The 54,981-nt window shown below is 66.6% G+C and carries 58 protein-coding genes, 1 other RNA gene and 1 pseudogene (1 of these 60 only partly in view); 28 read left to right on the top strand and 32 right to left on the bottom strand.

The features are described from left to right. From tolQ to ruvC, 7 genes are all read right to left on the bottom strand, one after another. A protein-coding gene (gene tolQ, locus V3328_RS21515; protein WP_340331783.1) for a protein TolQ crosses the window boundary here: on the bottom strand, positions 1–267 show its 5' portion. 432 nt of this gene lie to the left of the window's left edge; the window shows 267 of its 699 coding nt (coding positions 1–267); its start codon is at positions 265–267; the stop codon falls past the left edge of the window. Between the two features lie 230 nt (positions 268–497). Then, positions 498–962, bottom strand: coding sequence for a tol-pal system-associated acyl-CoA thioesterase (ybgC, locus tag V3328_RS21510; protein ID WP_340331782.1), 465 nt, complete (start codon positions 960–962; stop codon positions 498–500). A gap of 64 nt (positions 963–1,026) precedes the next feature. Next, a complete protein-coding gene (gene ruvB / locus V3328_RS21505; RefSeq protein ID WP_340331781.1) occupies positions 1,027–2,070 on the bottom strand; it encodes a Holliday junction branch migration DNA helicase RuvB in 1,044 nt (347 codons plus the stop codon). Further along, a complete protein-coding gene (gene ruvA / locus V3328_RS21500; RefSeq protein ID WP_340331780.1) occupies positions 2,067–2,681 on the bottom strand; it encodes a Holliday junction branch migration protein RuvA in 615 nt (204 codons plus the stop codon). The genes ruvB and ruvA overlap by 4 nt, the downstream gene beginning before the upstream one ends. After that, complete coding sequence (locus V3328_RS21495) at positions 2,678–3,094, bottom strand: type II toxin-antitoxin system VapC family toxin (protein WP_340331779.1); 417 nt, start codon at positions 3,092–3,094, stop codon at positions 2,678–2,680. The genes ruvA and V3328_RS21495 overlap by 4 nt, the downstream gene beginning before the upstream one ends. After that, positions 3,091–3,333 (bottom strand): AbrB/MazE/SpoVT family DNA-binding domain-containing protein, encoded by a 243-nt coding sequence (locus V3328_RS21490; RefSeq protein ID WP_340331778.1) that lies wholly within the window; start codon positions 3,331–3,333, stop codon positions 3,091–3,093. The genes V3328_RS21495 and V3328_RS21490 overlap by 4 nt, the downstream gene beginning before the upstream one ends. Positions 3,334–3,388: 55 nt before the next feature. Next, complete coding sequence (gene ruvC / locus V3328_RS21485; RefSeq protein ID WP_340331777.1) at positions 3,389–3,898, bottom strand: crossover junction endodeoxyribonuclease RuvC; 510 nt, start codon at positions 3,896–3,898, stop codon at positions 3,389–3,391. An 80-nt stretch (positions 3,899–3,978) separates the two neighbouring features. Here ruvC and V3328_RS21480 point away from each other — a divergent pair, with 80 nt between their 5' ends. Continuing rightward, positions 3,979–4,722: a TSUP family transporter gene (locus tag V3328_RS21480; protein WP_340331776.1), complete on the top strand. Its 744-nt coding sequence runs from the start codon at positions 3,979–3,981 to the stop codon at positions 4,720–4,722. Here the strand turns inward: V3328_RS21480 and V3328_RS21475 are convergent. The 7 genes from V3328_RS21475 to V3328_RS21445 form a co-directional block, all read right to left on the bottom strand. Then, complete coding sequence (locus V3328_RS21475) at positions 4,719–6,035, bottom strand: Hint domain-containing protein (protein ID WP_340331775.1); 1,317 nt, start codon at positions 6,033–6,035, stop codon at positions 4,719–4,721. The two genes, V3328_RS21480 and V3328_RS21475, sit on opposite strands and share 4 nt — an antisense overlap. 552 nt (positions 6,036–6,587) lie before the next feature. Then, positions 6,588–7,337 carry a YebC/PmpR family DNA-binding transcriptional regulator gene (locus tag V3328_RS21470; RefSeq protein WP_340331774.1) on the bottom strand — a complete coding sequence of 250 codons (750 nt, stop codon included), beginning with the start codon at positions 7,335–7,337 and terminating at the stop codon, positions 6,588–6,590. 155 nt (positions 7,338–7,492) lie between these two features. After that, positions 7,493–8,308, bottom strand: a complete 816-nt coding sequence (locus V3328_RS21465) for a TIGR00282 family metallophosphoesterase (RefSeq protein WP_340331773.1) — start codon at positions 8,306–8,308, stop codon at positions 7,493–7,495. Beyond that, positions 8,286–8,894, bottom strand: a complete 609-nt coding sequence (locus tag V3328_RS21460) for a 5-formyltetrahydrofolate cyclo-ligase (protein WP_340331772.1) — start codon at positions 8,892–8,894, stop codon at positions 8,286–8,288. The genes V3328_RS21465 and V3328_RS21460 overlap by 23 nt, the downstream gene beginning before the upstream one ends. 37 nt (positions 8,895–8,931) lie before the next feature. Further along, a non-coding RNA gene (gene ssrS / locus V3328_RS21455) (6S RNA) lies at positions 8,932–9,091 on the bottom strand. 78 nt (positions 9,092–9,169) lie between these two features. Next, positions 9,170–9,595 carry a cell division protein ZapA gene (locus V3328_RS21450; protein ID WP_340331771.1) on the bottom strand — a complete coding sequence of 142 codons (426 nt, stop codon included), beginning with the start codon at positions 9,593–9,595 and terminating at the stop codon, positions 9,170–9,172. Positions 9,596–9,680: 85 nt separating this feature from the next. Next, positions 9,681–9,998, bottom strand: coding sequence for a DUF4164 domain-containing protein (locus V3328_RS21445; protein WP_340331770.1), 318 nt, complete (start codon positions 9,996–9,998; stop codon positions 9,681–9,683). A 398-nt stretch (positions 9,999–10,396) separates the two neighbouring features. Here V3328_RS21445 and tkt point away from each other — a divergent pair, with 398 nt between their 5' ends. The 10 genes from tkt to V3328_RS21395 all read left to right on the top strand — a co-directional run bounded on the left by tkt (position 10,397) and on the right by V3328_RS21395 (position 21,387). After that, positions 10,397–12,415, top strand: coding sequence for a transketolase (gene tkt, locus V3328_RS21440; RefSeq protein WP_340331769.1), 2,019 nt, complete (start codon positions 10,397–10,399; stop codon positions 12,413–12,415). Positions 12,416–12,498: 83 nt separating this feature from the next. Next, positions 12,499–13,509: a type I glyceraldehyde-3-phosphate dehydrogenase gene (gene gap / locus V3328_RS21435; protein ID WP_340331768.1), complete on the top strand. Its 1,011-nt coding sequence runs from the start codon at positions 12,499–12,501 to the stop codon at positions 13,507–13,509. Between the two features lie 46 nt (positions 13,510–13,555). Further along, positions 13,556–14,752 (top strand): phosphoglycerate kinase, encoded by a 1,197-nt coding sequence (locus V3328_RS21430; protein ID WP_340331767.1) that lies wholly within the window; start codon positions 13,556–13,558, stop codon positions 14,750–14,752. Between the two features lie 30 nt (positions 14,753–14,782). After that, entirely contained in the window at positions 14,783–15,811 is a 1,029-nt protein-coding gene (locus V3328_RS21425) for a class I fructose-bisphosphate aldolase (RefSeq protein WP_340331766.1), read from the top strand. 231 nt (positions 15,812–16,042) lie between these two features. Continuing rightward, the gene (locus V3328_RS21420) at positions 16,043–16,678 is read left to right on the top strand and encodes a thiamine phosphate synthase (protein ID WP_340331765.1); all 636 of its coding nucleotides are present in this window, start codon (positions 16,043–16,045) and stop codon (positions 16,676–16,678) included. Next, on the top strand, positions 16,675–17,613 hold the full coding sequence (locus V3328_RS21415; RefSeq protein WP_340331764.1) for a tetratricopeptide repeat protein: 939 nt from the start codon (positions 16,675–16,677) through the stop codon (positions 17,611–17,613). The genes V3328_RS21420 and V3328_RS21415 overlap by 4 nt, the downstream gene beginning before the upstream one ends. 161 nt (positions 17,614–17,774) lie before the next feature. Next, the gene (efp, locus tag V3328_RS21410) at positions 17,775–18,338 is read left to right on the top strand and encodes an elongation factor P (RefSeq protein WP_340331763.1); all 564 of its coding nucleotides are present in this window, start codon (positions 17,775–17,777) and stop codon (positions 18,336–18,338) included. 69 nt (positions 18,339–18,407) lie between these two features. Then, a complete protein-coding gene (locus tag V3328_RS21405) occupies positions 18,408–19,196 on the top strand; it encodes an inositol monophosphatase family protein (RefSeq protein ID WP_340331762.1) in 789 nt (262 codons plus the stop codon). Between the two features lie 124 nt (positions 19,197–19,320). Next, positions 19,321–20,349: a flagellar motor protein MotA gene (locus V3328_RS21400; RefSeq protein ID WP_340331761.1), complete on the top strand. Its 1,029-nt coding sequence runs from the start codon at positions 19,321–19,323 to the stop codon at positions 20,347–20,349. A gap of 9 nt (positions 20,350–20,358) precedes the next feature. Further along, complete coding sequence (locus V3328_RS21395) at positions 20,359–21,387, top strand: peptidoglycan -binding protein (protein WP_340331760.1); 1,029 nt, start codon at positions 20,359–20,361, stop codon at positions 21,385–21,387. A gap of 33 nt (positions 21,388–21,420) precedes the next feature. On the opposite strand, the gene V3328_RS21390 is transcribed toward V3328_RS21395, so the two are convergent. Further along, entirely contained in the window at positions 21,421–23,265 is a 1,845-nt protein-coding gene (locus V3328_RS21390; protein WP_340331759.1) for an ABC transporter transmembrane domain-containing protein, read from the bottom strand. A gap of 356 nt (positions 23,266–23,621) precedes the next feature. Between V3328_RS21390 and V3328_RS21385 the strand changes: the two genes are divergently transcribed. From V3328_RS21385 to V3328_RS21375, 3 genes are all read left to right on the top strand, one after another. After that, entirely contained in the window at positions 23,622–24,056 is a 435-nt protein-coding gene (locus V3328_RS21385; protein ID WP_340331758.1) for a curlin, read from the top strand. Positions 24,057–24,195: 139 nt separating this feature from the next. Continuing rightward, positions 24,196–24,600: a curli-like amyloid fiber formation chaperone CsgH gene (gene csgH, locus V3328_RS21380; RefSeq protein WP_340331757.1), complete on the top strand. Its 405-nt coding sequence runs from the start codon at positions 24,196–24,198 to the stop codon at positions 24,598–24,600. Between the two features lie 207 nt (positions 24,601–24,807). Continuing rightward, positions 24,808–25,227, top strand: coding sequence for a curlin (locus V3328_RS21375; protein ID WP_340331756.1), 420 nt, complete (start codon positions 24,808–24,810; stop codon positions 25,225–25,227). A gap of 96 nt (positions 25,228–25,323) precedes the next feature. Here the strand turns inward: V3328_RS21375 and V3328_RS21370 are convergent, their stop codons facing one another. After that, complete coding sequence (locus tag V3328_RS21370; RefSeq protein WP_340331755.1) at positions 25,324–27,147, bottom strand: B12-binding domain-containing radical SAM protein; 1,824 nt, start codon at positions 27,145–27,147, stop codon at positions 25,324–25,326. 218 nt (positions 27,148–27,365) lie between these two features. Between V3328_RS21370 and rpmE the strand changes: the two genes are divergently transcribed. Continuing rightward, positions 27,366–27,584: a 50S ribosomal protein L31 gene (rpmE, locus tag V3328_RS21365; RefSeq protein WP_340331754.1), complete on the top strand. Its 219-nt coding sequence runs from the start codon at positions 27,366–27,368 to the stop codon at positions 27,582–27,584. Between the two features lie 102 nt (positions 27,585–27,686). On the opposite strand, the gene rcdA is transcribed toward rpmE, so the two are convergent. Together rcdA and V3328_RS21355 are read right to left on the bottom strand one after the other, a co-directional pair. Then, positions 27,687–28,226 (bottom strand): protease adaptor protein RcdA, encoded by a 540-nt coding sequence (rcdA, locus tag V3328_RS21360; protein ID WP_340331753.1) that lies wholly within the window; start codon positions 28,224–28,226, stop codon positions 27,687–27,689. 320 nt (positions 28,227–28,546) lie between these two features. Further along, positions 28,547–28,738: a DUF1192 domain-containing protein gene (locus V3328_RS21355; protein ID WP_340331752.1), complete on the bottom strand. Its 192-nt coding sequence runs from the start codon at positions 28,736–28,738 to the stop codon at positions 28,547–28,549. Between the two features lie 142 nt (positions 28,739–28,880). Between V3328_RS21355 and V3328_RS21350 the strand changes: the two genes are divergently transcribed. Beyond that, positions 28,881–29,882, top strand: a complete 1,002-nt coding sequence (locus V3328_RS21350) for an NAD(P)H-quinone oxidoreductase (RefSeq protein ID WP_340331751.1) — start codon at positions 28,881–28,883, stop codon at positions 29,880–29,882. Positions 29,883–30,045: 163 nt separating this feature from the next. Further along, complete coding sequence (locus V3328_RS21345; RefSeq protein ID WP_340331750.1) at positions 30,046–30,747, top strand: DUF1013 domain-containing protein; 702 nt, start codon at positions 30,046–30,048, stop codon at positions 30,745–30,747. Positions 30,748–30,996: 249 nt separating this feature from the next. Here V3328_RS21345 and V3328_RS21340 read toward each other — a convergent pair whose 3' ends face one another. Together V3328_RS21340 and V3328_RS21335 are read right to left on the bottom strand one after the other, a co-directional pair. Beyond that, complete coding sequence (locus V3328_RS21340) at positions 30,997–32,295, bottom strand: sulfatase-like hydrolase/transferase (protein ID WP_340331749.1); 1,299 nt, start codon at positions 32,293–32,295, stop codon at positions 30,997–30,999. A 236-nt stretch (positions 32,296–32,531) separates the two neighbouring features. Beyond that, positions 32,532–34,445, bottom strand: a complete 1,914-nt coding sequence (locus tag V3328_RS21335; protein WP_340331748.1) for a propionyl-CoA synthetase — start codon at positions 34,443–34,445, stop codon at positions 32,532–32,534. 210 nt (positions 34,446–34,655) lie between these two features. Here V3328_RS21335 and V3328_RS21330 point away from each other — a divergent pair, with 210 nt between their 5' ends. The 4 genes from V3328_RS21330 (at position 34,656) to V3328_RS21315 (ending at position 40,581) form a co-directional block, all read left to right on the top strand. After that, positions 34,656–36,359: a mechanosensitive ion channel family protein gene (locus tag V3328_RS21330; RefSeq protein WP_340331747.1), complete on the top strand. Its 1,704-nt coding sequence runs from the start codon at positions 34,656–34,658 to the stop codon at positions 36,357–36,359. A 94-nt stretch (positions 36,360–36,453) separates the two neighbouring features. Then, complete coding sequence (locus tag V3328_RS21325) at positions 36,454–37,209, top strand: sulfite exporter TauE/SafE family protein (RefSeq protein ID WP_340331746.1); 756 nt, start codon at positions 36,454–36,456, stop codon at positions 37,207–37,209. A 117-nt stretch (positions 37,210–37,326) separates the two neighbouring features. After that, complete coding sequence (locus V3328_RS21320) at positions 37,327–38,952, top strand: acyl-CoA synthetase (protein WP_340331745.1); 1,626 nt, start codon at positions 37,327–37,329, stop codon at positions 38,950–38,952. A 15-nt stretch (positions 38,953–38,967) separates the two neighbouring features. Beyond that, on the top strand, positions 38,968–40,581 hold the full coding sequence (locus V3328_RS21315; RefSeq protein WP_340331744.1) for an FAD-dependent monooxygenase: 1,614 nt from the start codon (positions 38,968–38,970) through the stop codon (positions 40,579–40,581). Positions 40,582–40,618: 37 nt separating this feature from the next. Here the strand turns inward: V3328_RS21315 and V3328_RS21310 are convergent, their stop codons facing one another. Further along, positions 40,619–41,272, bottom strand: coding sequence for a MarC family protein (locus V3328_RS21310; protein WP_340331743.1), 654 nt, complete (start codon positions 41,270–41,272; stop codon positions 40,619–40,621). Between the two features lie 188 nt (positions 41,273–41,460). After that, complete coding sequence (locus tag V3328_RS21305; RefSeq protein WP_340331742.1) at positions 41,461–41,643, bottom strand: YdcH family protein; 183 nt, start codon at positions 41,641–41,643, stop codon at positions 41,461–41,463. Between the two features lie 217 nt (positions 41,644–41,860). Here V3328_RS21305 and V3328_RS21300 point away from each other — a divergent pair, with 217 nt between their 5' ends. Next, on the top strand, positions 41,861–42,067 hold the full coding sequence (locus V3328_RS21300) for a YdcH family protein (RefSeq protein WP_340331741.1): 207 nt from the start codon (positions 41,861–41,863) through the stop codon (positions 42,065–42,067). A gap of 9 nt (positions 42,068–42,076) precedes the next feature. On the opposite strand, the gene V3328_RS21295 is transcribed toward V3328_RS21300, so the two are convergent. Next, on the bottom strand, positions 42,077–42,766 hold the full coding sequence (locus V3328_RS21295) for a GGDEF domain-containing protein (RefSeq protein WP_340331740.1): 690 nt from the start codon (positions 42,764–42,766) through the stop codon (positions 42,077–42,079). A 249-nt stretch (positions 42,767–43,015) separates the two neighbouring features. Between V3328_RS21295 and purE the strand changes: the two genes are divergently transcribed. The 4 genes from purE (at position 43,016) to V3328_RS21275 (ending at position 46,305) form a co-directional block, all read left to right on the top strand. Continuing rightward, the gene (gene purE / locus V3328_RS21290; protein WP_340331739.1) at positions 43,016–43,510 is read left to right on the top strand and encodes a 5-(carboxyamino)imidazole ribonucleotide mutase; all 495 of its coding nucleotides are present in this window, start codon (positions 43,016–43,018) and stop codon (positions 43,508–43,510) included. A 122-nt stretch (positions 43,511–43,632) separates the two neighbouring features. Then, positions 43,633–44,724 (top strand): 5-(carboxyamino)imidazole ribonucleotide synthase, encoded by a 1,092-nt coding sequence (locus V3328_RS21285; RefSeq protein ID WP_340331738.1) that lies wholly within the window; start codon positions 43,633–43,635, stop codon positions 44,722–44,724. A gap of 197 nt (positions 44,725–44,921) precedes the next feature. Continuing rightward, a complete protein-coding gene (gene rpsU / locus V3328_RS21280; protein ID WP_340331934.1) occupies positions 44,922–45,146 on the top strand; it encodes a 30S ribosomal protein S21 in 225 nt (74 codons plus the stop codon). Positions 45,147–45,462: 316 nt separating this feature from the next. After that, complete coding sequence (locus tag V3328_RS21275) at positions 45,463–46,305, top strand: tetratricopeptide repeat protein (RefSeq protein WP_340331737.1); 843 nt, start codon at positions 45,463–45,465, stop codon at positions 46,303–46,305. Positions 46,306–46,423: 118 nt separating this feature from the next. Here V3328_RS21275 and V3328_RS21270 read toward each other — a convergent pair whose 3' ends face one another. The 9 genes from V3328_RS21270 to V3328_RS21230 form a co-directional block, all read right to left on the bottom strand. After that, positions 46,424–47,257, bottom strand: coding sequence for a hypothetical protein (locus V3328_RS21270; protein WP_340331736.1), 834 nt, complete (start codon positions 47,255–47,257; stop codon positions 46,424–46,426). A 102-nt stretch (positions 47,258–47,359) separates the two neighbouring features. After that, positions 47,360–48,622 (bottom strand): beta-1,3-glucanase family protein, encoded by a 1,263-nt coding sequence (locus V3328_RS21265; protein ID WP_340331735.1) that lies wholly within the window; start codon positions 48,620–48,622, stop codon positions 47,360–47,362. A 100-nt stretch (positions 48,623–48,722) separates the two neighbouring features. After that, on the bottom strand, positions 48,723–49,922 hold the full coding sequence (locus V3328_RS21260) for a multidrug effflux MFS transporter (protein ID WP_340331734.1): 1,200 nt from the start codon (positions 49,920–49,922) through the stop codon (positions 48,723–48,725). Between the two features lie 329 nt (positions 49,923–50,251). Then, positions 50,252–50,788 carry a hypothetical protein gene (locus tag V3328_RS21255; protein WP_340331733.1) on the bottom strand — a complete coding sequence of 179 codons (537 nt, stop codon included), beginning with the start codon at positions 50,786–50,788 and terminating at the stop codon, positions 50,252–50,254. A 226-nt stretch (positions 50,789–51,014) separates the two neighbouring features. Beyond that, positions 51,015–51,203: a hypothetical protein gene (locus V3328_RS21250; RefSeq protein ID WP_340331732.1), complete on the bottom strand. Its 189-nt coding sequence runs from the start codon at positions 51,201–51,203 to the stop codon at positions 51,015–51,017. A 115-nt stretch (positions 51,204–51,318) separates the two neighbouring features. Further along, positions 51,319–51,972 carry a glutathione S-transferase family protein gene (locus tag V3328_RS21245; RefSeq protein ID WP_340331731.1) on the bottom strand — a complete coding sequence of 218 codons (654 nt, stop codon included), beginning with the start codon at positions 51,970–51,972 and terminating at the stop codon, positions 51,319–51,321. Between the two features lie 146 nt (positions 51,973–52,118). After that, positions 52,119–52,562 (bottom strand): SRPBCC family protein, encoded by a 444-nt coding sequence (locus tag V3328_RS21240; protein WP_340331730.1) that lies wholly within the window; start codon positions 52,560–52,562, stop codon positions 52,119–52,121. 21 nt (positions 52,563–52,583) lie between these two features. Continuing rightward, entirely contained in the window at positions 52,584–53,210 is a 627-nt protein-coding gene (locus tag V3328_RS21235; protein ID WP_340331729.1) for a TetR/AcrR family transcriptional regulator, read from the bottom strand. A 221-nt stretch (positions 53,211–53,431) separates the two neighbouring features. Beyond that, complete coding sequence (locus tag V3328_RS21230; protein WP_340331728.1) at positions 53,432–53,971, bottom strand: hypothetical protein; 540 nt, start codon at positions 53,969–53,971, stop codon at positions 53,432–53,434. Between the two features lie 370 nt (positions 53,972–54,341). On the opposite strand from V3328_RS21230, the gene V3328_RS21225 reads away from it, so the two are divergent. Together V3328_RS21225 and V3328_RS21220 are read left to right on the top strand one after the other, a co-directional pair. Next, a complete protein-coding gene (locus V3328_RS21225) occupies positions 54,342–54,797 on the top strand; it encodes a DUF2975 domain-containing protein (protein ID WP_340331727.1) in 456 nt (151 codons plus the stop codon). A gap of 67 nt (positions 54,798–54,864) precedes the next feature. Further along, positions 54,865–54,981, top strand: a pseudogene (locus V3328_RS21220) (IS5/IS1182 family transposase); the annotation flags it as partial.

The following is a 54,981-nucleotide window of genomic DNA, read 5'->3' as shown; positions in this document are numbered from 1 at the left end:
CAGACCGGCCATCGCGGTGTTGGACCGCGACTGCAGGCTTCGGTACAGCTCCTCCAGCGAGTGACCGGACCAGAACACCTTCTCGAAGCGGTCCATCTGCGCCCGGGTCCGCCGGTAGGTGAAGACCTTCTCGAAGATGATCGCCCAGGTCCAGACCGAAGCCAGGATCAGCCCCAGCATCACCAGCTTGACGATGATGTGGGCCTGCAGGAACAACGACAGGATCGACACCTCTCCGGGCGACGACAACGTCGTGACATCGAGCATTAGCGAGACCTCGCTGGAGAAAACATGACCATCCGGCCGGCGTCCGGACCGCTCGCCGGCGCCGGACCCCGCGGCCCTCTCGTTGAGGCGCGGACGTGCGCCGACCTACGGCGCATTTTGCGTTGCAGCATCTGGTTGCGGCCGAATATGTCAAATCGAGGGCGTGCCAAGCCGTACGCCACCCCTCTAGAAGTCAATTACTATGGTTAATGCTCGGTTACCGGCTGTCGTCAGCCCGGTTCGACAGCCTCGCCGAGGATCCGCCGCAACTCGGCGGGGATGCGCCGGGCGTGCCCGCTTCGCGAGACGAGAGCGACCTGGACGTCGGCCGCTACCAGCACCGTCTCCCCCCGCATGACGCGCTGGCCGAGGATCATCGACGCGCCGCGCATCTCCTTCGTCCGCGTCTCTACCGTGAGGATATCGTCGATCCCGGCCGGCCGCTCGTAGGAGATGGTCATCCGTCGCACGGCGAAGGCGAGCGGATCGTCGCCGTCGAACAGCTCGGCGTGGTCCGCCCCTGACAGGCGCATGAAGTCCGAGCGGCCCCGCTCCATGAAGCGCAGGTAACTGGCGTGGTAGACGACGCCGGAGAAGTCGGTGTCCTCGAAATAGACGCGGATCGGCAGGACGTGACGGCCGTCGACGATGCGGCCGGCGAGGTCTGGCCAGGCGGTATCGGTGTCGTTGGTCATATCCGCCTTATGCGACGCGACAGCCTGTTCGTAAATCCCCGCAGGCAGCGCGCGGCCGCTCGGCTCACTTGCCCTCTCCGTCCGCAAACAGCCCCATCTGTGGGGCGAATTCGCTCGGTGCGGCAAGACCCAGGTGCCTGAACGCATGCGGCGTCAGCAGGCGCCCCCGAGGCGTGCGCTGGATGAAGCCCTGCTGGATCAGGAAGGGCTCGATGATCTCCTCGATCGCGTCGCGCGGCTCCGACAGCGCCGCAGCGATCGTCTCGATGCCGACCGGCCCGCCGCCGAAATTCAGGGCGATGGTGGAGAGGTAGCGCCTGTCCATTGCGTCGAGGCCGCGCGCGTCGACTTCGAGTTCGGCGAGCGCCCGGTCGGCGATCTTGCGGTCGATGCCGCCGTTGCCGTCGACGGAGGCGAAATCGCGCACCCGCTTCAGTAGCCGCCCTGCCACGCGGGGCGTACCACGGGCGCGGCGGGCGATCTCGCGGGCGCCGTCGTCGGCGATGGCGATGCCGAGGACACGGGCGCCGCGGCGCACGATCAGCTCCAGTTCCTCCTCGGTGTAGAAGTCGAGCCGGATCGGGATGCCGAAGCGGTCGCGCAGCGGTGTCGTCAGCAGCCCGGAGCGGGTGGTCGCGCCGACCAGCGTGAACTTCGCCAGATCGATGCGCACCGACCGCGCCGCGGGACCCTCGCCGATGATCAGGTCGAGCTGGAAGTCCTCCATCGCCGGATAGAGGATCTCCTCGACCGCCGGGTTCAGCCGGTGGATCTCGTCGATGAACAGAACGTCGCGCTCTTCCAGGTTGGTCAGCAGGGCGGCAAGATCGCCGGCCTTGGCGATCACCGGACCGGAGGTCGCGCGGAAGTTGACGCCGAGCTCGCGGGAGACGATCTGGGCGAGCGTCGTCTTGCCGAGGCCGGGCGGACCCGCGAACAGCACGTGGTCGAGCGCCTCGCCACGCGACTTCGCCGCCTCGATGAAGATGCGCAGGTTCTGGCGCGCCTGCGCCTGCCCGACGAACGCGTCGAGCGTCTGCGGCCGCAGCGAGGCGTCGGTGTCCTCGTCCTCGAATGTCTCGTCTGCGGCTACGAGGCGGTCGCTCACCGTGCCAGCTCCTTCAGTCCCAGCCGGATCAGGGTCTCGGCGGTCGCCTCTTCGCCGGCCCCCTTCAGGGCGGCGGCCACCGCCGCGCCGGCCTGCGCCTGAGCGTAGCCCAGATTGACCAGCGCCGACACCGCGTCGCGGGCCGGCGAGGCGGCGCGGCCCTCGCTCACCTCGCCCGACACCTTCGCGAAGGCGACGTCGCCGCCGACGATCGGCGACTTGTCGCGCAGTTCCGAGACGATGCGCTGTGCAACCTTCGGCCCGACTCCCGGCGCCCGCGCCACCATCGCCTTGTCCTGCATCGCGACCGCGTTTCCGAGGTCGGCCGCCGACAGGGTCCCGAGCACCGCGAGCGCCACCCGCGCGCCGACACCCTGCACCGACTGCAGCAGCCGGAACCACTGCTTCTCGGCCTCGCTGGCGAAGCCGTAGAGCCGGATCGCGTCCTCGCGCATCACCGTCTCGACGAAGACGACGGCGGGCTCGCCGGTCCCCGGCAGCGCCGACAGGGTGCGGGTCGAACAGGTCACCATGTAGCCGACGCCGCCGACGTCGACGATCACCCAGTCCTCGCCGTAGGAATCGACGATACCCTTCAGCTTGCCGATCATGGATGGGTGTCCGGAGTCACCAGCTTCAACATCGGGAAGAACTGCCGATAGCGGGCCGGATCCCGCGTCAGCAGGTCGTAGCCGTGAATCTCCGCATGGGCGCCGATGTAGAAATCCGGCAGCGGCGACCGCTTGGCCCCGCCAGCCCGCCGATACGCAAGAAACGCGCGCCCAGCGTTGAAGGCGGCGTCCCACGGCAGGTCCTCGCGCCGGTACCTGTCACGCGGCAAAGCATGGTCCAACTGGCGCTGCGTCGGAAACATGGCGGAAAGTTCGGCGTAGACCATCGGATTAACGACGAGCTCACCGTTACCTGCGGCAGCCCGGAGTCTGCTCCGGGACCATTCCACCCAGTTCGGGTCAGCCCCAAAAACATCGATCAGCACGTTTGTGTCGACGAGCGTATCGGTCATTCGCCGCGCATTAGTTCCATGAACGCATCGGTCGACATTCCCAGATCGACGATGCCGGTTACGTCGTCGAGATACTCCTCGAAATCGTCTGCCGGCCCAGTGCCGCGCGAGGTCGTTGACTTGCGAACGAGAAGACCATCATCGCATGCCTCGAAATCCACCTGCGATCCCGGCTTGATGCTTGTCCGGTCGCGAAGATGCTTGGGGATGGTGACCTGCCCTTTGGATGTTACACGCACGGTGAATGCCCTTTCTTACCTCAGACGGTAAGAATAGAACAGAATGGAAACATCTTCAACCGGCCGCAACCGCAAGTACGCGCGACATCCGGTGATGGGCATGGGTGATGGCGATCGCCAGCGCGTCGGCGGCATCATCGGAATCGACGCTCGCCCTCGGCAGCAGCACCGACACCATCATGCGGATCTGCTTCTTGTCGCCGTGCCCGGAACCGACGACGGTCTTCTTGACGAGGTTCGGCGCATATTCGGCGACGCTCAGCCCCCGCGCGGCAGGTACAAGCAGCGCGATTCCGCGCGCCTGACCGAGCTTCAGGGTGGCGGTCGCGTCCCGGTTGACGAAGGTCTGCTCGACGGCCGCCTCGTGCGGCGACTGGCCGTCTAGCACCGCGCACAGGCCGGTGTGCAGCTCGACCAGCCGCTCGGCGAGGCTGCGGCTCGCGTCCGATGTGACGGAGCCCGCGGCGACGAAGGACAGCACGCTGCCGCGCGTCTCGATCACGCCCCAGCCTGTGCGTCTGAGGCCCGGGTCGATGCCGAGGATGCGAATCGCCTGTTGCGCCATGTCCCGATGTAGCCGCATTAAGGGGCGGCTGCATAGCGCGCCACCCGCCATCGCTTCGCCCACAGCCTGCCGGACTGCCGATGACCTTCGATGCCTCCCTCATCGCCGTGCTGGTGGCGGCGCTGGTCGCCGGACTGGTTCGCGGCTTCTCCGGCTTCGGCGCAGCACTGGTGTTCATGCCGGTGGCCGCGGCCGCGATCGACCCGAAGCTCGCTGCGGCCGCCTTCCTGATCATGGACAATTTCCTCGCCCTGCCGCTGGTCGTGAAGGCGGCGCCGAGATGCGGCTGGCGCACCGTCCTGCCGGCGGCGATCGGGGCAATTGCGACGGTGCCGGTCGGTGCGGCGATCCTGGCAAGCGCCGACCCGGTCATTCTGCGCTGGTGCCTGTCGGCACTGGTCTTGGCGCTGCTCGGCCTGCTCGCCTCGGGCCTGCGCTATTCGGGGGAACCACCTCGCGCCGCCTCGGTCGCGGTCGGCGGAACGGCAGGCATCCTCAGCGGCATCGGCCAGGTCTCGGGCCCGCCGATGATCGCCTTCTGGGTCGCCGGCCCGCACCCCCCGACGATCATTCGCGCCAACATGATCATGTTCTTCGCGATCGTCAGCGTGTCGGCGGTCGCCGCCTATGCCTGGAACGGCTTCTTCACTGGCGAGGTCATCGGCACGATCGCGATCTTCGCGCCGGTCTACGCGGTTTCCCTGTTCGCCGGGGCGCGCCTGTTCGGCAGGGCGCCGGAGCGATACTACCGACGCATCGCCTACGCGATCATCGCACTCGCGGCGATCACCAGCATTCCGGCGCTGGACGGGATATTGCGCTAGGCGGCGCGAGCCGCGTCACAAGCTGGCGGCGCCACCCATCTGCGGGTCTCGCCCGCCTCGGCGGCGAGCGTCAGCGTCACCTGGCCGGTCATCCCGGCCCACAACGATCCCGGCAGCAGCGCCCGGCCGGTGGTCCAGCGGATCGCATCGCGGCCCTCGCCCTCGACGCCGTGGAAGCCAAAGCCGAGGCGGGGGTCGTCGGCGCGGATGCGCCGCGCCTCGCCGGTCACGTCCGTCAGCGTGAGATGCCGGAAGGCAACGCCCAGATCGCGCCGGTCGGAACTCGCCCGATGATGGTGCGGCACCCAGGAGGAGGACGCCAGCCAGGCGTGCGTCGCGTCCGCCGGCAGCGTCACCCGCAATCTGCCGCCCGCCTCGCCGGGGGTTAACACCGCGCCGCCGGCCTCGACGGCGATGTCGGCGTCCGCGTCCTCGGTGATCCAGCCGAGCAGAAGGGCCTGTGCGTCCAGTCGCGCGCGCACCTCGTCGACACTCTCGCCGTGGGCCACGAAGGGCAGGCAGAAGGGCAGCGTGGCCGGATCGACCTCCGCCCGCCCGGAGTCCGGCGCCACGTCCCCTTCCGCGTCTGCGCCGAGGAAGAAGCCCCGGTTGCCGCAGTCGAGATAGCTCTCGGCGGGCAGGCCGTTGGCGATGACGACGTCGTGACTATCGAGCTCGATGTGGTGGTAATCGATCGTCTCGACGGCGACCTGCTGGATCGTGGCGCCATTGACGAGAGAGCCGATCGGGACGAGCAGGTCCTCTGCGACCGTCACCTGCACTGCATGGGCAGGCGACAGCCAGAGGTCGCGCTCGGGCAGGCCGCGGCCGAAGGCGTCCGCCGACACCCGCACCGGCCAGGCCTGGCGAGGATCGGCGCTTCTCCGGCAGTCGACGCTGCGCGAACCCACCCAGCGGATGGGTCTTTGCTCGCCCGAGGCCGTGACCACCACGTCGCCCTCGGCGAGCGCCTCCACCGGAACGTCGCCTCGCGGGGTGCGGATCAGCGTGCCGGCGGCGAAGCAGACATAGTAAGAATCGGTGGTGTAGGTGATATGGGTATCTTCGGTATAGTCCGTATTCGTGAATAATATCTTATCGCCTGAAAAATCGGCTATTATTTCGCCATCTTCTGTCTTGCCGACGTAAACATAAACTCCGGAATTTCCTAGATGATCGTTCTCTATATCTCCGAAAGTGTTAAGCAGATCCTGCGGACTGTCCTGAAAATCATTCAAGACTTCAGGACCATCAACAGGACCGGTCGTATTGTCATTTTCATCAAGCAGGAATCGATAATCGAAACGCGGCATTTCTGTCCCCCCCAAAGGCAGAAACGGATTGTCTCGCTCACGCGTGACGCGAAGCCGGAGCAACAACCCTCATGAGGCGATTGTTAGCGGGACGGGCGGACCGAGCAAGCGGAATCTGACGTAAGGGCACTTACTCACCAAAGAACTGGCGCAGGGCCTGTACGGTACTTCGACCTGGCTCCGGGACAGGCCTCATGCCTCCCCCAATCGGGCCGACATCCGGCCCGTTCCGCCGCCGCATCGCCTGCGCCATCATAGCGCTGGCGGCGATCACCGGCATTCCGGCGCTGGACGGTCTGTTGCGGTAGGGTGGCTGGCGGAAGGGCTGTCCCTGTAGCTGGCACCGGAACCCCTCACCCGGGCCTGCGTCCCGACCTCTCCCCGTGGGAGAGGTGCGCCTTCGGCGCCAATCGCCAATGTATTTGCCGCGGAGCTCGGCCTCGCCGCCACCTCTCCCCGGCGGGGAGAGGTCGACGCGAAGCGTCGGGAGAGGGGGCGCCGCCTTCGCTTAGTCTTCGGAGGTCGGTTGCGGCAGTTCGCGAGCCGCAACCGTTACGCCGCCGTCAGGCGCTCCAGGACGTCTTCGGACACTTCGAAATTGGCGTAGACGTTCTGCACGTCGTCGTCGTCCTCGAGGGCGCCGATCAGCTTCATAAGCGTTCCGGCCTTGTCCTCGTCGACCTCGGTCATGGTCTTCGGCTTCCAGACGGCGTTGACCGATTCTGCCTCGCCCAGACTCTCCTCGAGCGCCTTGGAGACCTCGCCCAGATCCTCGAAGGCGCACAAGATGACATGGCCGCTGTCGTCGCTCTGCACGTCCTCGGCACCGGCTTCGATGGCGGCTTCCAGCACCTTCTCCGCGTCGCCGGCCTCGGCGGTGTAGACGATCTCGCCGACGCGGTCGAACATGAAGGCGACGGAATTGGTCTCTCCCAGCGCCCCGCCCTGCTTGGTGAAGCAGGCGCGCACGGCGCCGGCGGTGCGGTTGCGGTTGTCGGTCAGCGCCTCGACGATGACGGCAACCCCGCCCGGCCCATAGCCCTCGTAGCGGATCTCCTCGTAGTTCTCTCCTTCGCCGCCGGAGGCCTTCTTGATGGCGCGCTCAATGTTGTCCTTTGGCATCGACTGCGCCTTGGCGTTCTGCACGGCAAGCCTCAGGCGCGGGTTCATGTCCGGATCGGGCATGCCCATCTTGGCTGCGACCGTGATCTCCTTGGCGAGCTTCGAAAACAGCTTCGACCGGGCCGCGTCCTGACGACCCTTGCGATGCATGATGTTCTTGAACTGTGAATGTCCTGCCATGTCGTGCCTCTGGTCTATGCGGTGCGGTCGAACGGAGAGATTCGGGCGGGCGCCACGCGGCGACGAACCGGACACCCGGCAGCCGCCGCGACCGCGGATTTCGCCCGCTTATAGGTCGGAGAAAACGGAAAATCCACCGCGCCGCAGCTCTCCTGCTAGCTTCGCGGAAACGTCTCCGACAGCCGTCCGCCCAGTCTGATCGGTTCGATGGAGGTCGCCAGCCCGGTCGCGTCGTCGGTCACCACGAGGATGCCGGACAGGCTCGCCTCGCCCAGGGCCGGCTCGAAGCGGCCCGACGGGATCTTGGTCAGGAACCGGTTGAGCGGCTCGTCCTTGTTCATGCCGATGATCGAATCGTAGTCGCCGCACATTCCGACATCGCTCATGTAGGCGGTGCCGTCCGGCAGCACCATGTGATCGGCGGTCGGCACGTGGGTGTGGGTGCCGACGACGAGGCTGGCCCGGCCGTCCAGGAAGTGTCCCATCGCCTGCTTCTCGCTGGTCGCCTCCGCATGGATGTCGACGACGATGGCGTCGGCGCCGGAGCCGAGCGGGCAGGCCTCGATCTGCCGCTCCAGCGCCCCGAAGGGATCGTCGAGAGCGGGCATGAACACCAGTCCCATGACGTTCACCACCATGACCCGGGCGCCGTTGCGGGCCTCGAACAGGCCCGCGCCACGGCCCGGGGTCCCGGCAGGGAAGTTGACCGGCCGCAGCAGGTTCGGCGTCCGCTCGATGAAGACAAGCGCCTCGCGCTGGTCCCAGACATGGTTGCCGGTGGTGACGACGTCGGCGCCGGCGTCGGTCAGGTCGTCGTAGATCGCCTCGGTGATTCCGAAGCCGCCGGCGGCATTCTCGCCGTTGACGATGACGAAGTCCGCCTCCAGGGTGTCGATCAGGCCCGGCAGGCGCGACAGGACGACCTCGCGGCCGGAGCGGCCGACTACGTCACCAAGGAAGATGAGCCGCACGCGCGCCTCCCGCACATTCCATCAGTCCCCGCTCGGTCAGGACCCAGTCGACCGGCTGATCGTAGCGGTCGGTGGGGACCCGGCCAATCTCCTGGGCCGAGAATGCCAGTCCGATCGCCGCGATCTTCCGGTCTGCCCGGGCCGCGGCTAGCGTCCGGTCGTAGTAGCCGCCGCCATAGCCGATGCGGTAGCCGCGCCGGTCGTACAGCAACAGCGGCACCAGCACCACGCGCGGTTCTGCCACCGGCGCGGTTTCCAGAGGCTCGCGGATGCCGAAGGCGCCGCGCCCCATCGGATCGCCCGGCTGCCAGCGGCGAAAGGTCAATGGCTGGCCGCGTCCCGTGACGACCGGCAGCGCGAGCGGAGAGCCGCGCCGGACCAGTTCGCCGATCAGCGGCGCGGTATCGAGTTCGTCGCCGAAGCTGAAGAAGCAGGATACCGTGCCGCGCCCGGCAAGGCGGGCGATGTCCGGTGCCCAGGCGGCAACCTTTCGGGCGGCCGCGCGGCGCGCCTGTGCCGAAAGCCGCCGCCGCGTCGCACGTCCGCGTCTGCGCAGCCATGCCTTCTCGGCCTTGTTGTCGGTCATTGGACGTCCGGGGATCGTACGCAAGAGAGGCGGGATGGGCGAGGCCGCCACGGCCGGTGGAGAACGTCGATCCCGGGAACCTACCTGTGTAGGTGGGCGCCGTATGAAAGAGCCCACGGGCTCAACCAGGGACAGCTCCCTTGGAGATCGATAAGGCCCCGGGGAATTTTGTCTCCTGTCGAGCAGGGCAGCCTCGCGCTGGGAAATGTAGTGGCCAATGCGGGGCGTTGCCAGAGCATCGTCGCATCAATGTTGCAGCCGGCAGATCGGCAGGGCTAATCCTCCGCAGGGTCCGGCCGCGACTCCGTCGCTGCGCCCTCCCCGCGGTGCGCCGAGCCCTCCTCCGCGCCGTTCATCATCGCTGCGATCTTCTCGATTCTCGCCGCGGCCTGGTCGAGCATCCCGGCAACCGAATCCTGCGCCGCGCTGACCTTGTCGAGAATGGCCGAGCGGGCATCGCGCAGGCTTTCGACCTCCGCCTCCAGTTCCTGCAGACGCCGTTTAGTGTCGCCGAGTTCGTCACCCAGTTCCATCGCCGCCATCAGCATGAGGCGCATGTCGCCGACCTCGCCGAAGCTCGACTTGTAGGCCTCGATCCGGCGGTCGATGTCGCGCGCGAGTTCCGCCAGCACGTGCTCCTGGCCCTCGTCGCAGCCCATCCGGTAGACACGGCCGTTGATGGAAACCGTCACTTGAGGCATGGCTTCCGCTCCGCCGTTCGCCCCCAACCCGGCGCACTCGATCCCGATACCGCCGCCATGACGACCCGCAGTTCCGATCGGTATGTCAGCCTGCCGGCTCCGTGTTGCCGCTCCGCGACCGGCCGGCGCCTTGTTCCAGCAGTCCGCGAATGGTGCCGATCGCCGTGTCCAGCCGGCCGGAGACGTCGCCGACGACGGCCTCCAGCTTGACGGCGCGCGCCTGCGACCGATCCAGCTCCTGGGCGAGGCGCGACCGGTCCTCGCCCAGAGTCCGCAGTTCTGCCTCAAGCGCCTCCTTGCTGCGCTCGTTTTCCTTGTGGCGCCGCACGGCAGCCTCGAGCGCATCGAGTGCGCCGAAAAAGCGCCGCTGTGCCCGTTCGACGGGACTGGTATCGACGTTCATGTCTCGCCTCCCCGCAAGCCGGTTCGCGGTATCGATGGTTTTCCCGCGAGACGGCACACTCGTGGCCGCCGCACCTTGTGGGCGAATCTCCCCAAGGGTCAAAGGATTAGCAAGGAGACATTAGGCATCGGTATAAGCGCGGGTCAACCGCCCGGGATAGCGGCACGCGCCGGTTATTAACCACAATCCATCAGGGCGCGCCTGAAGACCCGCCCGAGGCGGGAGGGCTCCCTGCGCCGGCGTCGATTGACTCGCCGATGCGAGGTGGTATTGATCGGCCCCATTTCGCGGGGTCGGCACCGTCCAACACAGACAGGCGTTACCTCGTTCGCCGCGAATCGCTCAATTCAGATGCCATTAAGCCGCTGCTCGCGACCAAGTTGGCCAACCGGATCTAAATGACAGAACAAGCCGTACAGGTCGATCACCGCGCGATGGCCAACGCCATCCGCGCGCTCGCCATGGATGCCGTCGAGGCGGCAAAATCGGGCCATCCCGGCCTTCCGATGGGTGCCGCGGACATCGCTACGGTGTTGTTCACCCGTTTCCTGAAATTCGACCCCAAGGATCCGGAATGGCCGGATCGCGACCGCTTCGTGCTGTCCGCGGGTCATGGCTCGATGCTGATGTATGCCGTGCTGCACCTGCTCGGATACGAGGCGGTGACGATCGAGGAGATCCGCAACTTCCGACAGCTCGGCTCGAAGACTGCCGGCCACCCGGAATACGGCCATACGCCGGGCGTGGAAACCACCACCGGTCCGCTCGGCCAGGGGCTTGCCAACGCGGTCGGCATGGCGATCGCCGAACGGCATCTGAACGCCGAGTTCGGCGACGACCTGGTGGACCACTACACCTACGCACTGGTCGGCGACGGCTGCCTCATGGAAGGCATAAGCCACGAGGCGATCTCGCTTGCCGGCCATCTCAGGCTCAATCGCCTCATCGTGCTGTTCGACGACAACGGGATATCGATCGACGGACCGACCAGCCTGACGGAGTCGACCGACCAGATCGCCCGGTTCCAGGCGGCGGGCTGGAACACGACCAGCATCGACGGCCACGATCCCGAGGCGATCGCGGACGCCGTCGAACAGGCAAGACGTTCGGACGCGCCGACCATGATCGCCTGCCGCACGAAGATCGGCTACGGCGCCCCGAACAAGCAGGGCACGGCGGCGACGCACGGCTCGCCGCTCGGCTCCGACGAGATCACGGCCGCCCGCCGCGAACTCGGGTGGGACAGCCCGCCCTTCGAGTTCCCCTCGCAGATCCGCGACGCCTGGCGGATCGCCGGCCTGCGCTCCGGACAGTCGCGCCGCGCCTGGCAGAAGCGCCTCGACGGCCTCGACCGCGACGTGCGCAACGAGTTCGAGCGGCGCATGCGCGGCGAGCTTCCCACCGAACTCAGCGCCGCGATCAAGTCGCTGAAGGAGAAGCTCGCGTCCGACAAGCCGGAAATGGCGACGCGAAAGGCTTCCGAAACCGCTCTTGCCGCCATCAATCCGGTGGTGCCGGAAACCATCGGCGGATCGGCCGACCTGACCGGCTCCAACAACACGCTGACGCCGACCCTCGGCATCATGTCGGCGGACAACTACGCCGGCCGGTTCATCCACTACGGAGTGCGCGAGCACGGCATGGCCGCAGCGATGAACGGCATGGCGCTGCATGGCGGCGTCATCCCCTATTCCGGCACGTTCCTGGTATTTTCCGACTATTGCCGCCCCTCGATCCGGCTGGCGGCGATGATGGGCGTCCGGACCATCCACGTCATGACCCACGACTCGATCGGACTCGGCGAGGACGGGCCGACGCACCAGCCGGTCGAGCACCTGGCGAGCCTCAGGGCGATCCCGAACCTCAACGTCTACCGCCCCGCCGACGCGACCGAGACGGCGGAATGCTGGCAGCTGGCGCTCGAATCGCGCGATCGGCCGAGCGTATTGGCGCTGACACGGCAGAACCTGCCGGCGCTGCGGACCTCGTTCATCGACGACAACTGCTGCGCGCGCGGCGCCTACGAGATCGTTTCGGCGAGCGCCCAGGCGCTGGTCACCCTGTACGCCAGCGGCTCGGAGGTCGCCCTGGCGATCCAGGCGCGCACGATGCTGGAGCGCGACGGCATTCCCACCCGGGTCGTGTCGGTGCCGTGCTTCGAACTGTTCGAGGAACAGTCCGTCGCCTATCGCCGTTCGATTCTCGACGATACTCCCGTGCGGGTCGCCGTGGAGGCGGCGATCAGGCAGGGCTGGGACAAGTTCATCGGACGCGGCGGCGGCTTCGTCGGCATGAAGGGCTTCGGGGCCAGTGGCCCCTACAAGGCCCTCTACGAGCATTTCGGCATCAATGCCGCAGCGGTCGTGGCCGAGGCGAAACGGCGCGTTGAAGAGCTGCAGCAGATAGACGACGCCTGAGCAACCGGGCCGGCAGCGGCCCCTGTTTGATCAAACCGAACGCCGGACGGCTTCGGACGTTACGTGGAATGGGAGACGAGGGTATGGCTGTCAGAGTTGCGATCAACGGGTTCGGACGCATCGGCCGGCTGGTGCTGCGCGGGATCATCGAATCCGGCCGCACCGACATCGAGGTGGTGGGCATCAATGATCTCGGCCCGATCGAGACCAATGCGCATCTGCTGCGCTACGACAGCGTGCACGGCCGCTTTCCCGAAGAGGTCACCATCGACGGCGATACGATGAACGCCGGCCGCGGCCCCATCAGGGTGACCGCGATCCGCGACCCGAAGGAGCTGCCGTGGAAGGAGCTCGACGTCGACATCGCTCTCGAATGCACGGGCATCTTCGCCGACCGCGACAAGGCCGCAATGCACCTGGAGGCCGGCGCCCGGCGCGTGCTCGTGTCCGCTCCCGCCACCAATGCCGACCTCACCGTGGTCTACGGCGTCAACCATGATCAGTTGAAGCCGGAGCACACCGTCGTCTCGAACGCGTCGTGCACCACCAACTGTCTCGCCCCGGTGGCCAAGGTCATCAACGATGCGATCGGCATCGAGAAGGGCTTCATGACGACGATCCACTCCTATACCGGCGACCAGCCGGTTCTCGACACAATGCACAAGGATCTCTACCGCGCCCGGGCGGCGGCCATGTCGATGATCCCGACCACCACGGGTGCTGCCCGCGCCGTCGGCCTCGTCCTGCCGGAACTGAACGGCAAGCTCGACGGCGTCTCGGTGCGCGTGCCCACTCCCAACGTGTCGGTCATCGACTTCAAGGTTGTCGCCAGGCGCGACACCTCGGTCGAGGAAGTCAACGAGGCGGTGAAGGCCGCGGCCGGTTCGAACGAGCTGAAGGGGATCCTCGCGGTCACCGACCAGCCGCTGGTGTCCGTCGACCTGAACCACGATCCGGCGTCGTCGACCTTCGCCCTCGACCAGACCAAGGTGATGGACGGCAACTTCGTCCGCGTCATGTCCTGGTACGACAACGAGTGGGGCTTCTCCAACCGCATGGCCGACACGGCGGTGGCGATGAGCAAGCTCGGCTGAAAGGGCGGACCCGCGACGGTTGGATGAAGCCCGGAGGCCGCCTGACATGACATCCTTCCGCACGATCGACGACCTTGACGTCAACGGCAAGCGCGTGGTCCTGCGCGCCGACCTGAACGTGCCGGTCGCCGACGGCAAGGTCAGCGACGCGACGCGTATCGACCGGGCGGCCGACACGATCCGGGTCCTGCTCGACAAGGGCGCGGCGGTGCTGGTGCTGTCCCATTTCGGCCGCCCCAAGGGCAAGGTCGTGCCCGAGATGTCGCTGAAACCCGTCGTGTCCGCCCTGTCGGAGGCCCTCGGTCGCCCGGTACGCCTCGTCGAGACGGACTGGACGGACGGTGCGGCGCAGACGGCCGCGGACGGTGCCGCCCCGGGCGACGTCCTGCTGTTTGAGAACACCCGTTTCCACCCGGGCGACGAGGCCAACGACGACGGTCTGGCCGAAACCCTCGCCGGGCTCGGCGACGTCTTCGTCAACGACGCCTTCTCCGCCGCCCACCGCGCCCATGCCTCCACCGTCGGCATTGCCCATCACCTGCCGGCGGCTGCGGGACTGACGATGGCCGCCGAGATCGAGGCGCTGGAGAAGGCCCTCTCCAGCCCCGAGCGCCCGGTGATCGCCATCGTCGGCGGCGCCAAGGTGTCGACCAAGATCGACCTGCTCGCAAACCTCGTCGAGAAGGTCGACGAGCTGGTGATCGGCGGCGGCATGGCCAATACGTTTCTGGCCGCCCAGGGCCATCCCGTCGGCAACTCGCTGTGCGAACGCGACAAGCTCGACACCGCCCTGGAGATCGAGGCAGCGGCGCGGGCCGCGAATTGCGAACTCGTGCTGCCGACCGACGTGATCGCCGCCAAGGCGTTCGAGGCGAACGCGCCGCACCGGGTCTGCGGCCTCGACGAGGTCGCCGACGACGAGATGATCCTGGACATCGGTCCTGCGACCGAGGCCGACCTGGAGGCCCGCCTGTCGAAGGCCCGCACCGTGCTTTGGAACGGCCCGTTCGGCGCCTTCGAGCTGGCGCCGTTCGATGCCGGCACGAACGCGGTCGCCCGCGCGGCGGCACGCCTGACGAAGGCCGGCCGGCTGCTGTCGGTCGCCGGCGGCGGTGACACCGTCGCCGCCCTGAACAAGGCCGGCGTGACCGACGACTTCACCTTCGTTTCCACCGCCGGCGGCGCCTTTCTCGAATGGCTCGAAGGCAAGGCGTTGCCGGGCGTCGAAGTTCTGCGAAAATAGACATTTCAACTGGGACATGAGGAGCAAACGATGAGCGAACGGCTCGAGGACATAGCCCAGGCCATGGTGGCCGACGGGAAGGGCATTCTCGCCGCCGACGAGAGCTCGGGCACGATCAAGAAGCGTTTCGACTCGATCGGCGTCACGTCGACCGAGGAGAACCGCCGCGATTATCGCGAGATGCTGTTCCGTGCCGACGAGGCGATGAAGTCCTGCATTTCCGGGGTCATCCTGTACGACGAAACGATCCGCCAGAAGGCCGTCGACGGCACGCCGCTGGCCGACCTGATCAAGGCGGCCGGGTCTATTCCCGGTATCAAGGTCGACGCCGGCGCCAAGCCGATGGCCGGCTTTCCCGGCGAGAAGGTCACTGAGGGCCTCGACGGCTTGCGCGAGCGGCTGCAGGAGTACCACAAGCTCGGCGCCCGCTTCGCCAAGTGGCGCGCGGTCATCGACATCGCCGAGGGCACCCCGACCTGGGGCTGCATCAAGGCGAACGCCCACGCGCTGGCCCGCTACGCGGCACTGTGCCAGGAAAACGGCATCGTACCGATCGTCGAGCCGGAGGTGCTGATGGACGGACCGGTTGCCACCCATGACGCGGACCGCTGCTATCAGGTCACCGAGTGGACACTGAACACGGTCTTCGACGAACTGTTCGAGCAGCGGGTCCTGCTCGAGGGCATGATCCTGAAGCCGAACATGATCGTCGCCGGCAAGAACGCCTCCAGCCAGGCGGGAGCGGAGGAAGTGGCCGAGAAGACCGTCCGCTGCCTCAAGTCCTGCGTGCCGGCCGCCGTGCCCGGCATCGCCTTCCTGTCGGGCGGCCAGTCCGACGAGGAGGCGACGCAGCACCTCTCGCTGATGAACGAGCTCGGACCGCTGCCCTGGAAGCTGACCTTTTCCTACGGCCGCGCCCTGCAGGCGGCCGCCCTGCAGGCCTGGGGCGGCAAGCCGGAGAACGTCGCCGCCGCGCAGCGCGCCTTCACCCACCGCGCCAGGATGAACGGCCTGGCCGCAACCGGTCGCTGGACCGCCGAGTTGGAGAAGGCCGCCTGACCGCGGCGTTTGCCAGGTTCGTGGCGACGCGATCCCGGGCGGGCGTTCCGTCCGGGCGCGAGCCCGTGCCGGAGTGCATGAACCGCGCGGTGCAACGTCGTTAACGGGAGGTTAACAAAACGGCGCGCATCATGGCGTCCGCTTGGCAGCCGGTCCCATGTTTTGCCTTATTCGCGGGGTAACGGACTGGTTTCGACCGAATTAATCAGCCGTTAACGATTGCCCAAGGCCATGGAACACGCCCCCGCTCGTCTCGTCCTCGTCACGCCTTCCAATATCGACGCCGCGGAGTTTGCGCCGAAACTGATCGAGGCGCTCGACGCCGGCAGCATCGCCGCGGTCATCCTGGACCTTGCTTCGGAAGACGTCGCCGACTGGCGCCGCGCCACGGAAATTCTGTGCCCGATCGCTCAGGAGCGGGGCACCGCCTTCCAGTTGCACAATCGCCCGGAACTTGTCCGGGAGCTGGGTGCCGACGGCTCCCACATGACCCTCGGTACCGAGGCGCTCTCCTCCGCAATACGCATGCTGAGGCCCGACATGATCGTCGGCGCCGGCGACTGTACGACCCGGCATGCCGCGATGCTGCTGGGGGAGATCACGCCCGACTACGTCCTGCTGGGCCGGCTGGATCCCGAGGGAGACATACCCGCGACCCATAACCTGGTCGAATGGTGGAGCGACCTGTTCCAGTTGCCTTGCGTGGCGCTGTGCGCCGAGGACTGGGATACGGTGGAAGCAACCGTCGACGGCGGCGCCGACTTCATCGCCTTGCGCGACCTGGTCTGGACCAATCGCGGCGGCATTGCCCAAGCTGTAGAGAAGGCTCTCGACATCGCCGCCAGGCTTCGTGTGGAGGCGGCATGAAGCTGGTTGCGTTCGTCGCGATCGGGATCGGACTGTTTCTCGTCGGCGGTCCGGCGCTGGCGCAGGACGACTCCACGGCGCGGGACGTTCCTTACGGCGCCTACCAGCGTGGCTACTATCTGACGGCGTTCCGGTCCGCGCTCGAACGCGCCCAGGATGGCGATTCCGCCGCGCAGACGCTGCTCGGCGAACTCTACGCCAAGGGTCTCGGCATCCCGAAGGACATGGAGCAGGCCGTCTGGTGGTACAGCCAGGCAGCCGTCGCTGGCAACCGCGAGGCCCAGTTCGCGCTGGCCCTGGCTCTGGCCCGCGGCGAGGGTACCGACAAGGACGAGGAGAAGGCGGCAGGCTGGTTCGAGGCCGCCGCCAACAAGGGACACGTCGAGGCCCATTACAATCTCGCGCTGATCTACGTGGAGGGCGAGCACCGCAGGCGCGACATGGCGAAGGCGGCCGAACTCCTCGCCTTCGCGGCCGAACGTGGCCATACGCCGTCGCAGTACAATCTGGCCCTGCTCTACGGCCAGGGCGAGGGCCTGCCGCGCGACATGGGCAAGGCGCTGCAGTGGATGCAGCGCGCCGCCGAAGCCGGCATGCCGCTTGCCGAGGTGGAGCTCGGAGTGATGCTGTTTCGCGGCGAGGGAACGGAGCCCGACGAAAAGGAAGCTGCGCGGTGGTTCACGCGAGCGGCCGAAAAAGGCAATCCGGTCGCTCAGAACCGCCTGGCGCGCCTCTATGCCGACGGTCGCGGCGTAGAAATGGACCCGGTCGAGGCGGCGAAGTGGCACATTCTCGCCCGCGCCTCCGGGGTCAGCGATGCCTGGCTCGACGGCTATCTCGGATCGCTTGAGGAAGAGCAGGTCGAGGAAGCGGAACAGCGCGTCGAGGAATGGGCGTCCGGGCTGTCGATGGGCCTCGGCAACGTGATTTTCTAGTGCTTCCGCCGCCAAGGTTTGCTAGTAACGGCGCCGTTCAATCCCTCCGGTCACCCTGTCGGTCATAGGTCAGGACCGGCGCCGGGACCCCGTCCCGGTCCGCCGACGAGCGTTACCATGACCGCACGGCCGGCGGCCGGAGCCATTCGCGAGCAACCGAGATGAAGATCAACGGAAACCAGATCACCCCGGGCAACGTCCTGCAGCACAAGGGCGGGCTGTGGGTCGCGGTCAAGACGAACGCCGTCAAGCCGGGCAAGGGTGGCGCCTTCAATCAGGTCGAACTGAAGAACCTGATCGACGGCACCAAGCTGAACGAGCGCTTCCGCGCCGACGAAACCGTCGACAAGGTGCGGCTCGACCAGAAGGACTTCCAGTTCCTCTACGCCGAGGGCGAGAATCTCATCTTCATGGACCTGGAGACCTACGAGCAGCTCGAACTGCACGAGGATTTCGTCGGCGAGCGCGCCGCCTTCCTGCAGGACGGCATCACGGTCACCGTGGAGCTTTACGAGGGCAAGCCGATCGGCATCACCCTGCCGCAGCACGTGACCCTCGAGATCGTCGAGGCGGATCCGGTGGTGAAGGGTCAGACGGCAGCCTCCTCCTACAAGCCGGCAAAGATGGAAAACGGCGTTCGCATCATGGTGCCGCCGTTCGTCACGACCGGCGAGCGGATCGTCGTCGATACCAACGAATTGACCTATGTGAAGCGCGCCGACTAGGTGTCGCCATCGGCATGACACGTCCCCGCGCTTCCGGACAAACCAGGCAGCAGCTTCGAATCTGATCCTATGGCACGCTCCGCCCTTCTCAACGTGATGGTCACGGCGGCCACCAAGGCCGGCCGCGCGCTCGTGCGCGATTTCGGCGAGGTGGAGCAATTGCAGGTCTCGATGAAGGGGCCCGGCGACTTCGTCTCCGCCGCCGACCACAAGGCCGAGAAGATCGTCCGCGAGGAACTGCAGCGGGTGCGGCCGACCTACGGGCTGCTGCTGGAGGAATCCGGCGAGATAAAGGGCAGCGACCCGCAGCACCGCTGGATCGTCGACCCGCTTGACGGCACGACGAACTTCCTGCACGCCATTCCCATGTTCGCTGTATCGATCGGGCTCGAGCGCGACGGCGAAATCGTCGCCGGGGTGATCTTCAATCCGATCATGAACGAGCTGTTCGTGGCCGAGAAGGGCATCGGCGCCTTCCTCAACGACCGGCGGATGCGGATAGCCCAGCGCCGGGAGCTGTCCCAGGCGGTCATCTGCTGCGGCGTGCCGCACCAGGGTCGCGGCAACCATCGCACCTTCCTGAAGGACCTCGCGCCGGTGATGGCCGCCAGCGCCGGGATCCGGCGCACGGGATCGGCGTCGCTGGACCTCGCATGGGTCGCGGCCGGACGCTTCGACGGTTTCTTCGAACGTGGGCTGAACCCCTGGGACGTCGCGGCCGGCCTCGTGATCGTCAGCGAAGCCGGCGGCTTCGCGACCGATTATTCGGGGCGCGGCTCGGCGCTCTACGCGGACTCGATCATCGCCGCGAATCCGGAGATTCACCGCCAGTTGGTCGACAAAATCGCCGGCGCCTGAAGGCCGGGCGCGCTTACTGCTTGGACATGCGGGTCCGTCGGCGGTAACTTGCGTTGCGTGAAAGTGCCCGATACTAGCGGTTAGACCGTTATCCACCCGTCGCCGGGAGCAACTCCGGGAACACATGGCCCGACTTCAAGACCCCCAGAAACTCGCAACCCCGCGCATCTATCTGGTGCGTATGGTCGTTTTCCTGGTGATTGCCGGGTTCATCGGGGCGATCCTGTTCCCGCAGGTCTACTCTGCCTTCATGTCGAACCCCGGCCTCAACGGCCTGATCATCGGCGTGCTGTTCATCGGCATCGCCCTGGCGATCCGCCAGGTGTTCCGGCTGTTCCGCGAGGTGGCCTGGGTCAACGACTTCCGCCTCGCCGACCCGGGCCTCGAGGTCGCCCGCCCGCCGGTACTGCTGGCGCCGATGGCCGCGCTGCTGCGCGACCGGGTCGGCCGGATGGCGATTTCGGCCCCGACCATGCGCTCGATCCTCGATTCGATCGCGATGCGTCTCGACGAGTCCCGCGACCTTGCCCGCTACATGACCGGTCTGCTGGTCTTCCTCGGACTTCTCGGCACCTTCTGGGGCCTGCTGCTGACGGTCGGCTCGGTCGCCGGCACCATCCAGTCGCTCGACATCGGCTCGGGCGACACCGGCGTGATCTTCGAGGACCTCAAGGCAGGCCTGCAGGCGCCCCTCGCCGGCATGGGAACGGCCTTCTCCTCGTCGCTGTTCGGCCTTGCCGGCTCGCTGATCCTCGGCTTCCTCGATCTGCAGGCCGGGCAGGCCCAGAACCGGTTCTACAACGACCTGGAAGACTGGCTGTCGTCGGTCACCGAGATCACCGGCGGCGAGGAACGGGCCGCGGAGGAGCCGCGCACGGTCGCTGTCGCCGCGCCGGCGCCGGTGCAGGCGCCGCCGATCGACACGAGCGGCATGCAGAAGTCGCTCGACCGGCTTGCCGAGCTGATGAGCGAAGGCGGTTCGAACCGCGCCGCCACTGCGGCCATGGCCGATCTCGCCGAAGGCATCCAGGGCCTCGTCCAGCACATGCGCTCGGAACAGAAGATGATCCGCGAATGGGTCGAGGCCCAGGCCGACCGCCAGAACGAGATCCGCGATCTGCTTGCCCGCCTCGCCGACCGCGAGAAGGTGTAGGCCGGGCCCATGTCCATGTCCCCTGGTCGGCGTCGCAGTCGCCAGATCGACTACTGGCCGAGCTTCGTCGACGTTCTCACGAACGTGCTGCTGGTCTTCATCTTCCTGCTCTCGGTGTTCGTGCTGGCGCAGTTCTTCCTGAGCCAGGAGATCTCCGGCCGCGACACCGTGCTGAACCGGCTCAACCTGCAGATCGCCGAGCTGACCGAACTGCTCGCCATGGAGCGGGCCGGCAGGCGCTCTATCGAGGACCAGCTGGCGATCCTGCAGTCGAACCTGCAAAGCACCGAAGCAGACCGGGAGCGCCTGCAGGGCCTGCTGTCGGCGCAGACCGGCGACGCCGAGGCCGCGGGCGGCCAGATCGCCGAACTCAACGTCGAACTGGACGAGGAGAAGCGGATCAGCCAGCGGGCGCTTGCCCAGGTCGAACTGCTGAACCAGCAGATCTCGGCGCTGCGCCGGCAGATCGCCGCCCTCGAGGACGCGCTCGAGGCCTCCGAGGACCGCGACCGTGAGAGCCAGTCGAGGATCGCCGATCTCGGCCGACGCCTGAACGTGGCGCTCGCCCAGAAGGTGCAGGAACTGTCGCGCTACCGTTCGGACTTCTTCGGACGCCTGCGGGAGATCCTCAGCCAGCGCTCCGACATCCGCGTCGTCGGCGACCGCTTCGTGTTCCAGTCCGAGGTGCTGTTCCCGTCGGGCTCCGACGTCATCAACGCCGCCGGCACCCAGGAGCTCGACAAGCTCGCCAGCGCCATTCTCGAGCTCGAGCAGGAAATTCCGCCTGAAATCGAATGGGTGCTCCGGGTCGACGGGCACACCGACGCCCGGCCGATCAACTCGGCCCGCTTCCAGTCCAACTGGGAGCTCGCGTCGGCGCGGGCCATCTCGGTGGTGCGCTACCTGATCGACAAGGGGGTCGATCCGCAGCACCTCGTCGCTGCCGGCTTTGCCGACAACTATCCCCTCGTCGAGGGCGATACGGACGACGCCTATTCCGCCAATCGCCGTATCGAACTGAAGCTCACCGAGCGCTGAACGGCGGCCGGAGGCGACACCTTCGGTCGGGCCCTACTCCGCCGCCCGTCCTGATACCCGGGCGTCCTCGTCGGTCTCGAACTGCAGCCGCGCCAGGCGGGCATAGAGGCCGTCCTGGGCGTACAGCGACTTGTGCGTCCCCTCCTCGACGATCCTTCCCTCGTCCATGACCAGGATCCGGTCGGCGCTGAGCACCGTTGCCAGGCGATGGGCGATGACCAGCGTCGTGCGGCCCTGCATCAGGCCGTCGAGGGCGCGCTGCACCGCGGTCTCGCTTTCGGCATCCAGCGCCGAGGTCGCCTCGTCGAGCAGCAGGATCGGCGCGTCGCGCAGGATCGCCCTGGCGATCGCGATGCGCTGGCGCTGGCCGCCCGACAGCGTGACGCCGCGTTCGCCGACGAGTGTCCGGTAGCCCTCCGGCAGCGCGGCGATGAAGTCCTCCGCATGGGCGGCGACGGCGGCGGCGCGGATCTCGTCGTCCGTCGCATCGGGGCGGCCATAGGCGATGTTCTCCGCCACCGTGCCGGCAAAGATGACGGTGTCCTGCGGCACCACGGCGACCCGGCGGCGCAGCGCGTGCGGGTCGGCATCGCGCAACGGCACGCCGTCGATGCGGATCGTGCCCCGATCGGCATCGTAGAAGCGCAGCAGCAGGTGGAAGATGGTGCTCTTGCCGGCGCCGGAGGGACCGACGATCGCCACCGTCTCGCCCGGCGCCACCGCAAAGCTGACATCATGCAGCGCCGGCGCGTCGGACCGGGTCGGATAGGCGAAGGAGACCTGGTCGAACGCGATCTCGCCGCGCGGCGGCTCCGGCATCGGCACGGGCCGGGCCGGTGCCAGGATTGACGACCTGCGGCCCAGGAGATCCGCCAGGCGCTCCGCGGCACCGGCGGCTGCCTGCACCTCGCCCCACACCTCGCTCAATGCACCGAGCGCGCCGGCGGCGAACACCGCGTAGAGCAGGAACTGGCCGAGCGTGCCCGCCGTCATTCGCCCCGCCAAGACATCGCGAGCACCATACCACAGCACCGCGACGACACTGGCAAAGACCAGGAACAACGCCACGAAGGTCAGGGCCGCGCGGGCCTTGGCGCTCAGCCGCGCAGCATCGAATGCCTCCTCCGCGGCGGCCCGGAAGCGGCCGCCGGCAAGGGCCTCGTTGGTGAAGGACTGCAGGACGCGGACCGCGCCGATGTTCTCCGTAGCGTAGGCGGTCGCATCGGCCAGGGTATCCTGGGCCTGGCGCTGGCGGCGCCGGACCGCGCGGCCGAACCCGACCAGCGGCAGCACGATCACCGGAATCACCGCCAGCACCAGCACCGACAGGCGCGGGCTGGTGACGACCATCATGACCACTGCGCCGATGCCCAACAGGATGTTGCGCAAGGCGATCGAAGCGCTGGCGCCGACGGCCGACTTGATCTGGGTGGTATCGGCGGTCAGCCTCGAGATCACCTCGCCGGATTTTGCCGTGTCGAAGAAGTCGGCGCCGAGCGATATCACCCGGGCGAAGACGTCGGAGCGCACGTCGGCCACCACCCGCTCGCCGAGCCAGGTGACGAGGTAGTAGCGCGCCGCGCTGGCGGTCGCCAGCACCAGCACCACCACGATCAGCATGGCGAAGTACTGGTTGATGAGCTCGGTGTTGTCGGCGTCGAAGCCGAAATCGATCATGCGGCGCACGGCCTGCGGAACGGCCAGCGTTGCACCGGCGGCGGCGATCAGTGCGATGAAGGCGAGGAACAGCCGGCCGCGATACCGCAGCACATATGGCAGGAGCACGCGCAACGGTGCGATCGCCTGTCGGCCCCTGGTTCGCGCCCCGGTGCCATCGTGCAACGCACCCGCATCAGCCGGCGCCGTGTGATCGGCCATATCTCGTACCTGCCTGCTTCCTCGTGGTCGGAAAATGCAACATGCATCCACCGAGGGGCAATCGGGCGCTATGCCGCGCCGTCGTCAAGATCTTCGCGGCTCGAACCGAAGCGGTCCGACCTGGCCCGCGCAGTCAGTCTATCACGCGCGGATGCTCCATTATCGGGATCCCGCGACCGGCGACCGCCAAACTCGTATCTTGTTCGATCTCAAATAATTGATCTGTCTCCGCCCGCGCCCTTCGCGCACCTGAACGGCGGATGAACGCGCGGTTCAGGCTGGGTTCGAGGGACCCCGCGTAGAACCGTCACCGTCAACAGCACGCGGCACGACCCGCACGACCAGGAGACGGAACAATGACCCGCACGTTCTTCATCGCCACCGCCATCGCCACCGCCCTCGGCCTGTCCGCGGTGCCCGCCATGGCCAACAGCGTCTACCTCAACCAGTACGGCTGGGGCAACGCCGCCGGCGGCGCACAGGCCGGCCACAACAACACCATCGGCATCCACCAGAACGGCATCTTCAACGGCGCCGTCAGCCAGCAGCAGGGCAAGAACAACCTGTCGGCGATCGGCCAGAACGGCTTCAACAATTCCGCCGGCACCTGGCAGAAGGGCAAGAACAACGCCGCCGGCATCGGCCAGTTCGGCGCCAACCACAACGCCGTCATCAGCCAGGACGGCAATGGCAACGTCGCCGCCGGCGTGCAGACCGGCAACGGCTGCACCGGCGCCGTCACCCAGGCCGGCAGCGGCAACGTCGCAGCCTTCGTCCAGGCCTGCCCGTAAGCAGCCGCCGTCGACCATCCAGCGATCGGCCGGGCGGGGGCTCCCCCACCCGGCCGCAGCCTTTTCGACCAGGCCTACATGCCCGGCTCGCGGGACCCCGTTCCGCCGGCCGACCACCGGTACAGAAGGAGACACCACCATGACTCGCACCCACAGGCGCTTTGCCGCCCGCATCCTGCCCGCCGTCCTCGGCCTCGGCATGATCGGCATCGGCGCGACCCCGTCGGCCCCGGCTCGGGCCAGCGCAGCGGTCCCGGTCAGCTGCGAGATCCTCGCCACGAGGTCCGGCGGCGCGGTCGCGCTTTCCGGAATCCTCCACGCCGACACCGCCGTGCAGGGCTTCTACTGGCTTTCCGTCGTCGCCACCGGCGGCGGCTCCTCCAACATCAGCCAGAGCGGCGGCTTCTCGGTCGAGTCCGGCGGCGCCATCACCCTCGGCCAGGTCACGCTCGTCAATTCCGGCGCCGTCTACGATGCCAGACTGAAGGTCACGATTTCCGACAGGACCTACAGCTGCACTCAGCGCATCGGCAGCAAGACCTGAACCGCCGACGACACGATGCGCGAAATCAAGGGCTCCGGCATGCCGGAGCCCCTTGTTTTACCAGGGTTGTTTTTGGCCCCCGACAATTTTTCCTGATGAACGCCACGTGAACGGCCGGTTCCGGTTCGGTTCAGCCGCCCGGAGCGAAACTGCGCTCATCGCTTGGCGACACAGACCAGCCAGCAACGCCAGATCCAGGAGACAGAGATGACCCGCACGACCCTCAAGACCGTCGCCGCCAGCCTCGTCGCAGCCGCGATCGCCACCACCGCGCTCACCGCCCCGACCACCCCCGCAGTCGCCGGCAACTGCACGTCCTACTCCTACGTCCCGCAGACCCCGGACGACGTCGAGAAGATGAAGCTCGGCCTGCAGATCCATTCGATCCTGAACGGTGGCGCGAACGCCGCCGTCCATCAGAACGGCAACGGCAACGCCGCGGGCGTCGCCCAGGGTGGCGCAGGCAACTCCGCCTTCGTCTATCAGAACGGCAACAACCACAACGGCACCGTCCAGCAGAACGGCAACAACAACGGCCATCTGATGTGGCAGTACGGGAACGGTGCTTCCAAGCACGTCAACCAGAACGGCGGCCAGTACAGCGCATCGGTCTCGATCGGCTGCTAGGCCCGGCTCCAGACCCGGACACGAAACAACGGCGCGGTCGAGAGACCGCGCCGTTCTTCTTTCTCGGAGCCGTCGTGTCCCCGGCAGCCGTCTCGCTCACTCGGCGGCGGCAACCCTTTCAACCGCTCCGGCCTTGCCGGCCACGCGGGCCCGGATCTCGTCGCCGCTGCGCTTGCGCGCCAGCGCTTCCTCGCCACCTGTTGTCGCGTGATAGAGGTCGAGCGCCTCGAACTCGTCGGCCTCGGGCGGCGCGATGGCAAGATCCGTGTAGGTCCAGCGGTCGGGCGCCTTGAGCGCAGCATCGAGCATCTTCTTGGTCCGGCGATAGACCCTGAAATAGCCGACCGCCTTGGACACGGTTTCTCCGAAATAGCGGGGGTAGAAGACCAGCGGGTTCTCGCGCCGCATGCTGGAACGGCGGTCGCGCCGGAATTTGCGGCGCAGCGCCCCGCCTTCCAGCGGATGCACGCCCTCGTACAGGATCATCAGGTAGAACCACAGGATCGTCGTCAGCGTCGTCCCCGGCCGGCCGAGCTTGTTGGCGCAGACCCGCTTGATGATCGTCTCGATGTGCTCGGGCGTGTAGAACGTGTTCCAGGCGAGCTTGTAGGCCTCTTCCCACTCGGTATCGGACATCCCGCCGGAATGATGCGCGACCCGGTGGTTGAGATCGTACTTGTTCATATCGGGATCCATCCACACCCCCTTCTCCCACAATTTCTTGTGGTCCTCGGAGCCGGGCAGCGGAGTGAGGAAGAAGAACTCCAGGATGTCGACCGGCAGTTCGCGCTTGATGATCTCGATGTCGCGGGCGATCGTTTCCTTGGTGTCGGACGGGAAGCCGATGATGTAGCCCGCGTAGGTGATGGCGCCGTGATTGCGCCATTTCTGCAGCATTTCGCGGTAGTCGGTGATCTTGTTCTGCCGCTTCTTGGCGGCGATCAGGTTGTCCGGATTGATGTTCTCCAGTCCGATGAACACGCGCCGGACACCGGCCTGCGAGGCTTTCTCGATGAAGTTCGGGATCTTGTGGCAGAGCGTGTCGACCTGGATCGTGAAGCCGATGTTCATGCCCTCGCCCTGGCGCATCTCGATCAGCTTGTCGAAAAGGGGCTCCCAGTCCTTGTTGCGGGCGAAGTTGTCGTCGGTGATGAAGAAGCGCTTGATGCCGTCCGCATAGTTCTCCCGCACGATGCGCTCGAGGTCGTCGACCGAGCGGATCCGGCTCTTGCGGCCCTGCACGTTTATGATCGTGCAGAACGAGCATTGATAGGGGCAGCCGCGGCCGAGATCGATGCTCGATAGCGATCCCGAGGTCCGCGCCACATGCTTGCGCGGCAGAATCGGCGGCGGCTCGCCGATGAGCGACGGCAGATCGTTCATGTGATTGTAGAGCGGCGCCAGTTGTCCTTCGAAGGCGTCGCGCAGCACGACGTCGAGCCGGCCTTCCTCGGCCTCGCCGGCAAACAGCGAAATGCCGAGCTCCTGGGCAGCCCGGATGTCTTCGGGGAGTTCCGGCAGCATCGCCAGGCAACCGGAGACATGGAAGCCGCCGACGCAGACCGGGAGGCCGGCCTCGAGGAACGGCCGCGCCAGGTCGACGGCGCGCGGAAACTGGTTCGACTGCACGCCGACGAGGCCGATCAGCGCCCTGCCGCCGGCCTCCTCGATCATGCGGATGATCTTGTCAGGGCGTACCCGACGATTGGTTTCGTCGTAGGTGTGCAGCCGGATGTCGACACCGCTGCCGAGCACCTCGCGCTTGCGGGCATCTTCCGCGAGCGCGTTGAGGCAGGCAAGGGTATTGGAGGGAATGGCCGAGCGTAGCCACTGAATGGGATAGCCGTCATCGTCGTAATGGGTCGGCTTGATCATTACGAAATGGAAGATCGGCGGGCCGGCGGCTGACGCCTTAACCATCGCGAAATCCTTTGGTTTCCGCAGGAAATTCAAACACTAGCCGAATTATTTTTTCAGACAAGTGCAATCCCCGGCACCCATCGCCCGAAGACTGTTCCGATTGCCCGTATCTCCCCCGCTTGCCCCGGATGCCGTTCCGCGATATAGGCAGCGTCGAATTCCGTAACATCCGCGATACGCGAAGCGGCGTCATGGGCGCCGGGAAGAAGGTTTGAGCGATGAAGAAGGACATCCACCCGGACTACCACCTCATCAAGGTGGTCATGACGGACGGCACCGAGTACCAGACGCGGTCGACCTACGGCGAGGAGGGCGCGACCCTCAATCTCGACATCGATTCCAAGACCCACCCTGCCTGGACCGGCGGTTCACAGCACCTGATCGACCGGGGTGGTCGCCTCAGCCGCTTCAAGAAGAAGTACGAAGGCTTCATCTGAGCAGGCCCGGAAGGTACAGACGACGAAAAGCCCCGGCCTCGGGGCTTTTTCTTGTCTGCAGTCCGGACCGGAGGCCCCGCCAGGGCCGCCGATGATCCAAATCTAGCTTCCGCCGAAGGCCGTGCGCAGCCGGGCGAATTGAGTCATGACCGGGTGATCGTCTGCCGCGACGGATTCGGACTCCCCGCGCAACTGCATGTCCAGATGGCGGACCCGGTCCTGCAGGCGCAGGCTGCGCCCGATCAGCTCCCGCAACCCGGCCGGGAGGTCGTCGAAGGCTTCAGCCTGCTGCCGGTCCTCCGGATGCTCGAGCCGGACCTTGCGCTTTTCCTCGCTGGCCTGATCGGTCGACATCTCGCCCTCGTTGGCGGCGCGCTGCAGCAGCAGCCACGACGCGATCTGCATCAGGCGCGTGGTCAGCTTCATGCTTTCGGTGGCATAGGCGAGCCCGGCAAGGCGGCTGAGATTGCGCGACTCGATACGGCCGGGGCCGTCCAGGTAGTCGGCCGTTTCCTCGAGCAGGGCCATGCCGTCGCGAAACAGGCCGTCGAAGGTCCCCGAGCCGGCCATCTTCTCGGCGAAGGAAACCGCATCGAGAACGGAGGCGGTCGCCGCGCGCGTGTCTGGCCTGTCGTTCTCCATGCAAACCCTGTCGTCTCGTGTGGTCCGGGCCGGTTCGCGCCAGCGCCGCTCGGCTCAATGCCCGATTCGGCACCGGCCGGCCAATCGCAACCGCGCGTGGCTCCTCATCTCCGACGGAGAGGCGCTCGCCGGAGCCGGATCATCGTGACAGCCATATTGCAATGCAATGGCGAAAAGAAAAGAGCCGCCTTGAAGCGGCTCAGTTGGTTAACAGGGAGGCGTCAAACAGAGTGGACAGGAGCCACTCGAAATCCAGAAGACTGGATAACCGCCTGTTTACCCTGAAAAGCCTAATAAACGATTAACCGGTGTACAGTCCGTCACGACTTGGAGAAGAGCCCTTCGGCGGCGTCGCGGGTCGAGGCCTTCGACCGGATATCGGCCTCGAGCCGCTCGATCTCCGCCTTCAGAAGCACGATACGCGCCTTCAGCTCGTTCACGGACAGCACCGAAAGGTCCATTCCGATTTCGTGTTCCGGCGTTCTTTTCGGCTTGTCGTCGTCAAGGAACATGGCGTCCGCTCCCCTGCTTTCCGGTCGTGGCCGTGACCGCGACCGGCAGTTTAGGCCCGGCGCCATTGTCACGGAAGGGGACGGCGGCTATTCCGTGCGAGCCGGCTTGCCGGACCCGACCGAACCGAGGAGACCGCAGGCGATGACCATACTGCCCCGCACGATGACCGCGATCGAGATACGCGAGCCCGGCGGCCCCGACGTTCTGGTGCCGGCCGAGCGGCCGGTGCCCAAGCCGGGCGGCTGCGAGATCCTGGTGCGGGTGTCGGCGGCGGGGGTCAATCGGCCCGACGTGCTGCAGCGCATCGGGGTCTACGCGCCGCCGCCGGGCGCCTCCGACATTCCCGGCCTCGAGGTCGCCGGAACGGTGGTCGCCGTCGGCGACGGCGCCGCGCGCTTCAAGGTCGGCGACAAGGTCTGTGCGCTGCTGCCCGGCGGCGGCTACGCCGAGTACTGCACGGTCGACGCCACCAACGCCCTGCCCCTGCCCGCCGGGCTGTCGTTCACCGAGGCGGCCGGAATCCCCGAAACCTTCTTCACCGTATGGACGAACGTGTTCGATCGAGGCGGCCTCAAGCCAGGCGAGACGCTGCTGGTACACGGCGGCTCCAGCGGCATCGGCACCACGGCGATCCAGCTTGCCAAGGCCTACGGTGCGACCGTGTTCGTCACCGCCGGCAATGCCGAGAAATGCAAGGCCTGCGAGGATCTCGGCGCCGATCTGGCGATCGACTACAAGACGGCGGATTTCGTCGAGGCGGTGAAGCAGGCGACCGGCGGCCGCGGCGTCGACGTCATCCTCGACATGGTGGGCGGCGACTACGTGCCGCGCAACTATCACGCCGCCGCCGAGGACGGTCGCATCGTCCAGATCGCTTTCCTGCGCGGCAACAAGCCCACCATCGACCTCAACCCGCTGATGCGCAAGCGACTGACCCATACCGGATCGACGCTCCGTCCGAGGCCGGTCGAGTTCAAGGCCGACCTCGCCGCTTCGCTGGAGGCCAAGGTGTGGCCGCTGATCGCCGCCGGCGACGTGAAGGTCGTGATGGATTCGACCTTTCCGCTGGCCGAGGCCGCCGCCGCGCATGCCAGGCTCGACGCCGATCACATCGGCAAGGTGATCCTGGAGACAGGGCTGTAGCAGCCCGGCCGCGGCGGCCGAGCGGACCGAAAATCAATCTCCGGATGCGGGCCAATCCGTTTGCGTCGCCGCGCGAACGCCCCTATATAGGGGCCATCCCCGTGACACCTTGAAATCGACCGGGGCGCCCCGCCGGAGGCGGCGGCGCGCAAGGGAGAAACTCATGTCGAATACATTGCTGATGCCCAAGGCCACCGCCATCTGGCTGGTCGACAACACCTCGCTCTCCTTCAGGCAGATCGCCGAATTCTGCGCCCTGCACGAGCTTGAGGTGCATGCGATCGCCGACGGCGAGGCTGCCCAGGGAATCAAGGGCGTCGATCCGGTGCTGACCGGCCAGCTGACCCGCGAGGAGATCGACCGGGCGCAGAAGGATCCCACCCACAAGCTCAAGCTCGCCGAGCCGAAGGTGAAGATTCCCGCTACCAAGAAGCGCAAGGGCCCGCGCTACACGCCGGTGTCGCGCCGCCAGGACCGCCCCAACGCCATCCTCTGGCTGGTGCGCAATCATCCCGAACTGAAGGATGCGGCGATCATGCGCCTGGTGGGAACCACCAAGACGACGATCGAGTCGATCCGCGAGCGCACCCACTGGAACGCCGCCAACCTTCAGCCGATGGATCCGGTGACGCTCGGCCTGTGCTCGCAGATCGACCTCGACATGGAGGTTCAGGCGGCCGCCAAGGACCGTCCGGCGGAGGCCGCCGAGGGCCCGCGCCTGCTGACGCCCGAGGAGAGCCTGAGCTACGCGCGGGAACTCGAGCAGCAGGCCGCGGCCGAAGCCGACTCCGACGAGCTCGACGCCGACGCGGTGTTCGCCAAGTTGAAGTCGATGAAGGGCGGAGACGAGTCGACGACCGACTGAGATCCTGCCGCGCGGCGGCGAGGCGGCTGTCGCACTCCGCCCGGCGGCAGCGCCGGGCGATCGTCCGCGCGGACCTGTGTTCGGAAAGTCCTCCGCTGCTCCGGGCGGGTCTGCGTCCGACGCATCCCGCAGCGACCGCCCTGCCAAAGGGCGCTCGCGGCATTCTCGGGCCGCCGCGGGAGGCTGGCCTCGAAGCTGCCCGGCCTGCCGGTCGGGACGGGGAAATGTTTCTCCTGCTGGAGAAATTACCTAATAGCCCTGCACCGAACTCGCAATATTGGTGAGTTCATAGGGATCATTCGACAATTTGTAGACTTCCCGCCCAGGTCGATTGTATATGACCTTCCTTCTTCCGTCGATTACAGCAGACCTGAGCTGCGACTGGCCGTTGTCGTCGAAATAGGCCCAAACCGGCATTTTCTTTACATTACGGGCGTTGATCAGCTTTTTCCTGTGATTTGCGCCCTCAACCCAATCGGGGATCCTCATCTTCAGCATCCGCAAGACTGTCGGATAAAGATCCAGCAGGCTGACCGGCCGGCTGGTTGCTATGCCGGAGTCCAGGTTCGGAGAGACCAGCAGAAGGGGAACCTGCAGGCTTTCCTGCCACAAGGTGAACTTGGAGAATTTCCCCTTCGAGCCCAGATGGAACCCGTGGTCGCTCGTCACGACAAACAAGGTGTCCTCGTCGAACCCTAGGTCGTTATACGCATCGAACAGGCGTCCTATGTTCTCGTCCGTCCTTGCCAGGACGGCGAGGTAGGCCCGCAGGAAGTCCTCGTATTCATCGTATTCGACGAGGCCCTGGTAGATTTCCGATTCAAACCACTGCCTCCGAGGGAACGCCGCATCTGGAACATCTGCCAGATCGCGCTGGATGGCATCTTCGTACGGCAGGTTCGCAGGTATCTGCGGCGGCAGGGACGGATGGTCCGGCACCATGTCGTGATACCTTTGCCCTGCGACGATCGGCAGATGCGGCCCGGTCAGCCCGACGAACAGCGCAAAGCGCCTGCCGGCCTTCCTGTACGCGGCAAGTCTGGCGACCGCCCAATCGGTCACTTCGTTATCGTGTAGATCCGCATACTCGCCCACGCCCCAATCCTGCTGGGTTTCCGCACCGCTCTGTTGCCTGGCATATTCGGATCGGCGGTAGCCCTGATCGAATCTCTTGGCCTTCCAGTCCTTCGGCAGCCAATATTCGTCCCAATCGTGCAGGTCGAGTTTTCTGTTCGGAACGGAGTGGTGAAATATCTTCCCGGCTCCGCCGACATACATCCCCCTCGCGCGAAGTAATCCCGGCAGGGTCCGGAAACTGCGCTTCTTGGCGAGGTCGAAAATGCTCTGGTGATTTCCGTAGACGCCCGAGGTGGAGGGCGAGATCCCGGAGAATATGGCGGTTCTCGCAGAAGAGCATGCCGGCGAGGGTGAGATTCCATTCAAACGAAACCCCGCTTCGGCGATCTCTTCCATCGATGGCGTGTAGGCATCCGGGTGGCCTGAATACGGAGTCGGCCAGTTGTTCATGTCATCGACGATGATGAACACCAGGTTCTTCGGATCTTTCGCGTGGGATGGAGTTGACCAGGAGGAAAATGCCGCAAGAACGGCTGCCGACAGGAAGGTGCACAGTCGCACGATATTGCCCTTTTTTGGTTATTCGCGCGTAAGCGGTGGGAATTTCGCGATCGTGATTCGAACGCGGCGGGCTCGATGCGGGATCTCGGGCCGGCTCAGTCCGCGCGGCAGCCGGTCACCGATTCGCCAGCAAACAGTGTACCCGCTCAGTTCCCCTTCGCCACACCGTGATCCTTCAGTGCGGCGGCGATCTCGTCGAGGATTGCCGGATCGTCGATCGTCGCCGGCGCCCTGTAGTCCTCGCCATCGGCGATCGAGCGCATCGTGCGGCGCAGGATCTTGCCGGATCGCGTCTTCGGCAGGCGGCCGACCGTAACAACCAGCTTCAGGGCGGCAACCGGGCCGATCCGCTCGCGCACCAGCTGGACCACTTCCCTCTCGATGTCGGCAACCGGCCGGTTGACGCCGGACTTCAGCACGATGAAGCCGGCCGGGATCTGGCCCTTCATCGGGTCGGCGATGCCGATCACGGCGCATTCGGCGACGTCGGGATGGCTCGCCAGCACCTCCTCCATGCCGCCGGTCGACAGCCGGTGGCCGGCGACGTTGATGATGTCGTCGGTGCGGGCCATGATGTAGAGATAGCCGTCGGCGTCCTTGTAGCCGGCGTCCGCCGTGGCGTAGTAGCCCGGGAATTCGGTCAGATAGCTGTCGACGAAGCGCTGGTCGTTGCCCCACAGGGTCGGCAGGCATCCGGGCGGCAGCGGCAGCTTCACGCAGATCGATCCCATCTTGCCGGCGTCCACCTGCCGGTGCGCCTCGTCGAGGACCTGCACGTCGTAGCCCGGCATCGCCACCGTCGGCGACCCGTACCTGACCGGCATCGTGCCCAGCCCCACCGGATTGGCAGCGATCGCCCAGCCCGTCTCGGTCTGCCACCAGTGATCGAGCACCGGCACGCCGAGCATCCGTTCGGCCCACTGGACAGTGTCCGGGTCGGCGCGTTCGCCGGCCAGGAACAGCGTGCGGAAATGCTTGAGATCGTACTTGCCGATGAAGGCCCCTTCGGGATCGTCCTTCTTGATCGCCCGGAACGCTGTGGGCGCCGTGAACAGCGCCGCCACCTTGTGCTCGGAAATCACCCGCCAGAACGTGCCGGCGTCCGGCGTGCCGACCGGCTTGCCCTCGAACAGGATGGTGGTGCAGCCGTGCAGGAGCGGCGCGTAGACGATGTACGAGTGACCGACCACCCAGCCGACGTCGGAGGCCGCCCAGTAGACCTCGCCCGGCTTCATCCCGTAGACGGCGTTCATCGACCATTTCAGCGCGACCATGTGGCCGCCGTTGTCGCGGACGACGCCCTTCGGCTGGCCGGTCGTTCCCGATGTGTACAGGACGTAAAGAGGATCGGTTGCGGCGACGGAGACGCAGTCGGCCTTCTCGCCGGCGGCCCTGGCGGATGCGGTCTGCTCGGCCCAGTCGAAATCGCGCCCCTCGATGAGCGACGCGGTTTCCATCGGTCGCTGGAAGACCAGGCAGGCGGACGGCTTGTGGCTCGACATCTCGATCGCCTGGTCGAGCAGCGGCTTGTAGCTGACCACACGGCCCGGCTCTATGCCGCACGAGCACGACAGGATCATCTTCGGCTTGGCATCGTCGATCCGCGTCGCCAGTTCGCGCGCCGCAAAACCGCCGAATACGACGGAATGAATGGCACCGATCCGCGCGCAGGCGAGCATCGCCATCACCGCCTCGGGGATCATCGCCATGTAGATGATCACCCGGTCGCCCTTTGCGACGCCGTGCCGCTGCAGCACGGCCGCGAGAGTGGCGACCTCCTCGGTCAGTTCCGCGTAGCTGTAGGTCTTCTTCGTGTCGGTTACCGGGCTGTCGTAGATCAGCGCAGGCTGGCCGGCGCGGCCGGCAAAGACATGGCGATCGAGGCAGTTGTAGGCGGTGTTGCACTGTGCCCCGACGAACCAGCGTCCGTAGACACCTGCGTCGGCGTCGAACACCTTGTCCCACGGCTTCGTCCAGACGACGTCCTGCGCCGCCGCCGCCCAGAAGGCCTCCGGGTCCTTCGACCAGTCCTCGTAGACCTCGTGATAGCGGCTCGACATGCCGACCTCCCTTTCGCTCGCCCAAGTGCGGTCATTTGTCCGGCGGCGGCGATTGTGTCCTTGTTGAATCGCAAAGCAACCCCTTTCCCGGGGCATGACTCGCGGGCAGCATTCTCGCGTCGGCGGCGGTGCGGCGGGGATCGGAGATGGAACCACGCGGACGGGCGGTGGTTCTACCTGTGACCTTCGCGCGCAACCGAACGATATCCCATGCCTGTTCCAAGATCCCTGGCGGCGCTGGCAGCCGCGGCGCTGCTGATCCTTTCCTGCGGTGCCGCGACCGCGCAGGACGGCGGGTCCGGCACGAGCTACTTCGACATCGACTCGCTGAACGCCGGGCTCGGCCCGGCTAGGGAGATCGATCGCGAGACGCCGCAGGCCGCCGTGGAGAGCTTCCAGTACTTCGCGAGCCGCGACGACTTCGGCAATGCCGCCCATCTCCTCAACCTGTCCCGCCTCGAGCCGGACCGCCAGCGTCAGGACGGGCCGAAGCTGGCCCGCCAGCTGAAGGACATCATCGAGCGGAAGGTGTGGATCGACTGGGCCGAGCTGCCGGACCGTCCGGACGGCCTCGATCCTGCCGCCTCGTCGAACGATCCGCTTGCCGGCCAGCCCCGGCGCTCGCTGCGGCTCGAGACGATCCGACTTGACGGGCGTCCGGTTCCGATCCGGCTGGAACGGGTGAAGCCGGCGGGAGGCGAGCCGGTGTGGGTCTTCGCCTCCCAGACGGTGGACAACATTGCCGCCCTCCATGCGCTCTACGGGCCGCGCGCCTTCGAGCGTGGCCTGCCGGACTGGTCGAAGCGCCCGGCGCTGTTCGGCCTGCCGATATGGGAACTGCTGGCGCTGCCGCTCATCGTCCTTCTGGCGCTCGGCGCCGGTGTCGTCGTCTACCGCATCGCCACTGCGGTGAGCCGGCGGTTCGACCGGGGCATCGCCGGCAGCGTCGTGTCGGAGCTCGCCCTTCCGGCGGCGCTGATCGGCGCCGGCATGGTCCTCTACTGGGCGACGAAGACCCTGTTCGTCTTCTCGGTGGCGATCGACACCTTCGTCACGCCAACGCTGCTGGTGCTGCTGTTCGGGGGCGGCCTGATCGTTTTCGTCAGGATCATCGACCTGATCATCGACCGCACGCTTGGCAACGACGTCGCCGAGCTGGAGAAGCCGGAGAACGCCGATGCGAGGGCGTTCCAGACCAACATCTCGGCATTCCGGCGGGTCGCCCTCGTCATCGCCCTCCTGGTCTTCGTCGGCATCGTGCTGACGCGGATCAACTTCCTGGCGGCGACCGGCATCGCCCTCGTCGGCTCGGCCGGACTGCTCACGCTGGTCCTCGCGTTCGCAGGACGCTCGGCGCTGAGCAACATCATGGCGAGCCTGCAGATCGCCCTGTCCAAGGCGGCGGCGATCGGCGACTCGGTGCTGTTCGACGGCCAGTGGTCGCACGTCGAGAAGATCAACTTCACCTACGTCCAGCTCAAGACCTGGGACAACCGGCGGCTCGTCGTTCCGGTAACCCGGTTCGTGTCGGAGCCCTTCGAAAACTGGACCAAGCGCGATCCCGCCATCACCAAGCTCGTCGAGCTAAGGCTCAACCACACCGCCGATGTCGACGCGCTTCGCGAGCGCTTCGACGCCTTCGTCGAGGAGAGCGACGACATCCTCGACAAGAAGAGCGCCCAGGTCTTGGTGATCGGCCACGACGCGACCGGCATGCTGGTCGGCTTCTATGCGGCGGCGCCCGACCCGACGACGGGCTGGCAGATGCACTGCCGGCTGCGCGAGACGATGCTGCGGACGGCCGCAGAACTCGAGCTGGATGCCGACCGCGACCGGCGCTTCCTTCCAGCCGAGCGGGAGATCCGGGTGGCGGACCTGACCGGCGGCGCGCGCCGGGCGGCTGGCGCGTCCTGAGCGCGCATGGCAGCGTTGCCGCGCCGGCCTTTCGCCCCGCCCGCGGGAAGCCTATAACCGCCCTGCTGCGCACCGCAGTCTCACCGGACCCGTCATGATCACCGATCCCTGGTTCTACTTGGCCGCGATCCCCGGCGTGCTGCTTGCCGGACTGGCGAAGGGCGGCTTCGGCGGGTCGTTCGGCATGCTGGCGGTGCCCCTGATGGCGCTGGTCGTCTCCCCGGTGCAGGCCGCGGCGATCATGCTGCCGATCCTGATCTGCATGGACGTCGTCGGACTGTTCGCCTGGCGGGGGACCTTCGATCCCCGCGCGATCGCGATCATGGTGCCGGCCGCGATGCTCGGCATCGCCGTTGGCTGGGCCACGGCGGCCTGGGTCACCGAGGCCCATGTCCGCCTGATCGTCGGCATCGTCGTGCTGCTGTTCTGCGTCAACTACTATGCCGGGGCCGGCAAGCGCGCCGAACCGAAGCCGCACAACCGGCTGAAGGGCACCTTCTGGGGCGCGCTGACCGGCTTCACCTCGTTCGTCAGCCACGCGGGCGGGCCCCCTTTCCAGATGTACATGCTGCCGCTGCGACTCGACCCGAAGGTGTTCGCCGGCACCGCCATCATCGTGTTCGCCGTCATCAACGCGGTGAAGGTCGTCCCCTACTTCTTCCTCGGCCAGTTGTCCCCGGCCAACCTGTGGACGTCGGCCGTATTGCTGCCGCTCGCCCCGCTCGCCACCCTGGTCGGCGTCTGGGCCGTCAAGCGGATCCGGCCGGACGCCTTCTACCGGGTCGTCTATGTCGGTCTGCTGCTGGTGTCGCTGAAGCTGATCTGGGACGGGGCAAGCGCGCTGCTGTGAGCGGTGGACTCACCGCCGCGGCGCTGATGGGATTGATTGTCACGCTCCGGCGACCGCGATAGCGTCACCGCGACCCGGCGCGCGCCGGCAGTTTCGGATCGGCCAGGGAGGACCAGCGTGGCGAGTCCGTACGATCACGACCTCGACAAGACCCCCGCCAACTACCAGCCGCTGACGCCGCTCAGCTTCCTGGAGCGCTCCGCCGCCGTCTTCCCCGACCGCACCGCGATCATCCACGGCGCGAGCCGCACCACCTACGCCGCGTTCTACGCCCGCGCCCGCCGCCTCGCCTCGGCGCTGGCGAAGCGGGGCATCGGCAAGGGCGACACGGTGTCGGTGATGCTCGCCAACACCCCGCCGATGCTCGAGGCCCACTACGGCGTGCCGATGACCAGGGCGGTGCTGAACACGCTGAACACCCGTCTCGACGCCGCGGTCGTCGCCTTCACCCTCGATCACGCCGAGACGAAGGTGCTGATCGTCGACCGGGAGTTCTCCGCCACGATCAGGGAAGCGCTGTCGCTGGCGAAGGCGAGGCCGCTCGTCATCGACTACGACGATTTGGAGTTCCCGCAGGACGGAGAGCGGCTCGGCGATCTGGACTACGAGGAGTTCCTGGCCGAGGGCGATCCCGACTACCCCTGGCACATGCCCGACGACGAGTGGGACGCGATCTCGCTGAACTACACGTCGGGCACGACCGGCAACCCGAAGGGCGTCGTCTACCACCACCGCGGCGCCTACCTGCTCGCCCAGGGCAACGTGCTGACCGGTTCGATGCCCCGGCACGCGGTCTACCTGTGGACGCTGCCGATGTTCCATTGCAACGGCTGGTGCTTCCCGTGGACGCTGTCGGTGATCGCCGGCACCCATGTGTGCCTGCGCGCGGTGCGCCAGAAGCCGATCTGGGACGCGCTCGCCGACCACGGCGTCACCCACCTGTGCGGCGCCCCGATCGTCATGTCGACGATCCTCAATGCCGCGAAGCAGGACAAGCGCGACCTCGACCATACCGTGGAGTTCTTCACCGCCGCCGCGCCGCCGCCCGAGGCGGTGCTCGCGGCGATGGCCGACAACGGCTTCAACGTCACCCACCTCTACGGCCTGACCGAGACCTACGGCCCCGCCGTCGTCAACGACTGGAAGACGGAGTGGGACGCGCTCGACGGCGCCGGCCGCGCCGCCCGCAAGGCGCGCCAGGGGGTCCGCTACGCCGCCCTCGAAGCGCTGTCGGTGCGCGATCCGCAGACGATGGAATCGGTGCCGGCAGACGGCGAAACCATCGGCGAGGTGATGTTCCGCGGCAACGTCGTGATGAAGGGCTACCTGAAGAACCCGAAGGCCAGCGCCGAGGCCTTCGCCGGCGGCTGGTTCCACTCCGGCGACCTCGGCGTCACGCATCCCGACGGCTACATCCAGCTCAAGGACCGCTCCAAGGACATCATCATCTCCGGCGGCGAGAACATCTCCTCGATCGAGGTCGAGGACGTCATCTACAAGCATCCCGCCGTCCAGGCCGTCGCCGTCGTCGCCCGGCCGGACGACACGTGGGGCGAGACCCCGTGCGCTTTCGTCGAGCTCAGGCCGGGGGCCGAGGCGACCGGCGAGGAGATCATCGAGTGGTGCCGCCAGCACCTGGCCCGCTTCAAGGTACCGCGCCACGTCGTCTTCGCCGAACTGCCGAAGACCTCGACCGGCAAGGTGCAGAAATTCGTGCTGCGCGAGATGGCGAAGGCGGTATGACGGGCGGATACGCGAATGGCCGGGGCTGAGCGGTCCCGGCTCGATCCGGTTCTCATCGTCGGCGCCGGCCCGACCGGGCTGGTGCTGGCCATCGAACTCGCCCGTCGCAACGTTCCCTTCCACCTGATCGACCGGCTGGCCGGACCGGTCGGCTGGAGCCAGGCGATCTTCATCAAGCCGCGGACGCTGGAAATCCTCTCCGGGCTGGGACTGGCGCCGCGCCTGTACGAACATGGCCAGATCGTCGATGGCGTGGACCTGTATTCGGACGGCAGGAAGGTCGCGGGCTACCGGTTCGCCGAACTGGACACGCCGTTCCCGCACATCCTGTCACTTCCCGAATCCGACGTCATCCGCATCCTGACGGACAGGCTCGAGGAACTCGGCGGCAGCGTCGACTACGGCGTCGAGTTCGTGGGCCTCAGCCAGGCTGCAGATGGGGCCAGCGCGCACCTCAGGTCCGGCGGCAGGGACCACGAACTGGAGGCCTCCTGGATCGTCGGAACGGACGGCTACCACAGCGCCGTGCGCGAAGCGGTCGGCGGCGATTTCGACGGCACCGACCATCCCGGGCTCTGGGCCGTCTTCGACACGCACCTGGCCGGCTGGAACAAGCCGCGCAACATCGTCTGCGCACAGCTCGACGCGCCGATCGTCATCCCGTTTCCGCTCGGCGAGGACCGCTGGCGCATCTACTTCAACACCGGCGCCACGGGTGGCAGGATGACCGGCCCGCAGGCTCTGCAGGTTGCCGGCGAACGCCTGCGCGCGATCTGCCCCGATGCGCGGCTCACTGACCCGCAGGATCCCGGGTTCTTCCGCTGCCATTCGCGGCTGGCCAGGGACTTCCGCATCGGTCGGATCCTGCTTGCCGGCGACGCGGCGCACGCGTCGAACCCGATCGAGGGCCACGGCATGAACGCCGGCATCCAGGACGCCTACAATCTCGGCTGGAAGCTCGCGGCGATCATGGCCGGCAAGGCCCGCGAGGACCTGCTCGGGTCCTACCAGGCCGAACGCCGCTCCACGGACCGCGAGATCGTCGCGTCCGGGGAGGAAGCCTACGCGCGGATGGCGGTGGAGGGCCGGGAGCTTCGGCAAGAGCTCTACGACTTCCTGTCGACCGGCGAGGGTCGCAGCTTCGCGGCGCTGGCGGAGTCCGAACTCGGCTTCGCCTATCGCGACAGCCCGATCGTCGAGGCGGCGGGCGACGCGCCGGCCGGCTCGCCTCGAGCGACCGAACCCGGCTGCCGCGTCGGAGACGTCCCCGGGCTGGTCCGCCGAGGGGCGCCCGTCGCATTGCACGACCTGCTCGCGCCCTCCGGCATGACCGTCTTCCTGTTTCCCGCGGAGGCGAGCGCCGGCGACCTCGCCAGGCAGTTGGATGCGCTGCGGGAGGCCGCGGCCCGCGACGATGACCTCGCCCTCTACGCGGTCAGGCGCGCATCGCCGGGGCAGAACGACATGGGAGAGGATGTCGTATTCGATACCGGTGGCTCGCTGCACGAGCGGCTCTCGGCCGACGTGCCGACGCTGTGCGTGGTTCGTCCCGACGGCCATCTCGGCTTGTGCATCCGGCCGCCGTCACCGCAGGCCCTGACAGCGCATCTCGCCCTGATGTACGGCTGACCCTCACGGCGCCCGGCCGCTCTCGCTGCAGGCCCCGTCAGCCGCTTGCGAGGGTAGTCATGTAGATCTTCGCCGCCTGCAGGACGCTGTTGGCGGCCACCGCGGCCAGCAGCAGCCCCATCACCCGCGCGATCACGTTCGCCCCCGAGGCGCCGATCACCCGGCTGATGAAGTTGGCCGACAGCAAGGCCAGCCACAGCACCAGCATGATGGCGAAGAGCATGCCCACCGTGTCGACCTGCTGGCCGAACGAGTAGCGCTCGTTGTCCGTCAGCAGGATCACTGCCAGTATCGCACCCGGCCCGGCAATCGCGGGGATCGCCAGCGGAAACACGGCAATCGATTCGTCCGGCGCCGGTGCCGTGATCGTTTCGGCATGCTGCGGCTTCGTTTCGCCGAAGATCATGCGCAGCGCGAACAGGAACAGGACGATGCCGCCGGCGATCTGGAACGAATAGAGCGGTATCCGGAGCGCATCGAGCAGCACCTGCCCGGCGATCATGAAGGCCAGCAGGATGCCGGTGGCGATCAGCACCGATTTCGTCGCAAGCCGCCGCCGCGAGCCGGCGTCCATGCCCGGCGTGAGGGCCAGAAAGACCGGGACCGTGCTGATCGGGTCGAGCACGACCCACAGCGTCGCCAGGTTCGACACGAAATCCTGCCAGTCCAGCGTATCCAGGTCCGCCTCCATATCCTGTTAGCCGAACGGGCGAATGCTCACGACCGGGCGGCAGCGCACCGATTCGCGATGGCGGCGACACGAAGCCGGCGGCGAGGATACATCGGTCCGAAAAATAAAAAAGCGCCCGCTTTACGGCGAGCGCTTCGTCGTATCCAGCAAATCTTCCCGCCGGCATTCCGCCGGCACACGTTCACCAACTAGTGGATCGAGTGCCCGTCAGACCGGATCCGCTCGATTTCTTCCTTCAGTCTGAGCTTCTTCTTCTTCATGTCCGATACCCGGACATTGTCGGCATAAGGCCTCGCCATTTCTTCCTCGATCGAACGTTCGAGAGCCTGATGCTTCTCGACCAGCTCGGCCAGATGCGATGCCATTGTCATGCAGAACCTCCCACTTGCCGCAATGAAGGTTACGTCAGTGTGACATAAGCTCGGAATCATGTCGAATTTTTGGAACGCCGGCTGTCAAAATCCGCGCCGCGCCGGGGAGACGGTGTGGACAACCTCCATGACCTGCCCGTGTGTGGCCCTGTCCCCGCGCAATCTGGTATGATCGCGCGACGCCGCTTCAGGCGGCCGCTCGGGGGATCGGGTTTTCATGAGCGACACGGACGACGAGGCCCTTCGCGAGGAACTGGCGGATCTTCGCCAGGAGCATCGCGACCTCGACAGTGCGATTGCCGCACTCGATACCTCGAGCGCCGGCGACAGTCTGCAGATCAAACGCCTCAAGAAGCGCAAGCTCGCCCTGAAGGACCGGATCGCCCATCTCGAGGATCGCCTGACCCCCGACATCATCGCCTGAGCGGCGGCGCTATCCGTCCATCCGGTTGGCGGCGGCCGCCGCCCTGATCAGCGCGGCGCCGGGCGTGTCGTCTGCGAATATGTCCGTTGCACCGGTTCTCACCGACACGGATACCGACAATCCTTCTTCCGTCACCAACGGCTTGGCCAGGTCGGTTGCCAGAAGGTCCGCCTTGCTCATCGCATCCTTCTGGCCCGCCGACAGCAGGATGACGCCGAACGCGTCGCCGGCGATCCGCCCGACCACGTCCGAGGCCCTGACCTGCGAGCGAATCCGGCGTGCCAGCGCCATCAGCACCGCATCGCCGACTTCGTGCCCGTACGACGTATTGATCGACTTCAGCCCCTCGACGTCGACATGAAGGAGACCGCATCGGGACTGATACCGCTTGATGACGGAGATTATCCGGCCGAGCTCGCGCCTGAAGCCGCGCCGGTTCAGGGCGGCGACGAGCGAATCCTCGTCCGTCAGCGTCTCCAGCTCGATCACCCGGCGGCGCGTCCGGTCAAGTTCCCCGGTCAGTTCGTCGAGCCGACGCGTCAGCTGGAAGACGACGGAGCGCACGTCGTCTGAAATGGCAGGCGACTCGAATTCCCTCAGTACGCCGTCCGAATTGCGCCGGCCCCGGCGCCGGCGCAGTTCGCCCTGCCCCGCCCGCTCGGCGCCAAGCGCCTGATCGTGGCTGCGTTCTGGTTCCATGCAGCGCCCCCTGCTCGATTCGCAAGGTACAAGCTGGCATGGAAATCGTTAACCAATCTTTAGATGTTAAGTTCGGGCCGCTCACGTAACGTCATCATGGCCGCAGTGTCGCCGACATCGGGCGCGAGAATCCATCGACCCCGGCACGCATACGGTCGGGGGCGTCGGTGTTGCGGCGTCGCGGGGGAGGTTTGCTTGCTCCGCGTGGCATCGTCCCTATAATCCGCCGCCTTTTCCGGGGAGGGATCGATGGCCGCAACGCCGCCTGTCGCCATAATCATGGGAAGCCAGTCCGATTGGGCGACCATGCGCAATGCCGCCGAGACGCTGGACGCGCTCGGCGTCGCCTACGAGGCGCGCATCGTCTCGGCGCATCGCACGCCTCGGCGGATGTTCGATTTCGCCGCGAACGCCAGGGCTGCCGGTTTCCAGGTGATCATCGCGGGGGCCGGGGGGGCTGCACATCTGCCGGGCATGACCGCCGCGCTGACTCCACTGCCGGTATTCGGCGTGCCGATCGAGTCGAAGGCGCTCAAGGGAGAGGACAGCCTGCTGTCGATCGTCCAGATGCCGGCCGGCATTCCCGTCGGCACGCTGGCCATCGGCCGCGCCGGAGCCATCAACGCCGCTCTGATGGCAGCCTCGGTGCTGGCGCTCGGCGATCCGGCGCTGGCCGACCGGCTCGATGCCTGGCGCGCCAGGCAGGCCGAGGCCGTCGCCGAACGCCCCTCGGACGATGCCTAGAACCGCCCGCCACCTCTTGACTGGACACGCGGCCTTGTCGGGGCGCAAGGACCTTGCGATGCGCCCGATGCGATTGCGCTTCGCTGCGATGTCCGTAGAACGAGCCGCCCCGGAGAATTGCTGTGGCCGGTGATCCCCTCCCCCCGGGCTCGACCATCGGCATCCTCGGCGGCGGGCAGCTCGGCCGCATGCTGGCGATGGATGCTGCGCGGCTCGGGCTGTCCTGTCACGTCTATTGCCCCGATCCCGACAGCCCCGCCTTCGCCGTCGCCGCCCGTCATACTGTCGCCGCATATGACGATGCAGTGGCCCTGGAGCGGTTCGCGGCGGAGTGCGACGCGGTCACCTACGAGTTCGAGAACGTGCCGGCTGGCACCGTCGAGATCCTGACGGGCAGGCTGCCAGCCCGCCCATCCGGGCGCTCGCTTGCGGTGTGTCAGGACCGCAAGGCGGAGAAGACGCTGGTCGAGGGTCTGGGCATCGGCACCGCGCCGTGGCGCCCTGTCGACCGGTCGGAGGACCTTTGTGCGGCGCTCGCCGACATTGACACGCCGGCGCTGCTGAAGACGCGACGCTTCGGCTACGACGGCAAGGGCCAGGCGCGCATCGATACCCTGGATGGCGCACATGCCGCATGGGAGGCGATCGCGGCGGCGTCGGCGATCGTCGAATCGCTGGTACCCTTCGCTCTTGAGGTGTCCGTCGTCGCTGTACGCGGCGTTGCCGGCGATTTCGCGGCCTACGATGTGGTCGAGAACGTGCACGAGGCGGGCATCCTGCGGATCAGCCGTGTTCCCGCGCGCATTGCGCCGGCGACGGCCGCTGCTGCCGTGGAGATCGCTCGGCAAATCGCGGAGGAGTTGGGCCATGTCGGCGTGCTGGCCGTCGAGATGTTCGTAATTCGCGACGCCGGCGGCGAACGCCTCATGGTGAATGAGATCGCGCCGCGCGTGCACAACACCGGCCACTGGACGATCGAGGCCTGCGCGATCAGCCAGTTCGAGGCGCATGTCCGCGCGGTGGCCGGCTGGCCTGTTCCCTCGACGGAGCGCCACGCCGACGCGGAAATGGTCAACCTGATCGGCGCGGATGCCGACCGGTGGCGGGATTTCGCCGCCGAGCCGGGAGCGGCGCTTCATCTCTACGGCAAGAGCGATACGCGGCCGGGCCGCAAGATGGGCCACGTCACCCGACTACGTCCTCGCGGGTCGTGAGACTTGTCATCCGGTTGTTTTATTGACGTTGTTTGCGCGGTCCAAGTGGACTTGGGTCGAAATCTCTGGTATTGCGGCGCGCGATTTGAGCTCGTGACACGGTGGTGTCGCAGGCTTCGTGCCGGCGGCCCGTAAATGGCCGGCGGGCTGAAACAAGAACCCAGACAGCTTTTGACGACGACGGGAAGGGTGAACGCGTGCAGGTTATCGTTCGCGAAAACAATGTGGACCAGGCTCTCAGGGCGCTGAAAAAGAAGATGCAGCGCGAGGGCATTTTCCGCGAGATGAAGCTCCGGAACTTCTACGAGAAGCCATCCGAGAAGAAGGCACGCGAAAAGGCCGAGGCGATCCGCCGGGCCCGTAAGCTCGCCCGCAAGCGCGCACAGCGTGAGGGACTGATCCCTGGCAAGCGCAAACGCTGAGCCGGGCACGTCCCATTCCAGTCGGCCCCATCTCCCTGATCCGTCGCCGATCCAATTGCCGCCGCAATGAGCGGCTAGTGGTCGGATTCCGACATTTGCATCCCGCTGAAGCGAGTCAGAGAGCAAATGTCTGAATTCCAGGGACCACTAGCAACTATATGATTCTAGTGGAGCTTTTGAATTTGACATTTGATGCGGCACTTGCTGCAAGTGGGGATCAAATGTCACATTCGCTCCACTAGGGGGGAGCCTGCCCTTGCCGTTATCGATGCCGGCCGCGCCACCCATGACACCATTGTACTCCGCGACACGCGGATTGTTCACGGCCGGCGCGCTGGTCGCGGTGGGGCTGGTTGCTGCCTCCTGCCAGACGACACCGGGCGAGACCTTCGCCTCGGCGGACTCGGGCACCTTCGCGGGCGCTTCGGTAAACATCGCCTCTCTCACGGAAGTCGTCGAACGGTCTCCCAACGACGCCAGCGCCTACAACGTGCGCGGCACCGCGTACGGCGCCTCCGGCCGCTACAAGGAGGCGCTGGACGATTTCAACCGCGCCCTTCAGCTCGATCCGACCTTCCATCAGGCCTATGCAAACCGCGCGCTGGTCTATCGCCAGCTTGGCGAGTTCGACAAGGCGCTGGCCGACTACGACCGGGCGATCAGGACCGAGCCCCGCTATGCGCCGGCCTATATCGGCCGCGGCAATGTCTACCGGCAGCAGAACCAGATCTCGCTGGCGCTCGCCGATTACGACCGGGCGATCCGCCTGCAGCCGGACGACCCGCAGGGATTCCATAACCGCGCGCTGATCTACCAGACCCGCGGCCTGCACAACTTCGCCATCGAGGACTTCACCACCGCGATCGGCCTCGATCCGACAGCCCCGGAGCCGTATCACGGCCGCGGTCTGTCCAACCTGGCGCTCGGCAACATCGACAGCTCGCTCGAGGACTTCAACCGGGCGCTGCAGATCAACGTGCGCTACTACGAGGCGTGGACGAGCCGTGGCATCGCGCTCGAACAGCAGGGCGACTACGTCCAGGCGGTCGACGCCTACAACCGCGCTCTGTCGATCAACGCCGGCTACGAGCCCGCCAAGGAAGGCCTGTCGCGCCTGCGCGGCAAGGTTCCCGGTGGCGGCATTCTCGGGGTTCGCTGACCACCGTTTTTTCCGTAGCCCGGATGGAGCGAAGTGCAATCCGGGACCGCGGGTGTGGATCCGGGTTGGCTTCCCGGATGACCGTTTGCTCCCGATCAGGGCTACGAGCCTCCGACGCTCACGCCTGCGTCCCGTCCCCGACGATCTCATCTTCCTCCAGCATCCAGGGTTCCGCGGTCTCCGCCAGCAGCGCCGTCACCGCGAGGCGCCGCTGCCTGTCGGCGATCATGGCGCGGACGAACTCCTCCAGCGCCCCCGCGTCGCCGACATGGCGCTGCACCCGCGCCATCATCTCGCGCTGGTCGGCCGCCGGGTAGCCGGCATCCCTGCCGCCCGTGCCGGCGAGCAGCGACGGGGACCCGTCGATCGAAAGCGCGCCGCGCTTCGATACGTATGCGAGCGGACGCGACAGCGTCACCGCCTCGATCGTGGCCGCCGTGCCGTGCGGCGCCGCCAGCACGTAGTTTACCCCCAGCGACTCCGTCGCGTTGATGTGGGCGAGTTCCTCCGCCGGCAGCAGCAGGACATGCAGGTCGGCTGACGCGCCGCCCGCGCCGTGCATCGTGGCCGGCACAGATCCGTAGGACGTGATGTGGGCGGAATAGACGCTGACCGCGCCGCGTACCGTGGCCGGGGCGATGAGTGTCGGCCGGGCGGATCGCCGCTCGCGGTATTTCCGCGCAAGCTGCACGGTCGAGCCGTTCGAGCCCGCCGCCACCAGTGCCACGGCATCGTCGATCTCGATCGTCTGCCCGGCGACGCGGACGGCCACCGCCCGTGCCGGCAGCGGCCGCGCCAGGCCGGCGACGGCGTGCTCGCGCTCGGGCCCGATGTCGACGACATGCGCCTCGTGGGCGCCTGTGGCCGGATCGAACAGCACCGGGCCGGGATGACGGGGATAGGGATAGCCGAACGCGCGGGCGATCGGATCTTCGGTGTCGTGCGGCTGCATTGCCCTCCTATATGGCCCTGGCCGCAGTCGATAAAGCGCCGGAAACGAGAAAGGGCGCCCGCGGGCGCCCTTTCCATTGTCGAATGCGGGCCTTCCGCGCTGCTACTTGTCGAATGGCGGGATGTTCAGGATCACCTTGGTGGGCTGGAACACCTGGCCGTCGCTCGACTGGTTGCACACGTCGTCGTATCCGAAGCCATAGGCCTTCTTCTGGTAGGCATACTCGTGGATGATCTTTGAGTACTGGTTGACGGGCGCGTTCTTGTAGTAGGCCTTGCCGGGCGTCGGGCAGTTGCTGATGTTGCCCTTGGCCAGGATCGTGGTGCGCATGAACGTTGCCTGCAGCATCGTCACGAGTTCGCCTGCCGCGGTGTTCAGATCACCGTCGGAGGGATCCGAGAGCGTCGCCGTGAACTGGCCGCGATAGGCCTCTTCGGTTGTCGGCTTGGGAAACGAGATCGTGCCGCCCGTCGACCGGGTGAACACCAGCACGCCGCTGCCGTTGACGGATCCCGTGAAGCTCTGGTCGGGGCCCGTTGTATTGGCCTTCAGTTTTTTGGAACCGGTGTACTTGCTCCACACCGAATTGATGTAGGCGTCGAGTTGCGTCGGCGAGAACCGGCCGCTGTCGATGCCGTTGTAGGGCGAGATTTCGCGAAGCGGCTGGCCTCCGCGGGTGTCGATGACGAGATGGGACCAGGGCAGCCCCGCCTTCTTCATCGCATTGAAGATCTTGGTCCTGGCGCCCTTCTGCGAGAAGCCGCCCTTGACCGTCGTCTTGCTGTTGTTCGCGTCGACGCCCTTGAACGTGTAGAGCATCGGGATGCCCATCATGTCGACTTCGGTCTGGTTGCCGTTCAGCAGCGTCGCGTTCGGGGGCAGCGTCGAGATCGGCGGATCCTGCACCTGCCATCCGTATTCGAACCAGTCGAACAGCGTGTTGTAGTTCGGATCCGTGCTTGTCCAGCCCGCCGGCGAGCTTGGCGCCCCGGTCGAGCCGGTGTTGAGCTGAATCTTCTGCCCGAACGAGAAGTAGACGCGCGAGTGAACCAGCTCGGGGATCCGCAGCGTGAACTTCTGCTGCGAGCCGAATTTCAGACCATAGGCGGAATACCCCAGATTGTCGGCGAACTTCGTGACGTTGCCGCTCTTGTCCTTGACGTAGTACCAGTCGCTGCCCGACTGGCCGATCACCAGCACGTACAGCTTGCCGGACTGGCCGGACTTGTTCACCACCTTGAGCGGTATCGTCGACATTCCCTTGTTGTTCGACTTGGCCTCGGCCGGGGCGGCGGCAAGTGCGGCCAGCAGGGCCGTGGCCACGGCGATCCCCAGGACAGATAGACGGTTTTGCAGACGTTTCATTCCAGCCCTCGTTGACAGGTTTCCCCCTGAGCCGTCCCCGATGGCGACCCCCCACTAGGCCTATTCAACGGACGACAGAAACACAATCGCGCAATGAATTTTACGCATCTCGCGGCGACGTCCGCTCGAGCCGCGACACGTAGAGCGCCGCGGCCAGGCTGACGAGCGTGCTCGCCAGCATGGCGGCGATCAGCATCGCGGCAGCGTTGTCCGGCCTTAGCACCGCTCCCGTGATCGCCGACATCAGCGCGCCGCCGGCGACCGTCAGGGCCCCGGACAGCCCCGACGCGCTGCCGGCCAGCCGCGGCTCCACCGACATCGCACCGGCGCTCGCGCTCGGCATGGTCAGGCCGTTGCCGAGGCCGACCAGCAGCGGCGCGGCGAAATAGCCGACCGGATGGATGATCCCGGCAAGCACGAGGGCGAGCCCGCCCGCCAGCCCCGCCGTCGCGATCAGCCGCCCCGCCAGGATCATCGTGGCCAGCGGCGCACGCGCCGCCAGCCGGCCGCACAGGAAGCTGCCGAGAATGAAGCCGGACGTCGTGGTCGCCATCACCAGCCCGATCGCCGCCGGGGGCAGGCCGAAGACCGTGTCGGCCACCATCGGGATGCCGGCGAGGAACGCATAGAGCGCGCCGATCGAGAAGGCCATGCAGACCGAATATCCCCAGAACGCCGGCGAGCGGACCAGATCGGGATAGGACCGGAACTGCCCGACGATCGAATCCGACGGGGTCGCATTGGTCTCGCCGAGATCGAACCAGCACAGCGCCAGCACCGCAACGCCGAGCCCGAAGAACGTCCAGAAACTCGCCCGCCAGCCAAACAGACCGTCGAGTGCCCCGCCGAGGCTCGGTCCGATCAGCGGCGCCACGGCCCAGGCCATCGCCAGGTAGCCCATCAGGCTCGCCGCCTTCTGCGCCGGCGCCACGTCGCGCACCACCGCCATCGACACCGCGTAGCCGGATATGATCACCGCCTGAAGCAGCCTGAAGCCGAGAAACCACCAGATGCTGGTCGAAAGAGCGCATCCGAGCGAGGCGACGAGGAAAATCGCCACCGCCGCCAGCAGCACCGGGCGGCGGCCGAAACGGTCCGACAGCGGTCCCATGACGACCTGCAGCACCGCGGTCGCCGCGGCGTATCCGGCGACCGACAGCGTGACGAGCCCGTAGTCGGTCTCGAACGCCGCCGCGATGTTCGACAGCGACGGCAGGAACATGTTCAGAGAAAGCACCGACAGGCCGCTGAGCAGGATCAGCGTGCTCAGCTTCGGCGGGGACGTCGCTGCAGGGAGCATCGGCTGGGACCGGAGGGCGGGGCGCCGCCTGACGAAGGCGGCCTTGCAAACGAAAAACCCCCGAACGGGGTTCGGAGGCGCACGTGAAACCGGTCCGGAATCCGGTTACCGGTCGAGGCGCCTGGCTGTCGCAGGCACCGTGCGTAACGCTTGCAGTGTCATGGCGCGTGCTCCGGCGAGTTCGTCTCCGACGCTATGGCCGCCGCGCCGGAGTGTCAACGCAGGTAGGCGGGAGGCCGGCGGCGTGCCACGCATCAGAGGCGCCGCCGTGCGCCGAAGCGGCCGCGAGAGCGGCCGCTTGGCAATCTGTCAGAACCGACGGTGGGCGCTCAGCGCTGCAGGATCGTCATCGATCTCTGGTCAAGGCCGACGGGCCCGCCGTTGGCGCTGAGGTAGCGCGCCTGGATCGTGTGCGTCCCGGCCGGCACCTTCTTCGCCCAGGTGAAGCACTTCGACTGATACCAGAAGCCGTTGTCGCCCTCGAAGACGACGTTCTGGCCGCTGGAATCCGGCAGCATGTCGGAGCCGTTGAGCAGGACCCGCACCCAGACTGCCTCTCCTTCGTCTGCGTGCGCCTCCGCGCAGAAGATCACGATCAGCGGTCCCTTCCGCTTGGTCTTCGTCGTCCTGGCCATGCTCGGGATGTTGACGTAGGTGGTCGACGACGTGGTCACGGTGTCGTCGGCCCAGCTGTACTTGGCCCGCTCTATCGAGCCTCCGATATGTCCGCTCGCTTCGGGAACGGGCCGCGACTTGCCGGTGTTGCCCGACGCGTCCTGAGCTCCGGCCGTGGCCGGTAGCGCACATGCCGCAGCTGCCATGACGAATGCAAAGTATCCATGCGAAAATCTGGAACTGGCTTTCATTGTATCGAACTCCTCTATGGGAGCGAAAAGCCGTCACGTCTCGAAATATACTTGATACATCAAAAAAATAAGCGACGGCCATCGCAGACAATACCCAATGGGCCGCCCCTCGCGCGCAATATTGCTATCACGGAACGATCGATATTTCAAGCCGGCTAACCGCATTCCGCAGCCGGCGCGGCCGGGACAATGAGAATTCGACGCCGCGACCTGACCGTGGCGTCGGTCAGTCGGGCTTCCAGAAGCACGTCTTCCCGCCGTCGCCGCCGCCGTAACAGGTGCAGGTGTAGAAGACGCCGTTCCTGAACTTGGTTTCCCCCTCGGGACAGACCGCCGCAATCGCCGGAACGGCCGCCGCGACCACTGTCGCCATGGCGAGCGCTGCCAGAACCGTAATACCTGCGTCGCGCCTCATCCGATCCTCCGGTATTCGACCCCGCGGGTTTTCGGAGATACGGCTGTCCGGCGCATTTGGACCACTGCACGGTCAGGGCTGCGGCAACCGGCATGGCAACCGGTGCCGACCAGGTTCAGTCCGGCGCTGGCAGGCCGGTGAACACCGCCAGCTGCGCGGCGAATGCACGTTCGTAGGCCGGCCGCGCTTCGCCTCGGGCGACATAGGCCGACAGAGCCGGGAATTCGTCCAGGATGCCCGAAGATCTTGACCTGAGCAGCACCGAGACCATCAGCAGGTCGCCGGCGCTGAAACTGCCGTCGAGCCAGTCGGCGGTTCCAAGCCGGCTGGACAGCGCGCCCAGGCGGCCGCGGATGCGCTCCTCCATCACCGGCAGGCGGTCCTCGTGCCACGGCTTGTCCCGCTCCGCGTACGAGGCTGCCTCGCGTTCAACGATCGGCGGCTCCACCGTGTTGAGGGCGCAGAACATCCATGTGATCGCCCTTGCCCGGCCGTTCGCATCCGGCGGCAACAAGCCGGCACGGCGCTCGGCGACATGCAGGATGATCGAGCCGGTCTCGAACAGGGCGAGGTCGCCGTCCTGGTAGGTCGGGATCTGGCCGAACGGATGCAACGCCAGATGCTCCGGTTGCTTCATGTCGGCAAACGACAGGAGCCGCACGTCGTAGGGCTGGCCCACCTCCTCGAGTGCCCACCGCACGCGCATGTCGCGCGCCAGGCCCCTGCCCCGGTCCGGAGATTCTTCGAAGGCGGTGATGGTCGGGATCATCGGAAGGCTCCCGCTGTCTGCGGCGTGTCGGTTGCCGCTTTCATTTTTCGATCTCCCCGGACCCGGGCCGCCTGATCTTTTATAGGCGACCCTTCGTCCGCGGGGGATCAGCCGCCGGTGTTGCGCGACGTGCACGCTCCTCGCGGCTACTGGTTGATCTCGGGAACCACGAGCTTGGCAAGCTTCTCCAGCGAATCCTGCCATCCGAGGTAGCAGGCCTCCGGCGGGATCACGTCGGGAACGCCCTCCTGCTCGATGGTGACCTCGGTGCCGACCGATACGGCCTTCAGCGTTACGGTGACGCGCATCTCTCCGGGGAGGTTCGGATCCTCGAAGGCGTCCGTGTAGACGAGGCGCTCGCCCGGCACGAGTTCCAGATAGGTGCCGCCGAAGGAATGGCTCTCACCTGTGGTGAAGTTCCGGAAAGACATCCTGTGGCCGCCGCCCACCTTCGGGTCGAGGCCATGGACCGTACAGAGGTAGCCGTACGGCGGCAGCCAGCTCGCCACCGCATCGGCCTCCAGAAAGGCGCGATATACCTTTTCCGGTTTGGCCGCGATGACTCTATGAAGTCGGATGGTGCTGGGCATGGCGAATTCCTCCTTATGGATTCAGGACTGAGGGTCGGTAGTGGCCGGGCTGAACAGCAGCTGCAGATACCGGGTGAGATGATCGATGCTGTCGGCGGCGATCGCCGGGCCGCCCTTCGCCTTGGCGAGAATGAAGGCTCCCTGGAGAACGGCCTGGGTGTGGAGTGCCAGCGAGGCCGGCGTCCAGTCGGGGCACATGTTCCGCACCCGCATCGCCGCCTCGATATCGGATTCAAGCGTCTCCGCGTGGCCGCTGATGCTGCGCTCGCAGGCATCCCGGATCGCCGGGGTCGACTGGTAGGTCTCCTGCACCATTGTCCCGACGAGACAGGTGAAGTCGGCCACGCCACCCTCGAGCAGGTCCTTGCGGAAGGAGACGTATCCCAGCACGCGGTCGAGCGGATCCGCACAATCGTGATACGGCGCTTGCGCGAACAGCGCACCCGTCGTCTCCGACCAGTACTCCGCCGCGGCGACGCCGAGTTCTTCCTTGGACCGGAAGTGGTGGAAGAAGGCCCCTTTGGTTACGCCCGCCGCCGCGCAGAGCTCGTCCACGGTCGTGGCCGAGTAGCCTTTCGTCCGAATAACCGACAGCGCGGCATCGAGCAGCTTGGACCGGGCGTCCCGTTTCGCGGGCTGAGTGGACATGGCGTTCTCCCTTGGCGCCGATACATACCAACCAGTCGGTATGTCGTCAAGCGCGATTTGGCCGCCGGTCCCCGAAGCGCTGGGACAGGTCACTGCTCACGCCGTGCGGACAGGTTCGATGTCTACGCAGGCGCGTCACCCTCAGGCGCAGCCTGCGATGTGCGCTGGTCGGATCCCGCGCCTGCGCAAATGCGCCGCCAGAGACGCCCTGGCTCGAACCGCTACGCCTTGCAGTTGCTCTCGGCGACCGTGTTTATCGTGCGGTAGCGCCCGTCGGCGGTGACGATCCGCGCGCAGACGCCGGTCGCCTGGTTCCACCAGTAGCTGGTCAGACCGACTGTGCGGGTCGCCTCGTATCCGAGGTTCTGAAGGGCCGACTCGGACTGGCCGCCGTTGGCGCCGACGAAGCTGACGAGATCGGCCGGCGCCTCGCCGGCGTCGGAGGTGACCGGCTTCTTGCCGGCCGTCGAACTGCATTGTGTCGGCGCCACCGGTTCGACCGACTGGTAGCGTCCGTCCGCCATCACCACGCGCAGGCAGCTTCCCCTGCTGCCGCTCCACCAGTAGGCCGTCGCGCCGTCGTTGCGCGTCACCTCGTAGCGGCGCTCCTTCAGTTGCGTCTCGCCGTCGGCCGCCTTGGCCCCGACCAGGTCTGCGACATCGACCGGCACGATGGTGTCGATCGGGACCGCATTCTCGCTGTCCCTGCCCCCGCATGCCGCCAGCAAGGCGGCGACGGCGATCAGAACTGGAACTCTCATGTACGCTCTCCCCTGATTTCTCCCGTCGCCGTCGCGCGACCCTGACCACGGCCCGGCGGAGTGTAGGCCGTCCGGTGCATCGAGTTCAAATCCCGCGGCGCGGCGGAGGTGCAACCGGCCAGGCCGTCCGCGCCCTCACGATGCCGCGCCTGCGATGCCCGCTTCGCGCCCCATTTCGGTTGTTCAGTGGCCGGACCGCAAGACGGCTGCCTCGAGCGCCGGGGTCGACAAGTTCGATCCCCGGGTGCGCGTGACGTGGGCCCGGGCCGACGTTCGGACTGCAAATACCTGATGGCGGAGTGCGGGCAATATACCGATATGCAACCGGATCATCCTTTGGGAGGCGGTCGCCGTGAGAAGATGCGCCGTGATGTTCCTTCAGGCAGTGATCGTACTCCTCGGCGTTGGCGCTCTCGCCGCAATGCTCTGGGAGCCCCACCTCGAGGGCAGGAATGTCAATGCATCCCTCTTCCAGGTGTATTTCAACGACCCGTTTCTGGCGCTCGCGTATTTGGCGTCCCTTCCCTTCTTCGTGGCGCTGTACCAGGCGTTCATGCTGCTCGGACGCATCGGGCGAAACAAGGTGTTCACGCCGGACTCGATCAGGGCGTTGCGGGTGATCAGGTACTGCGCGATATCGCTGGTGGCGCTGCTACTGGCGGCAGAGGCCTGGTTCATTGTCATTGTCCGCGGTCAGGACGACATCGCCGGAGGCGTTGCCATCGCTCTGTTTCTGATTTTCGTCGCAACAACGGTCGCTGCCGCTGCTTCCGTGCTGGAAACGGCGTTGCGGAACACCTTTGATCTGGGTCCCCGGGTGAGCTAGGACGCAAACTCATAAATCGGTAGCGGCGCAGGGTGAAGGATGATTCAAGCTCCGCAAGGAGTTTGTCATGTCCCAGCGCCGCTACGAACTGACTGATTTTGAATGGGCGATCATCGAGCCCTTGCTGCCGAACAAGCCGCGCGGCGTTGCCCGGGTCGATGATCGCAAGGTCCTGAACGGCATC

Source organism: Microbaculum marinum (assembly GCF_037855135.1).
GTDB lineage: Bacteria > Pseudomonadota > Alphaproteobacteria > Rhizobiales > Tepidamorphaceae > Microbaculum > Microbaculum marinum.
Note: the sequence above shows the minus strand (reverse complement) of the source record. Positions and strands in the feature narration are given on the sequence as shown.

What these genes read in the sequence shown, in the direction of transcription:
- V3328_RS21300 (WP_340331741.1), top strand. Translation starts at nt 41,861, where the DNA reads ATGAGCGACACGGACGACGAGGCCCTTCGCGAGGAACTGGCGGATCTT.
- V3328_RS21260 (WP_340331734.1), bottom strand. Translation starts at nt 49,922, where the DNA reads ATGCTCCCTGCAGCGACGTCCCCGCCGAAGCTGAGCACGCTGATCCTG.
- V3328_RS21475 (WP_340331775.1), bottom strand. Translation starts at nt 6,035, where the DNA reads ATGCCGCGTTTCGATTATCGATTCCTGCTTGATGAAAATGACAATACG.
- ruvA (WP_340331780.1), bottom strand. Translation starts at nt 2,681, where the DNA reads ATGATCGGCAAGCTGAAGGGTATCGTCGATTCCTACGGCGAGGACTGG.
- V3328_RS21430 (WP_340331767.1), top strand. Translation starts at nt 13,556, where the DNA reads ATGACATCCTTCCGCACGATCGACGACCTTGACGTCAACGGCAAGCGC.
- V3328_RS21400 (WP_340331761.1), top strand. Translation starts at nt 19,321, where the DNA reads ATGGCCCGACTTCAAGACCCCCAGAAACTCGCAACCCCGCGCATCTAT.
- V3328_RS21305 (WP_340331742.1), bottom strand. Translation starts at nt 41,643, where the DNA reads ATGACAATGGCATCGCATCTGGCCGAGCTGGTCGAGAAGCATCAGGCT.
- V3328_RS21370 (WP_340331755.1), bottom strand. Translation starts at nt 27,147, where the DNA reads ATGGTTAAGGCGTCAGCCGCCGGCCCGCCGATCTTCCATTTCGTAATG.
- gap (WP_340331768.1), top strand. Translation starts at nt 12,499, where the DNA reads ATGGCTGTCAGAGTTGCGATCAACGGGTTCGGACGCATCGGCCGGCTG.
- ruvC (WP_340331777.1), bottom strand. Translation starts at nt 3,898, where the DNA reads ATGGCGCAACAGGCGATTCGCATCCTCGGCATCGACCCGGGCCTCAGA.
- V3328_RS21240 (WP_340331730.1), bottom strand. Translation starts at nt 52,562, where the DNA reads ATGCCCAGCACCATCCGACTTCATAGAGTCATCGCGGCCAAACCGGAA.
- rpmE (WP_340331754.1), top strand. Translation starts at nt 27,366, where the DNA reads ATGAAGAAGGACATCCACCCGGACTACCACCTCATCAAGGTGGTCATG.
- V3328_RS21255 (WP_340331733.1), bottom strand. Translation starts at nt 50,788, where the DNA reads ATGAAAGCCAGTTCCAGATTTTCGCATGGATACTTTGCATTCGTCATG.
- V3328_RS21295 (WP_340331740.1), bottom strand. Translation starts at nt 42,766, where the DNA reads ATGGAACCAGAACGCAGCCACGATCAGGCGCTTGGCGCCGAGCGGGCG.
- V3328_RS21235 (WP_340331729.1), bottom strand. Translation starts at nt 53,210, where the DNA reads ATGTCCACTCAGCCCGCGAAACGGGACGCCCGGTCCAAGCTGCTCGAT.
- V3328_RS21460 (WP_340331772.1), bottom strand. Translation starts at nt 8,894, where the DNA reads ATGACCGACAACAAGGCCGAGAAGGCATGGCTGCGCAGACGCGGACGT.
- V3328_RS21315 (WP_340331744.1), top strand. Translation starts at nt 38,968, where the DNA reads ATGGCCGGGGCTGAGCGGTCCCGGCTCGATCCGGTTCTCATCGTCGGC.
- V3328_RS21390 (WP_340331759.1), bottom strand. Translation starts at nt 23,265, where the DNA reads ATGGCCGATCACACGGCGCCGGCTGATGCGGGTGCGTTGCACGATGGC.
- V3328_RS21470 (WP_340331774.1), bottom strand. Translation starts at nt 7,337, where the DNA reads ATGGCAGGACATTCACAGTTCAAGAACATCATGCATCGCAAGGGTCGT.
- V3328_RS21325 (WP_340331746.1), top strand. Translation starts at nt 36,454, where the DNA reads ATGATCACCGATCCCTGGTTCTACTTGGCCGCGATCCCCGGCGTGCTG.
- V3328_RS21310 (WP_340331743.1), bottom strand. Translation starts at nt 41,272, where the DNA reads ATGGAGGCGGACCTGGATACGCTGGACTGGCAGGATTTCGTGTCGAAC.
- V3328_RS21420 (WP_340331765.1), top strand. Translation starts at nt 16,043, where the DNA reads ATGGAACACGCCCCCGCTCGTCTCGTCCTCGTCACGCCTTCCAATATC.
- V3328_RS21230 (WP_340331728.1), bottom strand. Translation starts at nt 53,971, where the DNA reads ATGAGAGTTCCAGTTCTGATCGCCGTCGCCGCCTTGCTGGCGGCATGC.
- V3328_RS21480 (WP_340331776.1), top strand. Translation starts at nt 3,979, where the DNA reads ATGACCTTCGATGCCTCCCTCATCGCCGTGCTGGTGGCGGCGCTGGTC.
- V3328_RS21350 (WP_340331751.1), top strand. Translation starts at nt 28,881, where the DNA reads ATGACCATACTGCCCCGCACGATGACCGCGATCGAGATACGCGAGCCC.
- V3328_RS21450 (WP_340331771.1), bottom strand. Translation starts at nt 9,595, where the DNA reads ATGCCTCAAGTGACGGTTTCCATCAACGGCCGTGTCTACCGGATGGGC.
- tkt (WP_340331769.1), top strand. Translation starts at nt 10,397, where the DNA reads ATGACAGAACAAGCCGTACAGGTCGATCACCGCGCGATGGCCAACGCC.
- V3328_RS21395 (WP_340331760.1), top strand. Translation starts at nt 20,359, where the DNA reads ATGTCCATGTCCCCTGGTCGGCGTCGCAGTCGCCAGATCGACTACTGG.
- V3328_RS21245 (WP_340331731.1), bottom strand. Translation starts at nt 51,972, where the DNA reads ATGATCCCGACCATCACCGCCTTCGAAGAATCTCCGGACCGGGGCAGG.
- V3328_RS21270 (WP_340331736.1), bottom strand. Translation starts at nt 47,257, where the DNA reads ATGCAGCCGCACGACACCGAAGATCCGATCGCCCGCGCGTTCGGCTAT.
- rcdA (WP_340331753.1), bottom strand. Translation starts at nt 28,226, where the DNA reads ATGGAGAACGACAGGCCAGACACGCGCGCGGCGACCGCCTCCGTTCTC.
- V3328_RS21385 (WP_340331758.1), top strand. Translation starts at nt 23,622, where the DNA reads ATGACCCGCACGTTCTTCATCGCCACCGCCATCGCCACCGCCCTCGGC.
- V3328_RS21250 (WP_340331732.1), bottom strand. Translation starts at nt 51,203, where the DNA reads ATGAGGCGCGACGCAGGTATTACGGTTCTGGCAGCGCTCGCCATGGCG.
- ybgC (WP_340331782.1), bottom strand. Translation starts at nt 962, where the DNA reads ATGACCAACGACACCGATACCGCCTGGCCAGACCTCGCCGGCCGCATC.
- V3328_RS21345 (WP_340331750.1), top strand. Translation starts at nt 30,046, where the DNA reads ATGTCGAATACATTGCTGATGCCCAAGGCCACCGCCATCTGGCTGGTC.
- V3328_RS21330 (WP_340331747.1), top strand. Translation starts at nt 34,656, where the DNA reads ATGCCTGTTCCAAGATCCCTGGCGGCGCTGGCAGCCGCGGCGCTGCTG.
- efp (WP_340331763.1), top strand. Translation starts at nt 17,775, where the DNA reads ATGAAGATCAACGGAAACCAGATCACCCCGGGCAACGTCCTGCAGCAC.
- V3328_RS21445 (WP_340331770.1), bottom strand. Translation starts at nt 9,998, where the DNA reads ATGAACGTCGATACCAGTCCCGTCGAACGGGCACAGCGGCGCTTTTTC.
- V3328_RS21415 (WP_340331764.1), top strand. Translation starts at nt 16,675, where the DNA reads ATGAAGCTGGTTGCGTTCGTCGCGATCGGGATCGGACTGTTTCTCGTC.
- V3328_RS21265 (WP_340331735.1), bottom strand. Translation starts at nt 48,622, where the DNA reads ATGAAACGTCTGCAAAACCGTCTATCTGTCCTGGGGATCGCCGTGGCC.
- V3328_RS21405 (WP_340331762.1), top strand. Translation starts at nt 18,408, where the DNA reads ATGGCACGCTCCGCCCTTCTCAACGTGATGGTCACGGCGGCCACCAAG.
- V3328_RS21495 (WP_340331779.1), bottom strand. Translation starts at nt 3,094, where the DNA reads ATGACCGATACGCTCGTCGACACAAACGTGCTGATCGATGTTTTTGGG.
- V3328_RS21375 (WP_340331756.1), top strand. Translation starts at nt 24,808, where the DNA reads ATGACCCGCACGACCCTCAAGACCGTCGCCGCCAGCCTCGTCGCAGCC.
- V3328_RS21355 (WP_340331752.1), bottom strand. Translation starts at nt 28,738, where the DNA reads ATGTTCCTTGACGACGACAAGCCGAAAAGAACGCCGGAACACGAAATC.
- V3328_RS21225 (WP_340331727.1), top strand. Translation starts at nt 54,342, where the DNA reads ATGTTCCTTCAGGCAGTGATCGTACTCCTCGGCGTTGGCGCTCTCGCC.
- purE (WP_340331739.1), top strand. Translation starts at nt 43,016, where the DNA reads ATGGCCGCAACGCCGCCTGTCGCCATAATCATGGGAAGCCAGTCCGAT.
- csgH (WP_340331757.1), top strand. Translation starts at nt 24,196, where the DNA reads ATGACTCGCACCCACAGGCGCTTTGCCGCCCGCATCCTGCCCGCCGTC.
- V3328_RS21335 (WP_340331748.1), bottom strand. Translation starts at nt 34,445, where the DNA reads ATGTCGAGCCGCTATCACGAGGTCTACGAGGACTGGTCGAAGGACCCG.
- V3328_RS21425 (WP_340331766.1), top strand. Translation starts at nt 14,783, where the DNA reads ATGAGCGAACGGCTCGAGGACATAGCCCAGGCCATGGTGGCCGACGGG.